The sequence below is a fragment of the Acidaminobacter sp. QWL-03 genome (assembly GCF_058683855.1).
The window spans coordinates 2417693-2475363 of the sequence record NZ_CM178752.1; the positions used below are offsets into that span (position 1 = coordinate 2417693).

Annotated in this window: 49 protein-coding genes and 1 tRNA gene (1 of these 50 cut by a window edge); 15 read left to right on the forward strand and 35 right to left on the reverse strand. The window is 51.5% G+C overall.

Features of this window, described 5'->3' with window-relative positions; translation table 11 throughout:
* Positions 1–190: 190 nt before the first annotated feature.
* Both AC4PHM_RS11460 and AC4PHM_RS11465 read left to right on the forward strand, forming a co-directional pair.
* Entirely contained in the window at positions 191–1597 is a 1407-nt protein-coding gene (locus AC4PHM_RS11460) for an MBL fold metallo-hydrolase RNA specificity domain-containing protein (RefSeq protein WP_492017892.1), read from the forward strand.
* Between the two features lie 119 nt (positions 1598–1716).
* Positions 1717–3387 carry an IS1634 family transposase gene (locus tag AC4PHM_RS11465; RefSeq protein ID WP_492017511.1) on the forward strand — a complete coding sequence of 557 codons (1671 nt, stop codon included), beginning with the start codon at positions 1717–1719 and terminating at the stop codon, positions 3385–3387.
* Positions 3388–3538: 151 nt separating this feature from the next.
* Here AC4PHM_RS11465 and nhaC read toward each other — a convergent pair whose 3' ends face one another.
* Both nhaC and AC4PHM_RS11475 read right to left on the reverse strand, forming a co-directional pair.
* Entirely contained in the window at positions 3539–4987 is a 1449-nt protein-coding gene (nhaC, locus tag AC4PHM_RS11470) for a Na+/H+ antiporter NhaC (protein WP_492017893.1), read from the reverse strand.
* A 30-nt stretch (positions 4988–5017) separates the two neighbouring features.
* Positions 5018–5830 (reverse strand): histidine racemase CntK family protein, encoded by an 813-nt coding sequence (locus AC4PHM_RS11475; RefSeq protein ID WP_492017894.1) that lies wholly within the window; start codon positions 5828–5830, stop codon positions 5018–5020.
* 416 nt (positions 5831–6246) lie between these two features.
* Here AC4PHM_RS11475 and AC4PHM_RS11480 point away from each other — a divergent pair, with 416 nt between their 5' ends.
* Both AC4PHM_RS11480 and AC4PHM_RS11485 read left to right on the forward strand, forming a co-directional pair.
* On the forward strand, positions 6247–6822 hold the full coding sequence (locus AC4PHM_RS11480; RefSeq protein ID WP_492017895.1) for a helix-turn-helix domain-containing protein: 576 nt from the start codon (positions 6247–6249) through the stop codon (positions 6820–6822).
* Positions 6823–6879: 57 nt separating this feature from the next.
* A complete protein-coding gene (locus AC4PHM_RS11485) occupies positions 6880–8274 on the forward strand; it encodes an MATE family efflux transporter (protein WP_492017896.1) in 1395 nt (464 codons plus the stop codon).
* A 248-nt stretch (positions 8275–8522) separates the two neighbouring features.
* Here the strand turns inward: AC4PHM_RS11485 and truA are convergent, their stop codons facing one another.
* The 3 genes from truA to AC4PHM_RS11500 are packed head-to-tail and all read right to left on the reverse strand — an operon-like array spanning position 8523 to position 11254.
* Positions 8523–9386 carry a tRNA pseudouridine(38-40) synthase TruA gene (truA, locus tag AC4PHM_RS11490; protein ID WP_492017897.1) on the reverse strand — a complete coding sequence of 288 codons (864 nt, stop codon included), beginning with the start codon at positions 9384–9386 and terminating at the stop codon, positions 8523–8525.
* A gap of 2 nt (positions 9387–9388) precedes the next feature.
* Complete coding sequence (locus AC4PHM_RS11495; protein ID WP_492017898.1) at positions 9389–10777, reverse strand: Na+/H+ antiporter NhaC family protein; 1389 nt, start codon at positions 10775–10777, stop codon at positions 9389–9391.
* A gap of 6 nt (positions 10778–10783) precedes the next feature.
* Positions 10784–11254 (reverse strand): HAD family hydrolase, encoded by a 471-nt coding sequence (locus tag AC4PHM_RS11500; RefSeq protein ID WP_492017899.1) that lies wholly within the window; start codon positions 11252–11254, stop codon positions 10784–10786.
* A 127-nt stretch (positions 11255–11381) separates the two neighbouring features.
* Here AC4PHM_RS11500 and AC4PHM_RS11505 point away from each other — a divergent pair, with 127 nt between their 5' ends.
* The gene (locus AC4PHM_RS11505; RefSeq protein ID WP_492017900.1) at positions 11382–12203 is read left to right on the forward strand and encodes a type 1 glutamine amidotransferase family protein; all 822 of its coding nucleotides are present in this window, start codon (positions 11382–11384) and stop codon (positions 12201–12203) included.
* An 85-nt stretch (positions 12204–12288) separates the two neighbouring features.
* Here the strand turns inward: AC4PHM_RS11505 and AC4PHM_RS11510 are convergent, their stop codons facing one another.
* Complete coding sequence (locus tag AC4PHM_RS11510; RefSeq protein WP_492017901.1) at positions 12289–12747, reverse strand: hypothetical protein; 459 nt, start codon at positions 12745–12747, stop codon at positions 12289–12291.
* Positions 12748–12889: 142 nt separating this feature from the next.
* Here AC4PHM_RS11510 and AC4PHM_RS11515 point away from each other — a divergent pair, with 142 nt between their 5' ends.
* A complete protein-coding gene (locus tag AC4PHM_RS11515; RefSeq protein WP_492017902.1) occupies positions 12890–13549 on the forward strand; it encodes an HAD-IA family hydrolase in 660 nt (219 codons plus the stop codon).
* Between the two features lie 157 nt (positions 13550–13706).
* On the opposite strand, the gene nifJ is transcribed toward AC4PHM_RS11515, so the two are convergent.
* Positions 13707–17246 (reverse strand): pyruvate:ferredoxin (flavodoxin) oxidoreductase, encoded by a 3540-nt coding sequence (gene nifJ, locus AC4PHM_RS11520; protein ID WP_492017903.1) that lies wholly within the window; start codon positions 17244–17246, stop codon positions 13707–13709.
* Positions 17247–17466: 220 nt separating this feature from the next.
* Positions 17467–18657 (reverse strand): class I SAM-dependent methyltransferase, encoded by a 1191-nt coding sequence (locus AC4PHM_RS11525; protein WP_492017904.1) that lies wholly within the window; start codon positions 18655–18657, stop codon positions 17467–17469.
* A gap of 192 nt (positions 18658–18849) precedes the next feature.
* Here AC4PHM_RS11525 and AC4PHM_RS11530 point away from each other — a divergent pair, with 192 nt between their 5' ends.
* The 6 genes from AC4PHM_RS11530 to pepV all read left to right on the forward strand — a co-directional run bounded on the left by AC4PHM_RS11530 (position 18850) and on the right by pepV (position 24312).
* Positions 18850–19830: an RnfABCDGE type electron transport complex subunit D gene (locus tag AC4PHM_RS11530; RefSeq protein ID WP_492017905.1), complete on the forward strand. Its 981-nt coding sequence runs from the start codon at positions 18850–18852 to the stop codon at positions 19828–19830.
* The gene (locus tag AC4PHM_RS11535) at positions 19823–20443 is read left to right on the forward strand and encodes an RnfABCDGE type electron transport complex subunit G (protein WP_492017906.1); all 621 of its coding nucleotides are present in this window, start codon (positions 19823–19825) and stop codon (positions 20441–20443) included. Before AC4PHM_RS11530 ends, AC4PHM_RS11535 begins: the two co-directional genes overlap by 8 nt.
* Before the next feature lies 1 nt (position 20444).
* Complete coding sequence (locus AC4PHM_RS11540) at positions 20445–21083, forward strand: NADH:ubiquinone reductase (Na(+)-transporting) subunit D (protein ID WP_492017907.1); 639 nt, start codon at positions 20445–20447, stop codon at positions 21081–21083.
* Positions 21080–21670: an NADH:ubiquinone reductase (Na(+)-transporting) subunit E gene (locus AC4PHM_RS11545; RefSeq protein WP_291399686.1), complete on the forward strand. Its 591-nt coding sequence runs from the start codon at positions 21080–21082 to the stop codon at positions 21668–21670. Before AC4PHM_RS11540 ends, AC4PHM_RS11545 begins: the two co-directional genes overlap by 4 nt.
* Positions 21671–21688: 18 nt before the next feature.
* The gene (locus AC4PHM_RS11550; RefSeq protein ID WP_492017908.1) at positions 21689–22789 is read left to right on the forward strand and encodes an NADH:ubiquinone reductase (Na(+)-transporting) subunit F; all 1101 of its coding nucleotides are present in this window, start codon (positions 21689–21691) and stop codon (positions 22787–22789) included.
* A gap of 119 nt (positions 22790–22908) precedes the next feature.
* Positions 22909–24312 carry a dipeptidase PepV gene (gene pepV / locus AC4PHM_RS11555; protein WP_492017909.1) on the forward strand — a complete coding sequence of 468 codons (1404 nt, stop codon included), beginning with the start codon at positions 22909–22911 and terminating at the stop codon, positions 24310–24312.
* A gap of 120 nt (positions 24313–24432) precedes the next feature.
* Here pepV and galU read toward each other — a convergent pair whose 3' ends face one another.
* The 3 genes from galU to AC4PHM_RS11570 all read right to left on the reverse strand — a co-directional run bounded on the left by galU (position 24433) and on the right by AC4PHM_RS11570 (position 27931).
* Entirely contained in the window at positions 24433–25308 is an 876-nt protein-coding gene (gene galU, locus AC4PHM_RS11560; protein ID WP_492020505.1) for a UTP--glucose-1-phosphate uridylyltransferase GalU, read from the reverse strand.
* Positions 25309–25421: 113 nt separating this feature from the next.
* A complete protein-coding gene (locus AC4PHM_RS11565; protein ID WP_492017910.1) occupies positions 25422–26720 on the reverse strand; it encodes a glycosyltransferase family 4 protein in 1299 nt (432 codons plus the stop codon).
* Positions 26717–27931, reverse strand: a complete 1215-nt coding sequence (locus AC4PHM_RS11570; RefSeq protein ID WP_492017911.1) for a hypothetical protein — start codon at positions 27929–27931, stop codon at positions 26717–26719. Before AC4PHM_RS11570 ends, AC4PHM_RS11565 begins: the two co-directional genes overlap by 4 nt.
* A gap of 201 nt (positions 27932–28132) precedes the next feature.
* Between AC4PHM_RS11570 and AC4PHM_RS11575 the strand changes: the two genes are divergently transcribed.
* Complete coding sequence (locus AC4PHM_RS11575; protein ID WP_492017912.1) at positions 28133–30538, forward strand: helicase C-terminal domain-containing protein; 2406 nt, start codon at positions 28133–28135, stop codon at positions 30536–30538.
* A gap of 215 nt (positions 30539–30753) precedes the next feature.
* Here the strand turns inward: AC4PHM_RS11575 and AC4PHM_RS11580 are convergent, their stop codons facing one another.
* The 18 genes from AC4PHM_RS11580 to AC4PHM_RS11665 all read right to left on the reverse strand — a co-directional run bounded on the left by AC4PHM_RS11580 (position 30754) and on the right by AC4PHM_RS11665 (position 49739).
* On the reverse strand, positions 30754–31494 hold the full coding sequence (locus AC4PHM_RS11580; protein ID WP_492017913.1) for a lytic transglycosylase domain-containing protein: 741 nt from the start codon (positions 31492–31494) through the stop codon (positions 30754–30756).
* A 601-nt stretch (positions 31495–32095) separates the two neighbouring features.
* The gene (gene proB, locus AC4PHM_RS11585; protein WP_492017914.1) at positions 32096–32911 is read right to left on the reverse strand and encodes a glutamate 5-kinase; all 816 of its coding nucleotides are present in this window, start codon (positions 32909–32911) and stop codon (positions 32096–32098) included.
* 19 nt (positions 32912–32930) lie between these two features.
* Complete coding sequence (locus AC4PHM_RS11590; RefSeq protein ID WP_492017915.1) at positions 32931–34355, reverse strand: BPG-independent phosphoglycerate mutase family protein; 1425 nt, start codon at positions 34353–34355, stop codon at positions 32931–32933.
* Positions 34352–35152, reverse strand: a complete 801-nt coding sequence (locus AC4PHM_RS11595; RefSeq protein ID WP_492017916.1) for a hypothetical protein — start codon at positions 35150–35152, stop codon at positions 34352–34354. The genes AC4PHM_RS11590 and AC4PHM_RS11595 overlap by 4 nt, the downstream gene beginning before the upstream one ends.
* A 120-nt stretch (positions 35153–35272) precedes the next feature.
* Positions 35273–36502: an ABC transporter permease gene (locus tag AC4PHM_RS11600; RefSeq protein WP_492017917.1), complete on the reverse strand. Its 1230-nt coding sequence runs from the start codon at positions 36500–36502 to the stop codon at positions 35273–35275.
* Entirely contained in the window at positions 36499–37320 is an 822-nt protein-coding gene (locus tag AC4PHM_RS11605; protein WP_492017918.1) for an ABC transporter ATP-binding protein, read from the reverse strand. Before AC4PHM_RS11605 ends, AC4PHM_RS11600 begins: the two co-directional genes overlap by 4 nt.
* Before the next feature lie 482 nt (positions 37321–37802).
* Complete coding sequence (locus AC4PHM_RS11610; protein WP_492017919.1) at positions 37803–38828, reverse strand: BMP family protein; 1026 nt, start codon at positions 38826–38828, stop codon at positions 37803–37805.
* Positions 38829–38880: 52 nt separating this feature from the next.
* Entirely contained in the window at positions 38881–39813 is a 933-nt protein-coding gene (locus AC4PHM_RS11615; RefSeq protein WP_492017920.1) for an ABC transporter permease, read from the reverse strand.
* On the reverse strand, positions 39810–40964 hold the full coding sequence (locus AC4PHM_RS11620) for an ABC transporter permease (protein WP_492017921.1): 1155 nt from the start codon (positions 40962–40964) through the stop codon (positions 39810–39812). The genes AC4PHM_RS11615 and AC4PHM_RS11620 overlap by 4 nt, the downstream gene beginning before the upstream one ends.
* Positions 40961–42640, reverse strand: coding sequence for an ABC transporter ATP-binding protein (locus tag AC4PHM_RS11625; RefSeq protein WP_492017922.1), 1680 nt, complete (start codon positions 42638–42640; stop codon positions 40961–40963). Before AC4PHM_RS11625 ends, AC4PHM_RS11620 begins: the two co-directional genes overlap by 4 nt.
* Positions 42641–42872: 232 nt before the next feature.
* Positions 42873–44105 carry a tyrosine--tRNA ligase gene (gene tyrS, locus AC4PHM_RS11630; protein ID WP_492017923.1) on the reverse strand — a complete coding sequence of 411 codons (1233 nt, stop codon included), beginning with the start codon at positions 44103–44105 and terminating at the stop codon, positions 42873–42875.
* Between the two features lie 416 nt (positions 44106–44521).
* On the reverse strand, positions 44522–44884 hold the full coding sequence (locus AC4PHM_RS11635; RefSeq protein WP_492017924.1) for a hypothetical protein: 363 nt from the start codon (positions 44882–44884) through the stop codon (positions 44522–44524).
* Positions 44885–45143: 259 nt separating this feature from the next.
* Positions 45144–45647, reverse strand: a complete 504-nt coding sequence (locus tag AC4PHM_RS11640; RefSeq protein ID WP_492017925.1) for a hypothetical protein — start codon at positions 45645–45647, stop codon at positions 45144–45146.
* A gap of 13 nt (positions 45648–45660) precedes the next feature.
* On the reverse strand, positions 45661–46077 hold the full coding sequence (locus AC4PHM_RS11645; protein WP_492017926.1) for a SoxR reducing system RseC family protein: 417 nt from the start codon (positions 46075–46077) through the stop codon (positions 45661–45663).
* A 145-nt stretch (positions 46078–46222) separates the two neighbouring features.
* Complete coding sequence (locus AC4PHM_RS11650; protein WP_492017927.1) at positions 46223–46936, reverse strand: ABC transporter ATP-binding protein; 714 nt, start codon at positions 46934–46936, stop codon at positions 46223–46225.
* On the reverse strand, positions 46933–47697 hold the full coding sequence (locus tag AC4PHM_RS11655; protein ID WP_492017928.1) for an ABC transporter permease: 765 nt from the start codon (positions 47695–47697) through the stop codon (positions 46933–46935). Before AC4PHM_RS11655 ends, AC4PHM_RS11650 begins: the two co-directional genes overlap by 4 nt.
* 2 nt (positions 47698–47699) lie before the next feature.
* On the reverse strand, positions 47700–48773 hold the full coding sequence (locus AC4PHM_RS11660; RefSeq protein WP_492017929.1) for an ABC transporter substrate-binding protein: 1074 nt from the start codon (positions 48771–48773) through the stop codon (positions 47700–47702).
* Between the two features lie 111 nt (positions 48774–48884).
* Positions 48885–49739 carry a DegV family protein gene (locus AC4PHM_RS11665; RefSeq protein WP_492017930.1) on the reverse strand — a complete coding sequence of 285 codons (855 nt, stop codon included), beginning with the start codon at positions 49737–49739 and terminating at the stop codon, positions 48885–48887.
* Positions 49740–49967: 228 nt separating this feature from the next.
* Between AC4PHM_RS11665 and AC4PHM_RS11670 the strand changes: the two genes are divergently transcribed.
* Both AC4PHM_RS11670 and AC4PHM_RS11675 read left to right on the forward strand, forming a co-directional pair.
* The gene (locus AC4PHM_RS11670) at positions 49968–50360 is read left to right on the forward strand and encodes a DUF302 domain-containing protein (protein ID WP_492017931.1); all 393 of its coding nucleotides are present in this window, start codon (positions 49968–49970) and stop codon (positions 50358–50360) included.
* Between the two features lie 78 nt (positions 50361–50438).
* Positions 50439–50525, forward strand: a tRNA-Leu gene (locus AC4PHM_RS11675).
* Between the two features lie 112 nt (positions 50526–50637).
* Here AC4PHM_RS11675 and AC4PHM_RS11680 read toward each other — a convergent pair.
* The 6 genes from AC4PHM_RS11680 to AC4PHM_RS11705 all read right to left on the reverse strand — a co-directional run.
* Positions 50638–52206 carry an IS3 family transposase gene (locus AC4PHM_RS11680; protein ID WP_492017932.1) on the reverse strand — a complete coding sequence of 523 codons (1569 nt, stop codon included), beginning with the start codon at positions 52204–52206 and terminating at the stop codon, positions 50638–50640.
* Between the two features lie 312 nt (positions 52207–52518).
* Positions 52519–54279: an ABC transporter ATP-binding protein gene (locus AC4PHM_RS11685; RefSeq protein WP_492017934.1), complete on the reverse strand. Its 1761-nt coding sequence runs from the start codon at positions 54277–54279 to the stop codon at positions 52519–52521.
* 98 nt (positions 54280–54377) lie between these two features.
* On the reverse strand, positions 54378–55010 hold the full coding sequence (locus AC4PHM_RS11690; RefSeq protein WP_492017935.1) for a LysE/ArgO family amino acid transporter: 633 nt from the start codon (positions 55008–55010) through the stop codon (positions 54378–54380).
* A complete protein-coding gene (locus AC4PHM_RS11695) occupies positions 55003–55947 on the reverse strand; it encodes a tRNA 2-thiocytidine biosynthesis TtcA family protein (RefSeq protein ID WP_492020507.1) in 945 nt (314 codons plus the stop codon). Before AC4PHM_RS11695 ends, AC4PHM_RS11690 begins: the two co-directional genes overlap by 8 nt.
* A 217-nt stretch (positions 55948–56164) precedes the next feature.
* Positions 56165–56749, reverse strand: coding sequence for a 2-oxoacid:acceptor oxidoreductase family protein (locus AC4PHM_RS11700; protein ID WP_492017936.1), 585 nt, complete (start codon positions 56747–56749; stop codon positions 56165–56167).
* On the reverse strand, positions 56749–57671 hold the 3' portion of the coding sequence (locus AC4PHM_RS11705) for a thiamine pyrophosphate-dependent enzyme (protein WP_492017937.1). It continues 1033 nt past the right edge of the window; only the last 923 of its 1956 coding nucleotides appear in the window; its start codon lies off the right edge, out of view; its stop codon occupies positions 56749–56751. Before AC4PHM_RS11705 ends, AC4PHM_RS11700 begins: the two co-directional genes overlap by 1 nt.

Genomic DNA, 57671 nt, shown 5'->3' on the forward strand with positions numbered 1-57671 from the left:
TACAAAATTATACCATAGTCCTAAAGTCTGGTGTGAAAATGTTCCTCTGAAGACTCAAAAACGGGAATTTCTCTGTGTACTGGGTATAACAGTTAGAGTAATCCTGAGTTTCGAGATTTTTGTGTTGTAATTTATAATCTACCCAAATAAAACTAAATTATTGATTCGAATTTTGAAAGGGGCGTTTACGTTGAACATCAGATTTTTAGGCGCAGCCGGGCAGGTCACTGGCTCAGGTTGTTTGCTTGAAGGTGCGGGCCATAAGTTTCTTGTCGATTTCGGACAGTTCCAAGGGGATGAGGTTATTGTTCGACAGAATTACCAGCCACTGGATTTCAAAGCTTCAGAAATCGATTTTGTCATTCTGACCCATGCCCACATCGACCACTCCGGACGCCTGCCTCTCCTTTATAAGCAGGGGTTTCGCGGCAAGATCTTCTGTACCTATCCCACGGCAGCGCTTGCAGAAATTCTCATGAAGGACAGCGGAAAAATTCACGAGGAAGAAAACGAATGGGAAAACAGAAAGCGGATGCGCGCCGGTCTTGACGCGGTCGAACCGCTGTATTCCTTTGAAGACGCGGAGGAAACTGTTCCCTATTTGTACCCTATGCCTTACAGAAAAAAACACCAGGTCTCTGAATCCCTGTCCTTTGAATATTTCGATGCCGGTCATCTCCTGGGCTCATCCTCTGTCAGGATCGAATGGTTCGAAGACGGTTTGTTGAAATCCATTCTCTTTTCGGGTGATCTTGGCTCAGGCAATAATCCTATGCTCCCTGCCGCGGACCATCCCGAGCCGGCTCAGGCCGTCGTCATTGAGTCCACTTATGGTCTGGAATACCACCACAATATGCGGCGCAGAGCTTCTCAGCTGGCGGAAATCATTGAAGAAACCATGGAGAAGGGCGGCACAGTCCTGATCCCATCTTTCGCAGTAGGAAGAACTCAGGAAATCATTTTCGAGTTGAAAGCCCACTATGTCAGTCTAGATCGGCTGGATGACTTTTACGACATCCCCATCTACGTGGACAGTCCGTTGGCCATTCATGCGACCGGGATCTACGAGAAGTTCGCCGACTATTACAGACCGGAAATTGCAGCCAAAGTCAAGAGTCCTGAAAATCCTTTTGATGCACCTAATGTCACCTATGTCTCCGAGCATGAAGCCTCCATGGCGCTGGACCGCTCACCCAAACCCAAAGTGATCATCTCCGCCAGCGGCATGTGTGAGGCCGGCAGAATCCGTCACCATTTGAAGCATTATCTTTGGAAGAGAGAGACCACACTGGTGTTCATTGGCTTCCAAGCCGAAGGGACTCTGGGCCGTGCGCTGAAGGATGGCCTGAAGGATATCCACCTCTTCAATGATCCTATAAAGGTCAATGCCCGCATCGAATTCGTCGAGGGTTACTCAGGACACGCGGATCAAGCCGCTCTGGACAGTTGGCTGGAACCCCTCGAGCCGCATTTGAGCCATTTGATCATCAACCATGGCGAAGCGCCTAGAAGCCATGCTTTTGCGGAGGTGATGGAAACAAGACTACCTGATGTCAAAGTGATCGTTGCAGATATGAATGAACAATATTTATTATAACGCATAGTCCGCCTAACTAATATTACCAAATAAAAAGTTTATAATTTCCAAATTATTCAAAAAGGAATTTTGTGATTTGTGTCGAAATATAGCTATATCAAATATTTCGAGGTGAATCCATGAGTCTTTCATTTGAACAAATTATTCCTTACTACAGCGGCAAAGCCGGTTTAATTATTGGGATTTGTGAGCAGATCGGATTAGGCAAGATTTTCGATGAACACTTGACCTCGCATAACGGAAGGCCTACTGACATTCAATACGGACACCTCGCTCAGATGATGCTGGTGACGATGGCTGATGAGCATCACCCACTGTATCGGATTCGCGACTACTTTGAAAGAATTGATCTGGATTCCCTTTTTAATTGCTCTATAGATCGCAACAAACTCAACGATGACCGATTCGGCGGATTCTTGGACCTGATGCAGCAAGCAGGCGGTGCAAATCTCCTCTCAGCCATTGCAGTTCAAGCATTTAAACATTATGGCATACGGCTGGGCAGCGTCAACTTTGATACCACGTCTAAGGTGATGTGGGGCCAGTATGAAACTGAAGAAGGAACAGTTGGAGCGGTTGACATTACCTTCGGTTATTCAAAACAACATCGTCCTGACAAAAAACAAATCATGTATGGAATGGGCGTCACTCAAGGGATTTGCATTGATGGCCAGGTTTTTTCAGGCAATCTCAGCGACAAAACCTACAACGTAGACAACCTTGAACGTGCTGCACATTTGAGAGATCAGTTCGAAAGTGACGGGACACCATTTTTCTACATCGCGGACAGCGCAGCTTTTACGCGTGAATTCCTTGAAAAGGCCAAACGTCTTCAGATTGAGATCATCACACGTATGCCTGACAATGTCCTTGAGTGCAGGCGTGCGGTTGAAAAAGCGCTGGATCAGTTGGACACTTTGCCAGTTTACAAGTATGAAACCGCCACAGAGCCTTCCATCTACCGCATAATGTCGGAGTCATGCGTCTATCATGATGTTCCGATGAAGATGGCTGTGTGCTATTCCGAAAAGCTTGAGGCTTCAAAGCGTAAAACTGTCGAAAAGCGTATTACTAAAGAGCGCGAATCCTTGGAAACATTGGTGAAACGTTTAGGTAAACGAACTTTTGCCTGCCGGGAAGATGCACAGATTGAGATTGAGACGTTGATGAAGTCTGAGATCAGTAAAATCAAGTATCATGACATTGGTCTTGAAATCACGGAGGAAATCATCAAGCGTCCTGGGCGGCCCAGCAAGAATCCTGATGCAAATCCAACGCGAAGCATCTTCTCCGTCATTGTTTCGATTCGAGAGGATAAACAGAAGATCCAGCGGTGCATCAACAAGGAATGTATCTTTGTGGTGGTTTCTACAGACCAAAGCCTGTCAGGAGAAGCGATTCTTCGAGAATACAAGACGCAGGGCGGCGTCGAACGAAAGTTTCAATTCTTGAAGTCGCCACAGTTTGTCAATGCACTTTACGTGGACTCCCCAAGACGCGTTGAAGCCCTTGGGTACTTGATGCTGATCCTGATGCTTGTACTGAGTATTGCTGAACATGTTGTTCGAAGAGAAATGAAGAAAGAATCAGCAACCATTATGGGACCTGGAGATAAGAAGCTTACAAGGCCTTCCTTGATGGCTATTTTCCGTATCTTTTTTTCTGTTAAAACATCAGCGATACGAGTCAATGGAACCCTTCATCGTGGTTTCAACGAGCCGCTGCGCCCAAATGTCAAAGCCGTCATGAGGTATCTTGGAATACCAGAGGATATTTTTATCCGCGGTTAAAAATGGATAATATTAACTATAGAAAAACGTTAAACTATTCAGCGGACTATGCGTTATAACTTTTAATCTGGGGGTTATAATATTGATAAGCGAAAGCGCGAGCTCGCCAGTAGGTATTCCTTCTGGCGAGCTCGCGCATTAATTTTATAATCTATGCCGCTTGACTTGTGATTCTCGAAGGATCATCAGCAAGCTTCATCATGGTTATGCCTGTCCAACCATAAAAAATCGAAATTAGCGGATTTATAATGTTAAGGAAGCAAAAAGGCACATATGCCCAAGGTGTCAGTCCAAGAGTTGCAATCATCATTGCCCCACAAGTACTCCATGGAATCAATGGCGAAGTCAGAGTTCCAGAATCCTCCAAACATCTCGACAGATTTCTCGGGGCAAGACCTTGCTCTTCAAATGCTTTTTTATACATGCGACCCGGTATAACAATGGCGAGGTACTGTTCTCCTGCCAAGGCATTCAGAGCAAAGCAGCTGAGTATAGTCGCCGTCACAAGACCACCGACGCCTTTAGCAATTGTAAGGATCCCCTTAGCAATGGCTTCCAGCATACCCGACTTCTCCATGACCCCTCCAAAGACCATAGCGCACAGGATCAGACTGACAGTCCACAGCATTGAGTCCATGCCGCCTCGGCTCAACAGACCATCTATCATAGCGTTGCCGGTTTCTGAAGTATATCCATAATGGAAAGATGTGAGGACGTCGACCAGCGATGCGCCCTGAAGCACGATAGCAAATATGGCACCAATCATAACACCACCGAACAAGCCAGGCAATGCTGGTACTTTAAGAACCACTAATGCTATAACCAAAATTGGACCCAATAAAAGTACTGGACTTAAACTGGAGAATTGTGAAGCTAAGCCGCTTTGAAGCATCTCTATTTGAGATGCATCCATTTGATTTGACCCAAATTTAAAGCCTAGGATAGCGAAGAGCACTAGAGAAATCAGGAAAGACGGACCCGTCGTATAGATCATGTGTCGGATATGATCGAACAATTTCGCACCTGCCATAGCAGGCGCCAGGTTCGTCGTATCTGAAAGCGGACTCATCTTATCACCAAAATAAGCTCCTGAAATAACCGCACCACCTGTCATTTCCGCAGGTATTCCTAATCCTGCTCCAATGCCCATTAGCGCTATTCCTACAGTACCCGCGGTACCCCAGGAGGATCCTGTGGCAATTGAGACTATTGAGCTTATAATGAGTGATGCAACCAAAAAGAATTTAGGATTCATAATTTTAAGTCCATAATAAATCATAGATGGCACAATGCCAGAGATCATCCAAGTTCCAATCAGCATGCCAATAACCAGCATGATCAGAATGGCAGGCATCGCCATTTTGATTGTGTCAACGACACCCTCTTCCAGAGTATTCCAAGAGTATCCAAGTTTCCAGATCGCAATAGCCGCTGCAAACATTGCTGCCAAGAATAGTGGGATATGTGGTTCCAAACTTATATCATCGAGTCCAATTATTTCCTCTATAGGCAAAACAGAGAACATTAAAAGAATGATAACAAAAATTACAGGAATAATCGCCAATTTGATACTCGTTTCTTTGATGGCTTTTGTTTTCAATTCATATCCCTCCAAATTCTTAATAATGATTCAATCAAGCCTACCTGTATCGTCAATATATACTACGCCCTCACTGGTTATGACCACTTCTGCAGAAATAAAGTTTCGGGATCCTACTCCGACATTAATCACTCCGCCCGGCTGATAAACTTCAATTTTCCGATCCCGGTGGTTCATCGACAAATGAGCTCCAAGCGAGTAACTCCCTGAACCACACGCCCGCTCAAACACTTTGCTTCCACTGTCCCTGACATAGACGAATGGTTTTATTTCAAATTTATCCGTTGCATATTGTCTGTAGGGTATGATACCAATGGCTTCAGATGAGGTTACGTCAATCAACTCTGACAATAATTCATCATAAAGATGCAATTCCAACTCACAATCAGCAACATAATGACTTATGCCGTTCAAATCAACCAAACTTCCTTCGAGCGAGCCAAACGATCCTGAGATGCTAAATTTCTCAATACCTACCGGATCCGGCATTTCACCAGTTACAACATAGCGGTTTGGGGAAACAGATTTCGTCTCGCACCACAGCGACGATTCAACACCAGATGAGTCCATATAAAACGAGCCAATTGGGCATATTCCCTTGTAGGTTCCATATGCTGCAGCAGATAAAAGCGCATTGCCGCAGAACTCGCCACCCGCCATTTCTATACGGATATTAGACAATTGGTGTGTAGGTTTAACGATAAAACCAACTTGTTCGGCATTTAAGGAATCATAGCTCATCACTGATTTAGAAACCTTCTTATAGTCTTTTGGATCGACATAATCTGTAATCAGAATCGTCATATTCTGCGCTGGACTGATTTTGACATAGTTCAGCTTCATTAAGTTCCTCCCCAGTATTCAATTATTCTTAAATAATTAGTGAATGATACGTTTATTTCAGGCGCCCTGTGTCAATTATTATATTCACAGTATTCTAAATTGTCAATTATATTGTACAAAAATCCAGTCAAATTTATTCTTATTTATTCTTTTTAGACTTTTAGAAAATTTTATAAAAACGCTTATATATTCTAATGTATAACTTTGATCCACTTCGAAGCTCTTCAACAGACACTTTTCTAGATTGCCCATTTTCAATCGCCATTTAATTGATCTGTACACTTTAGTTGACTCTATTTACAACACAACTCACTTACAACTCACTTACTTCTAACTTATTTGTAAATTTTTTTTAACTGTTGTATACTGTAATTTAGCAAATTGGTATGCTAGTAATTTGGGAACGGTGGTGCTATATGCAGATCGGAAAATATTTAAAAAAAATTCGAACAGAAAAAGGCGCCTCCATCAGAGAGATCGCCAATAAAATTGATTTATCACCAGCAGCATTGAGTAATATTGAAAGAGATGTCAACAGTCCAACTTTATCCACACTTTCAAAAATTTGCGAGGCACTGGGCATACACATTGTCGATCTGCTTCAACAATGCGACAATCACGAGTCCGAAAAAATAATCTTCAGGAAAACGGAAAGAAAACCCATCGACATTGCAGGTGAGAACGGCGCACATTATGAACTTGTTTCGGTTCCAAATCATAAATTTCAAATTTTGAGTGTCACTCTGGATGTGAAATGCGATTATGGCTATGTGTCAAAAAAGTTTCCTCATGATGAGATTGCAATGGTATTGCGAGGTACGCTTCAATTGCAAATCGGTGAAGACACCTTTCTGCTCGAAGAAGGAGATACCATCTATCTGAAAGCCGGACTTGAATATAAATATCGAAATCCTACGGATTCTCCATGTGAAACCATATGGGCAATTCAAGGGATCAACCAGCTTGAAGGCAGTGAAGATGAAATTTATTAGAACCTCTGTTGCAGGATTCATCTTGGCAATATTTGATTTGAATCTTAAAGGAGGTGTATGATCATCAACCAGAATGAAAGACAACAAATGCTTGCGAACGCATCCATCGGAAAACTGCTTTTAAAGCTTTCCGTTCCTGCGACTTTGGCTATGATCGTCAATGCGCTATATAACATTGTGGACGCCATCTACATTGGTCAAGGCGTCGGCTTTCTGGGAATGGCCGGTCTGACTGTGGCTTTTCCCATTCAGATGTTTATCCTTGCCGTCGGTCAGATGGTCGGTATTGGCGGCGGCGCGCTGGCGTCCATCAGCCTTGGGGAGGGAGACAGCGAGAAGGCGGACAACGTCGCCGGCAACGCCTACGTGCTCATCGTGATCCTTGGCGTACTCATCATGATCACGGGTTCACTCCTCCTTGACCCTATTTTAAAGCTTTTCGGCGCTTCCGCTGACGTCCTGCCCTACGCGAGAGACTATATGTCCGTCATCTTCTACGGTGCTGTATTCTTCAGCTTTTCAGTGGTCGGCAACAACATCGTCCGCTCCGAAGGCAACGCCATGGTCGCCATGATTTCCATGATGATCGGCGCCGGTCTGAATATTATCCTGGACCCCATCTTTATCTTCGCATTGGACATGGGGATCCGCGGCGCCGCAATCGCCACAATACTCTCTCAGTTTGTCTCCTTCATCTACCTCCTGATCTACATGTACAGCGGAAAGAGCATTTTCGCGATTAAACCCCACCACCTCAGACCTCACGCCGCTTATATGTCCGAGATCCTTCAGCTGGGTTTCCCGGCGTTTTCCCGTCAGGTTGGGGGGAGCATTCTTGCAATCTTTCTGAACACTTCCATTGTCCAGTATGGCGGCGACATTGCGCTTTCTGCCTTCGGTGCCATAAACCGCATCATCGCCTTTCTGTTCATGCCCATGTTCGGCGTTCTTCAGGGCTTCCAGCCTATTGCCGGCTTCAACTACGGCGCCAGACGCTTTGACCGCGTCCGGGAGTCCATCCGAATCGCTCAAATTGTACTCATTGCAATGGCCAGCTTTGGCTGGCTCATAGCCCAGCTCTTCCCGGCGCTCATCATGAGGCTCTTTACCCCAGAGCTGGAGGTCATTGACATTGGGGCAAAAGCGCTCCGCATCATAATCTCCGCAATCCCATTCGTCTCTATTCAGATCATGAGCGCCTCAGTCTATCAGGCCCTCGGAAAAGCGAAGCCTGCGCTGTTCCTGTCGCTGCTCAGGCAGTTCATCCTCTTTATCCCTTTGATGTACATTATCCCTGCTGTAACGGGACTTGGCCTGACGGGCGTCTGGCTGACCTATCCTGCAGCGGATGTCATCTCTACCATTGTCAGTATCTTTATGCTGTCCAAGCTCTACAAGCAGATGAATGCAGCTCAAGCTTCCCAGGAAGAGGCATTGCCGCCGCAGACGTAAATTCGGTGGATCGAACCTGCCTCTGTCATCAGCCGCTGAACTTAAAAAAACTACCCATTATTTGGGTAGTTTTTATGTTTTTTGAGATTAGTGTCCAATGAGTTCTTAAACTATAGCATAGTACAGCGGTAAAATTTCACAGATCAAGGCGGAGAAATGAGCGATACAAAGCAGTATCGCGATTGACGACAACGCAGTAATGTGAAATTTCAACCTTTAGTATGCCTAGTTTGAGTGTTTACTGGACACTAGTCCTGATCTTGATTGTCGCTGCTTTTCCTGGCTGGTTCTTTGTTAGTGCGACCTTTCCCAGGCTGACCGTAGACCACCCTTTCCAGGTAGAGGCCGTGAGCCGGCGCGAGCTCGCTCGAAAGGCTGCGGTCTCCTGTCTCCAGCATAACTTTTGCCTGTTCGTACGGAATCCGGCCAAGGCCAATTTCAATCAGCGTACCGGTTATCTTGCGGGCCATGTTGTGAAGAAAGCCATTCGCCGTGATTCTGATCTCGACGCTTTTGTCCAGGGTATGGGCCGTTGCAGAATTCAGAGCTTGATCTGCCACCAAAGGCTTGGCTATGATCTCAAGGCGCTCAATCCGGCGAATCATGGATTTCTTCTTCGACTTAGCCGTAGTGAAGGCCGTAAAGTCATGCTCCCCCACGAACAGCTCCGCGGCGCGGATCATGGCCGCCACATCCAGTGACTCTTCCAGATACAGGCTGTACCGGTGGCTGAAGGGATCCGGAATCTCTGTGTTGAGAATCTTGTACAGATAAGTCTTTGAGACCGCAGAGTAGCGTGCGTGGAAGCTCGGATGAACCGCCTCCAGCTTCAGCACGGCCATATCCTCCGGCAGATAAAAATTCAGATCCTTCAGGACCTCCTTCACATCAAACGCTTTCTCAGCTGAAAAAGTCGCGACCTGGCCCAGCGCGTGAACCCCAGCGTCCGTCCTGCCGGCACCTTCAATTTCAATTGTTTCAACCAGAATTCTGGACAGCGCCGTTTCAAGCTTCCCTTGAATAGTCTCTGCTTTCAAATCCTCTCCAAGCCGCTGCCAGCCTTTGTAGCGTTTGCCGTCATAAGCCAGGTCCATTCTGTATCTTTGTGTCATAGTCATACTCCTTTTTCAGTTGTGGAGGGTTGATTGCGCCGCCCGTGACGGCTTCCAAGGATCAAGGCGTAAATTGCCGTGACCAGTGGGAACAAATACAAGAGAAAACTGTATTTGGCATATAAAACCGGCGTGATGCCTGTCAAGCCGACTATGATGATAGTGTTGACGTTCCAAAACTGAAGCGGCGCCATGATCACGCCTGTGTCTGAAACTGTCCTCGCGAGATCCGCAATGGTCAGACCGCGGGATTCAAAGGTGCTGCGGAGCGATTTGATGGGCAAGAGGATAGGCAGCGTCTGATCACAGGACACACTCAGGAAAAGTATGCTCAGCAGCCCAGTCTTGAAAGTAAGCCTGCCAGGACCGTCCTGTTCCGAAATGACCTTGTTCATCATGGGTGCCAGCGCGTCCGTCCGCTCCAGGATTCCGCTGAAAGCAACCGCACAGAGCACGATCAAAAGCACCTCCATCATAGGCGCAATCCCGCCGCCCTTCAGTATATCCGCAAGAAGCGGCGCGCTATCAGGTGACAACCTATAACCTTTTGCCAGCCAGGTGATGAGCTCAGTCACCCCAGCCCCCTGTACCAGGATCGCGGTGAGACTGCCAATCAAAATACACACAAGCATGCCCACGTGAATTTTAAATCCTTTAAAGGTCAAGCCAATAAGGATGGCCGGAATGAGGAACAACAGCGGACTCATGACGTATTGCCCAGCCAAGGCAGTCCGGAGCGTCTGTGTCTCCACCGCAGCGGAAACGGTTTCAGCCGCGCTTCCAATCCAGGAATACAAGAAGATACAGAGCAGAATTACCGGCAAGGTGGTTTTCAGAGACGCCCTGGCATAGACCTTATAAGGCAGCTTAGCCACACCCAGCATCAGATTGACCAGCCCATTCACCGGGGACAGCTTGTCTGCGATATAGGACCCTGACAAAATCGCGCCCAGGACCAAAGGCGGCTCGAAACCAAAGCCTCTGCCAATACCCATAAGCGCTATGCCGATGGTACTGAGCGTACCCAGTCCTGTCCCCATAATCATGGCGACGATTAAAGTGATCAGAAAGGCTGCTGTTAGAAATGTCTCCTTCGCGAACCAGTCAAGCCCGTAATAAATTATGGCAGGTATGACGCCGGACGCAATCCAGACCGCTATGGAAACACCCATTAGGAGAATAACGACATACACTACCGTACATCCCCGCACCGCAACAAGGGCTGCCTCCGCCATGGACTTTACAGAAAAGCCCTTTTTGCTGAAAAAGATTAAAAGTAATAAGATTGCCGTCGCAAACCCAAAAAAGAGTGAAATCTTCAGGAGGATTGCGCTGACAATGCATAAGACCACCATAGACAAGGTGATCAGACTGTCGTGAAATGTCAGCATGGCGGCCTACTCTCTCAGGGTTGCAACTAATCGCTTTGGATTTTCAAGGGTTTCCAGAACATCAAAGATGTCCGTAAAGAGCAGGTCCGCATCCATCAGTGCTCGTCGCGCAAGGCCTTCTGCACCAATGACCGCAATCCCCAGGATGGATTCCTTCAGCATCAGGCTGTCATTGTTGCCGTTTCCGACTGCAATGGTTCGGTCAGTGCCCAGTTTTCTAAGGAATTCGAGTTTCTCCTGTGTTCCGTGCTCACTTGCCAGAATATGAACGTCAATGCGCATACCTTCAAATGCTTTTTTGACTGTACCATAAGTATCCGCAGTGAGAATGTGAATCTTTACCGTATGAGACAGCTTCTGAAGGCGCTCCATGACGCCCTCGATGAGCGCGCCATCCTTTGCTACCGTGCCGTTGTAGTCGAACACTACATTTTTAAAGACGAGTTTTCCATAAGATGGAATATCTACTTCCAGCATATAGGACCTCCGTTTCTTTGAATTATTGAAATTTACAGGCCATTTAATGCCCTGCTCGCGCCACATTGACTCAAATACTGCTTAATTCTTTAAAAAAAAGGTATAAATAAGGGAGGAGGTGATCAGAATGTCAGACCTTTCACTGGGCCCCAAAAAAGAATCCACGCCGTCACTTGAAGTCAGTAAGGATCGAAGCCGCAGCGCTGTCAAAGGAAAAGTTCTGGCTGTGATCAGCACCGCCCGGAATCTGACTTTGTCAGACGGGACCTCCGTCTCTTGCGGTTATCATCTGTGTGAACTTGCAGACCTGCATAAAGCATTGATCGACGCCGGATATCAAGTTATGTTTGCCACGCCTGACGGCGACACGCCACTGGCTGATGCTGCGGGTGTCGCCTCCTTGAAGCCCGAAGAGCGCAAGGATTATGAACGCTATGTAGACGGACTGACGGAACTGCTGATCCCTTATAAACTTTCAGATATCACTGAAGAAATGCTCCTTCACCTTCATGGACTGTTTCTTCCAGGCGGAAAAGGCGCTCTGGCTGATCTTCCTAACCAAAAGGACTTGAAACGCATTTTGAAACACATGAAAGCGCATATGAAGCCTATTGTTGCCATTGGTCACGGCACTGCGGGACTGATTCAGGCGCCGGATCCGGATGAAGCATGGCTCTTCTACGACTACGAAATGACTTGCTTTCCAAAAGCTTTGGAAGAACGGCTCGCCAAGCGTCAGGCCTTGGCGGCACCTGCTTTCAACCTTGAGGAAGCACTGGATGAAATGGGTGCAGAGCTTCGATTTCACCGTCATTATTCCCGCGAATTCATCGTAGAATTCAAAGAGCTTTTAACTGCTCAAAACAGCGCCTCCGTCATGAGTTTAGCCAAGCTGGCCATTTGTCATCTTAACAGAAATCTTAAGACGCGAATAGAGCTGAATCACTAATCCCTGAAGTTCTATTAATTTCGATTTATCAGCACCGCCAGACGATCACGCCTGGCGGCTTTTTTCTGCACAAACCACGAACGACCTAGACGCGGCTTTTCAACAGTACACCGCGGTTCAAGTCACGGTCTTCAATAACCCAGTCACCATTGACACATTGTCTGAGGGACTCAAGTCGCTGCTTCCAAAAGTCAAGGGCCGACTTCCTCCATGACTCGACTGCCTCATGATCAAGTTCGGCCGCAGCACCCATTGTCAGTCCAAACCTCGCAGTATTCGGATGCACCATCAGATGAATCTCTGTACAGTACTGAGTTCTCGCGGCACAAGGCATCAAATGGAAAACAACAGCATCTTTGAAGGTATTGCCCTGATCATCAGCGAAACTCCAAAAGCACTCGACTTTTTCGCGGGGCTCAACGCCAGCGATCTCAAGCTGAGTCATGTCGTCCTTCAGCCATTTGACCAAGAAGTCCTCATGAGTCAGCCAGCGCTGAGCCCTATGGAGCTCGCAGAACAAGCGAATACGGGTATGTACGAACATGGTCAGCCATCCTTCCGGTTTCTTTTTGCCTCTCATTAGTGTAACATAGTTGCGTAAGAACATTCAAAAAATCTACGCTCTAACGCTGTAAATTCGAGACCCACAGTATATTTTAAAGGAACCTTTGAAAGGAGACGCCGCCATGACCTTCAAAAATCTGATCTTTGATCTCGACGGCACACTCATTGAGCCCAAGACCGGCATCACACGTGCGATTGTCTACGCGCTCAAACACTACGGCATCGAGATCCCCGAATCTGACTACGACTCTTTGACACCATTCATTGGTCCGCCGCTGACTGAATCCTTCTCGCGCTACTTTGGCTTTGATGACGCCAAATCCAGGGAGGCGGTCGAAAAGTACCGGGAATACTACGCTGTTACCGGATTGTTTGAATGCAGTGTTTATCCGGGAATCCCACAACTCTTATTGCAGCTTCAACAGGCCGGCGTCCCCGTTTACCTGGCTACTTCAAAGCCCCAGGTTTTTGCAGAAACCCTGCTCAAGCACCTCGAACTGGATCACTATTTTACTTTAATTGCCGGAAGTACCCTGGATCACACTCGAGACCAAAAGTCTCAGGTCCTGAATTGGCTGCTGTGCCAGGAGCAGCTGAAACCAGAGGACTGCCTGATGATTGGAGACAGACATTATGATGTGGAGGGTGCTAGAGCCTGTGGCATCGATACCGTCGCCGTAGGCTATGGGTATGGCAGCCGGGAGGAATTCGACCTTTGTGCGCCTGCTTACCGGGCAGAGACTGTTGAAGCCCTTGCCGAACTGCTCCAGCGACTGACCTAGGAAACACAAGATAGAAGGTGGCGTCAGCGGCTAGCGCCTATCAACACCGCCTTCCATCTTGTGTTTAAGCCGCTTACTTCATGATTGTTAAAAAACCCATCCCGGAACGCTCCGGGATGGGTTTATTCGTTGAATCATCTTTCAAACGGAAGCTGGATTAAAACTCCATCTTCGCCATACGGACGTAGCCGTCATAGCGATCTTTAGCTTCTTTTGCAGCTGTCTCGAAGAGCTTGTCAGCAACTTCTGGGAACTGGCTCTTGAGGGAAGTGTATCTGACTTCGCCATTGAGGAACTCCTGGAATGCAACAGTTGGTGCCTTAGAGTCGAGGATGAACGGATTCTTTCCTGCTTCTTTGAGGCGTGGGTCAAATCTCCAGAGGTGCCAGTAGCCTGCGTCTACCGCTTCCTTCATTCTGTTTTGCGTCTTGCCCATGCCAGCCTTGATACCGTGGTTGATACATGGTGCGTAAGCAATGATGAGGGATGGTCCGTCGTAGCTTTCAGCTTCGATGAGGGCTTTCATGAACTGGTTCTTGTCAGCGCCCATTGCGACCTGCGCGACATAAACATAGCCATAAGTCGCTGCGATCATGCCAAGGTCTTTCTTCTTCACGCGCTTGCCGGCTGCGGCAAACTTTGCGATAGAAGCTGTCGGGGAAGCTTTGGAAGCCTGACCGCCTGTATTGGAGTAAACTTCTGTATCAAAGACGAGAACGTTGACGTTTTCGCCGGAAGCCAGAACGTGGTCGAGGCCGCCGAAGCCGATGTCATATGCCCAGCCGTCGCCGCCGAGAATCCACTGGCTGCGCTTGATCAGGAAGTCTTTATGTGTCTCGAAGAACTCGAGGATTTCTTTTGCTTTTGCGTCTGTTACGCTGTTGTCATTGAGGATTTGGAGAATGCCGACAGCAGCTTCTTTTGAAGCTTTAGCGTCTTCCATACCCTCAACCCAAGCTGCGAAAGGTGCCTTGACAGCGTCGTCGACATTCACGCCGGCGAACTCAAGCGCTTTGTCTTTCATGAGCGTGCGGACTGCAGTATTGCCAAGAACCATACCCATACCGAACTCAGCGTTGTCTTCGAAGAGGGAGTTTGCCCAGGATGGGCCTTTGCCTTCTTCGTTTTTGCAGTATGGCGTGGAAGGCGCGGAGCCGCCCCAGATGGATGAACAACCTGTAGCGTTCGCGATAGACATTCTGTCGCCGTAAAGCTGAGTGACAACCTTGATGTAAGGTGTCTCGCCGCAGCCTGCGCAAGCGCCTGAGAACTCGAAGAGCGGTTGTGCAAACTGGCTGCCCTTAACTGTGTTGGTTGCCATGAGATCATCCTTGACAGGAAGCTTGACAGCATAATTCCAGTTCGGAATTTCCTTGTTGACTTGTGTATCGAGAGGCTTCATGACAAGGGCCTTGTTCTTGGAAGGACAGACGTCGGCACAGTTGCCGCAGCCCGTACAGTCCATAGTGGAGACCTGAATCTTGTACTGAAGCTCTTCAAAGCCCTTACCCATTGCTTTGATGGTCTCAAAGCCTTCAGGCGCGTTGGCTTTCTCTTCTGCAGTCAGAAGGAACGGTCTGATTACCGCGTGAGGACAGACGAAAGAACACTGGTTACATTGGATACAGTTAGCTGCCTGCCACTCAGGAACCGTGACTGCGATGCCGCGCTTCTCATAAGCAGCGCTGCCCGCTTCAAAGGTACCGTCTTCAGCGCCGACAAAGGTGCTGACAGGGAGGTTGTCGCCTTCCTGGCGGTTCATAGGAATCAGGATGTCTTTAATGAAGCGCGGAAGCTCTTCGCCTGCGCCTTCTGCTGCATCCTTGGCATCTTTGAAGGACTCTGGAATCTCAAATTTGACGAGCTTCTCAATACCAGCATCAACAGCTTTGTCGTTCATAGCGACGATCTTCTCGCCCTTGCTGCCGTAGCTCTTGACATTGGCTTCTTTAAGGTAACTCACAGCATCCTCGACAGGAATGACGTTTGCGAGCTTGAAGAACGCGGATTGCATGACCATGTTGATGCGGTTGCCAAGGCCGATTTCTTCCGCAATTGAAGTTGCGTCGATAGTATAGAAATTGATCTTCTTCTCATAGAGGTAGCGCTTCATAGCCGCAGGGAGATTGGCTTCAACTTCGTCGCCGGTCCACATGCAGTTGAGGACAAAGTTGCCGCCCTCTTTAAGGCCTTTGAGGAGATCATACTGATAGACATACGCTTGGTTGTGGCACGCAATGTAGTCTGCTTCGTCGATCAGGTAAGTGGAGCGGATTGGCTCCTTGCCGAAACGAAGGTGGGAAATCGTGACACCGCCGGATTTCTTGGAGTCATAAGAGAAATAACCCTGTGCATAAAGATCAGTCTTGTCGCCGATGATCTTGATAGCGTTCTTGTTCGCGCCAACCGTACCGTCAGAACCAAGACCCCAGAACTTGCAGCGCACTGTGCTTGGAGACTCTGTGACGATGCTCTCTTTGCACTCTAGGGACAGGAACGTCACATCGTCATTGATGCCAATTGTGAAGTTGTTCTTAGGCGCGTCGCTCTTGAGGTTTTCGTAAACAGACTTGATTTGGGAAGGCGTCGTGTCCTTGGAACCCAGACCATAACGGCCGCCGACGATTTCCGGCGCATTCTCAGTGTTGTAGAACGCGTTGCGGATATCGAGGTATAGAGGCTCGCCAAGGGAACCCGGCTCTTTTGTTCTGTCGAGAACCGCAATTTTCTTGACGGTCTTTGGCAGGACTTTCATCATGTATTCAGGTGCGAACGGTCTGTAAAGTCTGACTTTAATGAGGCCGACTTTCTCGCCGCGGGCATTTAAGTAATCAATGGTTTCTTCGATGGTCTGCGTGACAGAACCCATTGCGACGATGACGCGGTCTGCATCTGGTGCGCCATAGTAATCGAAGAGATTGTATGTTCTTCCTGTGACCTTGCTGATTTCTTTCATGTAATCTTCAACAATGCCCGGGATCGCTGTATAGAACTTGTTGGACGCTTCTTTTGCCTGGAAGAAGATATCAGGGTTTTGAGCTGTTCCGCGTGTGACTGGGTTTTCAGGATTGAGCGCTTTCTTTCTGAACTCTGCAACCGCTTCTTTGTCGAGCAGTCTGTCAAAGTCAGCGTAGTCGATCATTTCAACTTTCTGAACTTCGTGTGAAGTTCTGAAACCGTCAAAGAAGTGGAGGAATGGCACTCTTGACTTGATGGCGCTAAGGTGCGCAATGCCGCCAAGATCAACGACTTCTTGAACCGAACCTGACGCGAGAAGCGCGAAGCCCGTCTGGCGTGCTGCCATAACGTCTGAATGGTCGCCGAAGATGGAGAGCGCATGGCCTGCAAGTGCACGTGCACTGACGTGGAATACGCAAGGAAGAAGCTCGCCGGCAATTTTGTACATATTCGGGATCATCAGGAGTAAACCTTGTGATGCTGTGAAGGTCGTCGTCAGCGCACCGGCCTGGAGTGAACCGTGTACGGCGCCAGCGGCACCAGCCTCAGACTGCATTTCAGTAACTTGAACGCGCTGTCCGAAGATGTTTCTCATATCATGGGCTGCCCATTCATCTACGAGCTCTGCCATGGTTGAAGATGGCGTGATTGGATAAATGGCCGCAACTTCAGTAAACGCATATGCGACATATGAAGCCGCGGTGTTGCCGTCCATGGTTTTCATGACTTTCTTACTCATCGACAACTTGCCTCCTAACTATTTGTGTGAAAAGTTTTGGTTTTCATAATCCAGTATAGTATACAATATACACTCTGTCAACGCCGTTTGTTAAATTGTATACAATTATTCACATCGTTGAAACCCTGTAATTACAACGCTTCCAAAATTTCAAGCCCTTAAACGAAATAAAATTTTAGATTTTTGTATACAGTATACACATAGTTCTTTTGCCCGTTATTTACTGGACACTTTCGCACCGGGTTCTAAGATAGGTTTTACCCAGTCCAAAGGTTCTCTCAAAAGCGTCTACCTCACTCCAGTCCGCCGTCGACAGCGGGCTCTTGTCCTCATCTCCTTTTTGGCCGCGGCGGGTCGCTCTCAGAAGAAGGTTTTTCGGCGTATGTGTCATATCGATAAATTCCAGGATCTGAACCTCGTATCCGAGGGTTTCCATGACCATGGCACGATAAGCGTCTGTCACAATCCCCGTCATCCGCTCACGCAAAATACCGTGTTTGAGTATTGGCTCGAGGGCGTCATTCTGAAGTCTGTCGTGAAGCTCATGCTGGCAGCAGGGTACGCTGAGCAGCGCCGCGACTTTCCATCCTATACTTTTGACAATGGCTTCATCCGTAGCCGTATCACAGGCGTGCAGCGTCACAACCAAATCCACCTCGCCCTGCTCAGCATGGTCCCGGATGTCTCCGACTTCAAAACGCAGGCCCTTGTAGCCCAGCGACTCCGCAGTCTTATTGCAGAAAGCGACGACATCCGCTTTGAGATCCAGGCCAATTATGGACACTTCAAGCCCAAGTCTGCGTGTAAAAAAATCGTACATGGCAAACGTCAGATAAGCCTTTCCACATCCAAAATCGACAATTCTCAGCGGTCTGTCCCTTTTAGGCAGAACCTTGAGGAGATCCTCCACATATTCGAGAAATCGATTGATCTGTCTGAATTTGTCATACCTGCTCTTGACGACTTTTCCTTCAGCCGTTTGAACACCCAGATGGACGAGATAATCCACCGGAATGCCTTCCTCCAAAATGTAGTTTTTTTGCCGATTGTGACTCAAATCCACAACGCGCTCGCCCTCCCGGTCGTCCAGCTTTTTCACCAGGACGCGGCAATCAGCAGCCGAATTGGAAAACAACTTGACATCTGCTCTTGCAGTTTTCAGATCCAGCTGTTTAAACCTTGTCTGCATCAGCACCTCAATCTCTTCAAGCGCTTCCGAACGATTGAGATTCTTATGGACCACCTTGTTTTTTTCATGATACTCAAATTGAAATTTTATTCCGGCTTTGATTTTGACCGGCTTGACTATGACCTTGACAACTTCCGAGCTGGTTTTTTTCCCACTCAGCGTTCCTTTGACCAGCGCCTCCTCCCGGACCCACTCTTCCAGTGCCGCTCTTAACTTATTCACCTTGTGCCACCCCGTTTTCCCGTATCTATGCCGTTGTTTCATGCCAACCTCTGTCTGGGGTCAGCTTTTTCTTCAATAAATGCATCTCGAAACCTCAGGTACAATTATATCATAATCCAACAGTAAGAATGTTTTAATCGTTTTTGTAATGGATATATATGGCCTATACAGCATCATGAGGGGGGTTCGTCTTTGTCGGAGATTCTTGGAATAAAATTTATGAAACAGCCAATGATGCGTAAAGTCCTGTACGCGTTGGCACCGATCATTCTGGCATCGGTCTATTTTTTTGGGTGGCGCTCACTTCTGCTGATTTTGGTCAGCATCCTTTTCGGAACACTGGCAGAATGGACTTTTAAACGCAACTCCAAAAAACCGGTTACCGAAGCCGTATTCGTCACCGCAGTCCTCTATTCACTCACACTGCCGCCCGCGACGCCATTTTGGGTTGCAGCGGTCGGCATCATCTTCGGCGTTGTTTTTGGCAAGGAAGCTTTTGGCGGTTTTGGCCGCAACGTCTTTAACCCGGCGTTGGTGGGACGGGCCTTCGTCTATGTCTCCTTTCCAAAATTCCTGACAACCGAGTGGAACATGCCGGCCACCGGGCTTCTTGGAGGTTTTGGCACTTACTTGACACCGCCTGTGGATGCACTCAGTACCGCTACACCTCTGATCACCTTCAGATCTACCGGTCAGCTTGCCGAATATTTTGATATCGCTTTTGGGAGCGTCAGCGGATCTCTCGGCGAAACCAGTGCCATTCTCATCATTCTGGCGGGCATCTACCTGATCTATACCAAAACTGCCTCCAAAGAAACCATGGGCGGCGTACTTCTCGGCTATCTGGCTATGAGTACAGCCTTCTTTACCATGGGCGTCTCACAAGTCCCCCATCCGCTATTTGGTCTTTTTTCAGGAGGTCTGCTCTTCGGTACGGTCTTCATGGCCACTGATCCCATCTCAAGTCCAAAAACCAATGAGGCCAAATGGATCTATGGTATTTTAATCGGCGCAGTCACAGTTATTATCAGAGGCTTCGCCCTCTTCGCCGGCGGCATCATGTTTGCCATTCTGATAGGCAATACCTTCGCGCCAATCCTGGATGAGCTCGTCAAATATCTGAAGAGCAGAAAATCCGCCAAGGCCGGAAACGGGGGCGAGAAAGTTGGCTAAAAAGAAAAAGAACAACAAGCAGATTCTTTATCCTACACTGGCTATGATTGCACTGACAGCCGTCCTGACTCTGGCGCTCGCTCTGATGAACGACGCCACCAAAGAACGCATCGCAGATCTCGAAGCACTCAAGGTACAGCGCACCATTCTATACGTTTTGGATGTGGAAGTGGATCCGGAGGACGACAACGCCGTCGTCAGCACTTATGATGCCATGATATCCCCAGTGTCTCTCGGCGATCTTGAGTATTATGAGGCGCGGCAAGGCGACACCCTGATAGGGTATGTCTTTCCAATGAATGGCGCAGCACTTTGGGGCAGCGTCAAAGGCTATATTGCAGTTTCACCCGAGTATGACAAAATCCTGGGTGTGGATTTTGTGTCCCATTCGGAAACGCCGGGACTCGGCGGTCGGATCGACGAAAGCTGGTATAAGGAACAGTTCAGAGAGCTGCCCATTCCTGAGGCCGGCGGCCGCGTCGTGATCTACAAACCTGCAGACGGCGGCAACGCAGATGCCATCTCCGGTGCCACACTGACTTCCGACGCGATCCGAAAACTTATAGACAGCACCATCGAACGCATTCTCCAGGCAGAAAGGAGCGGTGCATAATATGGCTTCAAATGTCAAGAAACTAGCAATTTTGGGCATGTGGAAAGACAATCCGGTCTTTCGCCAGATCCTCGGCATCTGTTCCTCCCTGGCTGTCACCAACCTGATGATGAACTCCCTGATCATGGGTCTGGGCCTGATGTTCGTCACCGCCTTCTCCTCTTTGACTGTATCCTTGATTCGTCAGTTTACGCCAAAGCATATCCGCATGATGGTGCAGACCTTCATCATTGCGGTTTACGTTATTATAGTCGACATTTTCCTGAAAGCTTACCAGCCTGACATCAGCGCCGCCCTCGGCCCTTATGTCGGACTGATCATCACCAACTGCATCATCATGGGCCGCTGTGAGGCCTATGCGCAAAATAACCCGCCTCACCTCTCCTTCCTGGATGGGCTGTTTATGGGCGCAGGTTACGCGGTTGTGCTTCTGGTCATCGCTTTCTTCCGCGAACTTCTGGGCTTCGGTTCTCTGTTTGGCATCGAAATCCTGGGCAGCTGGTGGGTGGACTGGACGCTCATGATCATGCCTCCGGGCGCATTCTTCATGCTGGGCATTCTGATCTGGATTACAAAGAATATGTTCCCTGATACAAATAAGGATGCAAAAGCCACAGAAAAAGGAGGCGCAAAAGCATGAGTGAAATCAATCCTATCGTCATCTTTTTCGCCGCTATTTTTACCAACAACATGATTCTCTCCAATTTCCTCGGCATGTGCTCCTTCATTGCGGTCTCCAGCGAGATCAAGACCTCCCTGAGTCTGGGGCAGGCCGTGACCTTCGTTCTGACCTTCACGACCCTGCTCAACTGGATGGTCTACCACTGGCTCCTCGTGCCACTTGGCCTGGAGTACCTGAGGTTTATCATTTTCATCATCGTGATCGCCGCCTTTACGCAGCTGGTTGAAATGATCATAGACCGGTATTTCCAGTCTTTGTATTATGCTCTGGGCATCTTCCTGCCGCTGATTACAGTCAACTGCGCGATTCTGGGCGTGTCGCTCTTTATGGTCATCCGCGACTATACGCTTCTGCAGTCCATGGCTTTCGGCGTAGGTTCAGGACTTGGCTGGACGCTGGCTATTGTCACCCTCGCGGGCATTAAGCAAAAAATTAAAAACAACCCACTGCCGAAAGGCCTGGAAGGTGCTGGGATCACCTTGATCATAACCGGGATCATGGCGCTGGCCTTTATCGGTTTTTCGGGTATCGTTCAAATTCAATAGAAGGGAGGCGCTTCCAACATGAATGAAATTATTATCAGCGTCCTCTCGGTCAGTGGCATCTCAGGGGCGCTCGCACTGCTGCTCTCAATAGCAAATAAGACCATCGGCAACTATGGTGAAATGACTTTGATTATTAACGACGAAAAAGAATACAAAGTGGATGGCGGCAGTTCGTTATTGTCGACCCTGGTGGATGAGGAGATCTTTATTCCTTCTGCCTGCGGCGGCAAAGGGAGCTGTGGTTACTGCAAAGTTGAGGTTTTGGAAGGCGGCGGACAATTTCTTCCCACCGAAGCCGGCTATGTCACGCCCGCAGAGCAAAAGAAAGGGATCCGGCTGGCGTGCCAGTGCAAGGTCAAGGAAAACATCAAAATTAAGATTCCCGAGGAACTCTTCAATGTCCGCCAGTATGACTATAAGGTCGACATGCTGAAGCTTCTGACACCAACCATCATGCATGTGGGTCTTACGCTGCCCGAGGAGAATGAAATCAATTTTAAACCGGGTCAGTATATCCAGATCCTGACGCCTATCTACAAAGAAAGTGACGAAGAAGTTTACAGGGCTTACTCTATCGCTTCGAGTCCTGTGGACAAGCACAAGGTGGAACTGTTCCTGGGTTATATTCAGGATGGCAAGTGCAGTACTTTTATCCACAAATATCTGAAGGAAGGCGACAAACTGACCGTTGTTGGACCTTTCGGAGATTTCCACTATCATGAAAGTGACCGGGAGATCGTCCTGGCAGCGATCGGGACCGGTATGGCGCCCATCATGTCCATTCTGAAGCACATGGTGGAAATCAAGAGCGAGCGCAAAGCGACCTTCTACTTTGGGGCGAGAACGGGCGAAGACCTTTTCATGATGGACGAGCTCAGGGAAATTGAGACTCAGCTGCCTAATTTCACATTTATGCCGTGCTTGTCCAGGCCTCGGCCTGAGGATAATTGGACCGGCGAAAAGGGCCGCGTCACCGACCTCATCGAGAAGTACATTTCGGACGCCAGCAACATGGAAGCCTATCTGTGCGGCAGTCCGGTCATGATCGACGGCGTGGTGGATCTGCTCAGACAGAAGAAAATGGCGAAAGAGCATATCTATTACGACAAGTTTGAATAGGAGATCATCGCAGACATTACAGCAGCCCCGAAACAAAAAGTGGTATAATAAACTCGGCAGCGGCCAGTCCGCCTGCCGAGTTCTTTCATCTAAAAACCTGAATTGGGAGGGCTTTGTCCATGCAGCAATTCGATCCACTCATAGACGACATGAAAGAAGAACTGATCAAGACGACCCAGGAATTAATCCGTTTCAAGAGCGTCAAGATGCCCGAAGAACCCCACATGCCCTTTGGCCCCGGAATTGATGCCTGCCTGACCCACGCCCTTGAAAAGGCGAATAGCATGGGCTTTGCAACCCGCAATGTAGACCATTACGCGGGCTATGCAGAAATGGGACAGGGCAGCGACATGGTCGGCATCCTCGTCCATCTGGACGTCGTGCCTGAAGGCGACGGCTGGACCCACGACCCCTATAGCGGCGACATTGCAGACGGCCGAATTTACGGCCGCGGCATCAATGACAACAAAGGTCCCGCCGCGGCAGCTTTATATGCCATGAAAGCCGTCAGGGACTCAGGCCTGCCCCTTTCAAAACGCGTCCGCCTCATTTTTGGAACGGATGAAGAGAGCGGCTGGGGCTGTATGGACTACTATAAACAACATGAAGAAGCCCCTACCATTGCGTTTTCTCCGGATGCGGATTTTCCTGCGATTCATGGTGAAATGGGCATTCTCATCTTCGATCTGGTCAAGACTTTCAAAGAGCACCTCAGCGATGGCGGAATGCGCCTCGTCAGCCTGAGCGGCGGCAACCGTCCCAATATGGTGCCCGACTACGCTGAGGCAGTCCTTGAAAATTACAAGCCTTCTGAAGACCTCCTGAATGCCTGGAATACAGACTCCGGCGCTCACGTCACCCTGGAAACCAGTGCAGACGGAACTACTGCCACCGTCAAAGCCTACGGCACCTCGGCCCACGGCAGCACCCCTTGGAAAGGGCGTAATGCCATCTCTGACTTGCTTGGATTCCTGGATTGTCTGGATCTGGAAATTGGGGATCTGACCAATTTTGTCAGATTTTACGCGGCACAGATTGGCAGCGATCTCCACGGTGAGCGCATGGGCTGCGCCTTCGAGGATGAGGCTTCCGGAAAACTCGTCTTCAATGTGGGCATAGCGGCATTGGACGAAAGGTTCGGTTCAGGCTCACTGACGATCAATATCAGATACCCAATTACGGCAGAGGGCGACGCTGTCCTTCAAGGCGTGCGTGAAGCTGCCGGCCTATGGGGCTTTGACCTTGTGAATCTAGAGCATCAGAAGCCGCTCTATGTACCAAAGGATCATCCCCTCGTGACCACATTGATGAAGGTCTATCAGGCTTATACAGGCGATGAGGCGGATGCCATAACCATCGGCGGGGGTACTTATGCCCGTGCCTTTGAAAATGCGGTCGCCTTCGGACCCATGTTCCCGGGCATGGAAGAAACCGCCCACCAAAAGGATGAGTTCTACGGTGTAGACGATTTGGTTTTGATAACGAAAATTTACGCGGCTGCCATTTACGAGCTGGCGCGGTGAGATAAACTGGAGGGAAAAAGACATCGCCGGCACAGTACCAAACGCCAACGGCAGCAAACTGTGCTACCACACAAAGCAGAGGAAGACGGCACTGATGCCGTCTTCCTCTGCTTTGTGTTATTATAAGCTCTCACCGAGACTCTTGAGATAATCCCGGAACCGATCCTTCACTTCGCTGTGGCGCAGCCCCATTTCCACGGTGGCTTTCAGGTAACCCAGCTTATCTCCGGTGTCGTAGCGCGTCCCCTCAAAATTATGGGCTACAATGCCCTGGTCCTCGAGCAGACCTCTCAGCGCGTCCGTCAACTGAATTTCGCCATTTTTGCCCGGCTTGGTGTTCTGAAGCTTGTCGAATATTTCCGGCGTCAATAAATAACGGCCCAATATGGCGTAGTTGGATGGCGCTTCATCCAGCGCCGGTTTCTCTACGAGGCCTCTGACACGGAGGTCCCGGTCCTTGATCTCTTCAACTTCCACGATCCCGTACTTATCCACCTGGGACCAGTCCACAGGCTGGACGCCCACGACGGAACACTGATACGTCTCAAAGGCATCTATCAGCTGCTTGGTGCAGGGAATGTCGCTGTCGACTATGTCGTCTCCCAGCATAACTACGAAGGGCTCATTGCCCACAAAAGTTTTCGCGCAAAGTACGGCGTGGCCAAGACCAAGGGCTTCTTTCTGGCGGACATAGTGAACATTCGCCAGATTGGAGACATCCTGAACAATCTTGAGGAGTTCTGCCTTGCCCTGCTTTTCAAGCACTGCCTCAAGCTCAGGGGTATTGTCGAAATGGTCCTGGATCATGTCTTTGCCACGACCTGTGATAATCAGAATGTCTTCTATTCCGGCAGCAACGGCCTCTTCAACAATAATCTGAATGGCCGGCTTGTCCACTATGGTCAGCATCTCTTTTGGCATGGACTTGGTCGCTGGAAGAAACCGCGTGCCGTAGCCCGCAGCGGGAATTATTGCCTTTTTAACTTTCAATGGAATAACCTCCGATATGAAGTGTGATGGTGTGCCGCGTCTATAAGTATAACGCTTTCACTAGGGTTTTCAACCCCAAATTGGTTAATCCTTCCTGTGCGGTCGTCAACCTGCTTTGACTACATTTCAGAAGGTTTGCCCGCGTTGTCTTTAAGCTGCCCCTCCGATAAGCACTCCAGATAAACCTGTTCCGTGCGTTCTGCTGTCGCCGCCCAGCTGAAAGATGTCTCGACATAGCGAATGCAGGCTTGCTGCATCTTTTCTTTAACCGACCCGTCCAAACTCAGGATTTCCACAATTCTTTCCGCTAAGGCAAGGGGATCGTCCACCGGTACCAGGCGTCCAACTTCCTTGGTAATGATGTCGTCAAGTCCTCCCGCAGACGTCCCCACCACTGGCAGCCCGCAGGCCATGGCTTCTAGTGCCGCGAGGCCAAAGGGCTCTGATCTGGACGGCATGGCAAAGACGTCGCTGATACTATAGAGCTCGGCCAACTTTTCCTGAGTCTGGTGTCCCACAAATCGGATCCCCTTCAAACCCAGTATTTCTGCCTGAGCCAGCAAAGCCGGCTTCAATACCCCATCACCGGCAATAATGGTAGCTACTTGTCCCTCAAAGCTCTGTTCATACCTGGCAGCCGCCGCCAGCAGGACATCCACGCCCTTGAAGGCCACCAGCTTCCCGGCGAAGCAGACGACGTGCCGAGGAGGCATATGAAAACCGAACCCAGACAGCAAGCCCACTCCCGAGCGGGCCTTCTTATGAAAGACGCCCGTATCGCAGCCGCTGTAGATCAATGTCCGGCGCTTCGCATCCAGACCAAAGACCGACTGAAAATCCGCATCTGCCTGCCGTGAAATGGTGATGATCCGGCAGGCGCCTTTTTCAGCAGCTGCGGCGTTTTTCCGAAACCGCTCATCCCGGCTGTAGCCCATCAGATCCGTTCCGTGGGAGGTTATCACATAAGGCCTGCCCGTTTCCCGGACCAGATCCGCCAACACCCAGACGTGCCCTGCATGGATCACCTCAGGTTCAAAAGTCTCCAGAATCTCAGAAAGCCGCCCTCTGAAGGCACCTCTGTAGGCTTCGATCTGCCCCTGGTCCATGTCGTAAAAGGTGAAGTGGCTTCTGGGATGCGTCGTAAAGCATGGAAAAGGAAAGTTAAGTACCGGTACCAGTGTTGCCGATGGTTCCCTCTCCGCCCCAGTCTCCTCAAACAGCACCGTATGGGTGATGAATCCCTCGCGGGTGGTATCCACTGACTTATATTCCGGCACCAGCACCTGGACCTCGTGCCCCCTCTCAACCAAAGCTTTGGCGAGATTCCGGGTATAGACGCCGCTGCCGGAACCTTCCAGTGGAAAATGGTTAATCAGGAGCAGTTTCATGGGCTTCCATGTCCTTAAAACAGACGTCATAACTTTGCGCCTCCTGCCCCTGCTTTCTCCTCATGCCGCAGCCGCCAGGCGCCCTCTACCGCTTTGTGCCAAAGCTGCTGAAGAGACTTGTAGGCTTCCAGGGCAGCTGGCAGCTGTTCAATTGCTGCCTTCGCCGCCTCCGGCAGCTTCAAAAACCTGTCATCCCCAAAATAGGCTGCCGCTGCGTCAACACTGCGCGCCAGACATTCAATCTGGCGGCTTGAAATAGCTGCGGCATCCTTACCGTCTAGGGCATTAAGAATGGGATTCCGGCCGATCCATCCCAGACAAGTCGTATAAAAACGGTCCCGAATCCCTTCGTCACTTATGAGATCAGGGATCTCCGGGAAATTGTCAAACGTGTCGTGAAACAGCCTCAGATCAATGTCAACGACTTTCCATTTTCCATCAGCCGCCAAAGATTTCCCCAGCAGCGTATCCTCGCCGCGGGTGAGCCACCATGTCCCCTCAAAGTTATAGGCCGTCGAAAAAAACGGCAGACACTCTCTGAAAATCTCAAGCCGCATGGCGACGTTGCCTCCGAGGATCTTGTCCGTAGAAAAAGGGCGCCTGGCCGCTCCGGCATCAAAGGTCAGCGCGTGGTGATGACCTGAGTGCCTTACAAAATCCAGAGCGCCCTCCTTTTGGAGGCCTTCCAGGAAAATGTCGAGGCCCTCGAAGGTCATGGGCGGAATTATGTAGTAGCCCGAGTAATCGCTGGTGGTGACTCCGACCATCGGCAAAACCGGATCTGTTAAAGCCGCCAAGTGGCTGCCAAACACATCCGCCTCTTCGAAAAAATGCTGGTGTGGCGTACCGCTGAGAAGCACTGGCGACACATCCGAATCCGCGAAGAACAGAACGTCCCCGCCTGCTTTAACGGCTGCGAGAATCACGCCGTTGCGGTTTGGGCCGTAAGGCATGCGGCCGCTGAGTTCGTAGACGGCATGAGCGAACAGGGCCGACGCTTCAGCCTCTGTCAGGCCAAACTCGACCAGCTCCGCCATTCTGGCTGCAGGTCGGTTCAGGTCGATCACCTCCAGGGGCGCGTGGGATTCAATGGCGCGGACCGCAGCGGGGTCGATCTCGCCCGACACGGAGACAATGACGCGTTCAATCTTTCGCTGATGGCGAGCGGCGTTGCTGAGAAAAGCGACTACGGGACCGGGATCTGTGAGCTGGCGGGCGATCATGCCAAAGATGATTTTCAATGTGAACGAGCCTCCTTGTTGTGGGGGATGGGCGGCATAAGAGGACAGCCGGGGTGTTTAAACAGGCAGCGTCAAGGACTCAGCCGCTGCAGAAGAAGATGGGGTCAATAGGCATAGCCGCAGACGCCCGCTTCCATGATATAATGAAATTGGTTTAACGTTAAGCCCGAGATGCAAACTCACCGTCAAGGAGGTGCTTTCATGTCAAACGCTGCCATCATCAAGATTTCCGTCCGGGAACTCGTCGAGTTCACCCTGCGCAGCGGCGACCTGGACGCCTCTTTTAAGTCCAGCATACGCGCCCAGGAAGGCACCCGCCTTCACCAGAAGGTGCAAAGGAGCAGGGACGCGGATTATCAGGCGGAGGTTCCCCTCGCTGTCAACCTGACCCGGGATGGCATTGAGCTAAGGCTGGAAGGCCGTGCCGATGGGATCTTCGAAGAAAACGGCATCACCTTTGTCGAGGAGATCAAAAGTACTCTGACGCCGCTGGACAGACTGAAAGAAGATGACAAGCCCCTGCACTGGGCGCAGGCTCAGTGCTATGCCTACATCATTTCTGCGGAAGGCCCGTCCTATGGCAGCCTCGGCCTGGGCATCCGGCTGACCTATATCCACGCCGAAACCGAGGAAATCCTTCAATTTGACAAGCGTCTGACCAGTCAGGAGCTTTCAGACTTCATGGAGGACCTGATACAGCGCTACCTGAAGTGGATCAAATGGCAGCGCGCCTGGCGCGTAGAGAGGAATGCCTCCATAGCCGCTTCAGCTTTCCCGTATCCGGCTTACAGAACCGGCCAGAGAGAACTTGCGGTTCGAATTTATAAGACTATTCTATCAGGTGGAAGAATGTTTGTCCAAGCGCCGACCGGCACTGGGAAAACCATGTCCACCCTGTTTCCGACCATCAAAGCCCTGGGGCTGAACCACGCAGACAAGCTCTTCTATCTCACCGCCCGCACCACGACTCAGGCCGTAGCAGCCGACGCCCTTTCGCTGCTCAGCTCCGGCGGCCTCAGACTCAAATCTGTGGTCCTGACAGCCAAGGAGAAAATCTGCTTTCTGGACAAGCCCTCCTGCAAACCCGAGGACTGCCTTTACGCCAAAGGCCACTTCGACCGAATCAACAACGCCCTTATGGAAGCCCTGGAAAGCCATGACATCCTGTCCCGGGAGTCCGTAAGCCATATAGCCGAGAAGCACCGGGTCTGCCCCTTTGAAATGGCCCTGGATCTGACGCTTTGGGCAGATCTCGTGCTCTGCGACTATAACTACGTCTTTGATCCCCGCGTCAGCCTCAAACGGTTCTTCGACGTGGACCTGGGCGCCAGCTATGTCTTTCTGGTGGACGAAGCGCATCACCTGGTGGACCGGGCCAGAGAGATGTTTTCCGCGAGCCTTCAAAAGACTGCCGTCATGGATCTTAAAAAGCGACTGAAGAAGCCGGCGCCCACTGTCAGCCGGGCAATGGATAAAATCAACACCCAGCTGGTCGCCCTCAAAAAAGAGGCGAAAGACCGGCGCTATACCACCTATGAGCACATGCCCGAACCGCTTCTGGCCAGCCTGAGACGTTTCGAAGAGGCCACCCAGAAGTTCCTGGCAAAATCTGAAAAAAGCGGCATAGATCCCGAGCTCAAAGACGAACTGCTCGATTTTTACTTTGAAGTCCTAGGCTTTCTCAGAATTTCCGAGCTTTACGGCCCGGATTTCATCACCTATACCGAGTCCTTTAAGAACGAGCTCCAAATCAAGCTCTTCTGTCTGCACCCTAAGCGCCTTCTGAATGACGCCCTCTCAAAGGGGAAAGCCGCCGTGCTGTTCTCAGCGACACTTCATCCGCTGCCCTATTTTCGGGATGTTTCCGGGGGAAGCAGGGAGGATCTTTGCCTGCGGCTGCCCTCCCCTTTTGAGCAGTCGCATCTGGGGCTCTACGTGTACAGCGCCCTGTCGACCCGCTATAAAGACCGACATCAGACGACTGCAGGCCTGGCAGAACTCATTCAAACCGTCGCTGCCGCCGGACGACCGGGGCACTATCTCGTCTTCTTCCCTTCCTATGAGTACCTGCGGCTGGTCCTTTCCGACTTCCGGACTTTGCTCCAAGAGCTTAGCGCGGGCACAAATCCGGATACAGGCCTCACGGTGGACGTTCAGCAGCAGTCAATGAACGACGCCGAGCGCGAGGCCTTTATCAAGAGTTTTGACGTGCTGCCCCGGCAGAGCCGCGTCGTCTTCGCAGTCCTCGGGGGCCTGTTCTCCGAAGGCATTGACCTCACCGGCGACAGGCTCAGCGGCGTTATTGTGGTGGGCGTCGGTCTTCCGCAGCTGCATTATGAAAACGATTTGCTGAGAGACTTTTACGAAGTGAACACCGGTGACGGCTACGGGTTCGCCTATCAGTTCCCCGGTATGAACAAGGTTCTCCAGGCCGCCGGCAGAGTTATTCGCACGGAGTCGGACCGCGGTGTCGTTCTTCTCGTCGACGACCGCTTCACCCATTCCAGGTATCGCAAACTGTTCCCGCCGGAATGGTCCCACGCGGTGACCCTGCATTCTCCTGATGCATTGGCCGCGGCGCTGGAGACTTTTTGGAGCAATGAATGACTCCAAAAAAGAATTGTTTGCCAATGGTCATCCTGCCCACAATGGGATGGGATTTTCGGAATGTGACCATCGGCAGCCCTCTTTCATAGAGAGCTTTTTCTGAAGCTGTCTCCAGAACGCAAAAATCCCCTGTCCACGCCGACGTTAAAAGTCGCTGCCACAGGGGATTTTTTTGTATGCGCTTGATGTACACGAAAGTACACAGAGGACCGTTGCTAATCGTTGAACGCAACGTATTTGGCTTCAAGTTTCAGGACTTTTTTGGAATAGCCCGTCGCGTAAGTCCCATTGCGCTGAAAGTAACGCGCCAGGTTATACGGTCCGCGGTTGTATTCCGAAAGGATGCGGTGGAAGTTCTCACCGTAGGAATCCTTCAGAAACGCCAAATAAGTCGCTGCCAGTCCTATGTTGTATTCTGGTTCAAAAATTCTCTTTGGGTTGTATTCAAGTCCGATCGCGTGGCCCATATCTTTGGCCAGCCACTTTTCCGTGGATGGGATGATTTGCATCAGCCCCCGGTCTTGATGGGTTCCTACCTCAGTGGGGTTAAAATTGCTTTCTGTCTCGATGATTGCCAGAATCAGGGATGGCTTCAGACCGAACTGCTTCGCGTAGTCGACAACGACTTGCGAAGTTTCAAGGTCCAGCGGTGTCTGTTCTGCAATCGCCTCTGCCTTTTGCTGTAATTTTTTTAAGGTAAGCGTCTCAGGATCCTCGAATTGAATAGCCTCATCAACCTGATTCGCCATGACCGCATAGAGGCGGTTGGCGGCTTCAAAATCGACTGCATCAAGATTGGATGCGGCTTCAATTTGGGTTTCCTGTGCCGAAGTTGTCAACAAAGATCCCAGAATACGTCCCTCGTTATTCAGATGGGCAGGCCCACCTGTCAGCGCCGCAGACCACGTGATCATAAGACCAAGCGCGGAGGCGAACACCTCTCTATAACCAGACATGTATTGGTTCAACACCTTTCAAACATATGAAATATCTATGATCAACATCAAACCCGGGTCATCTTCCAAGATGCACACTCGGATTTAACAGTGACCCGATTATATCACACTGTTACTTTTTATCAACCGTGTGACATTAGGTGTCAACTGGGAAAAACTAGGTTTTTTGTGGTAAATACATTAAACAGCATACAAATATTAGTAATATTTGTTATTTTATTACTTTTTTCTTCTTGTTTAGATCAGTAATTTTGTATTTATATTTTGTCCTCCATTCCACGTTTTTAGCGGTTTATGGGGCCATATTACCCACTCGCCTGCCAAAAACCTCGAATTTTGTCGTATCACACGCCCACTTCACTAAATTGGTCATTTTGGATCATACGTCCGCCCTTTTAACCCATTATTTTACATTTCTAAATGGCAAAACCGCGCGCCTTATGTCCGTTTTTCCATTATATGTCATTCTTTTTATAGAATACTTACAACACTGTTTGATGGAAGACGGTGTCTGACACCCGCTTCCATCACCCCTGTCACCTTGCGGTATACTCAAAAGGCAATTGGCACCTTCGCGCCAATTGCCTTTCCAGCTTTATGACTATTTATTTTCCGCCCGATGCGCCTCAGGCAGGAACAAGGTGCCCAGATGCTCGCCGGCCATAATTCTGTTGAGCACTTTATCCGTTGATCCGTTGGCAATAATCATATACGCGCCACCCTCCAGGGCAATTTCTGCTGCCCTCAGCTTGGTCGCCATGCCGCCGGTAGCCAGGTCAGAGCCTGCGCCTTTGGCGAGAGCCTTCAGGTCATCATCAATGCGCGTCACTGTCTGGATGAGCGCCGCGTCTTCATTGGCACGCGGGTCGTCGTTGTAAAGTCCGTCTATGTCTGAGAGGAGGATCAGAAGATCCGCGTCAATATTGCGACAAACGTAGGCCGACAAGGTGTCGTTATCCCCCACTCTGATCTCGTCGACAACGACGGCGTCATTCTCGTTGACAATTGGAATCACCTGCATGCCGAGAAGCGTATTGAAGGAGTTCCGGGCATGCTGTCTGTGATTTTCATTCTGAAAGTCCACGTTGGTCACCAGGATCTGACCAATGATCTTTCCATACTCGCTGAAGAACTTCTCATAGAGGTGCATCAGCACCCCTTGGCCGACTGCCGCAGCAGCCTGCTTTTCAGGAATCGTCTTTGGCTTTTCCTTGAGGTTAAGTTTGCCTACGCCGGCACCAATCGCACCAGAAGTCACGAGAATGACCTCATAACCCTGATTCTGCATATCCGCCAGCTGGCGCGCAAGCAAATCGATCTGATTAAAGTTCATATGACCTGTAGGGTGTGTCAGCGTCGAAGTCCCCACCTTGACGACTACGCGCTTGACCCTTTTTAACATTTCCATTCTTTCCATAATTTCCACCTCTGCCTTTTCACTTGGATGTCTGTGTCTTCGAAAACTCAATTCGCAGCGGTTCGACGTGCATTGCCCTGTAGAGCCGCCTTTTCTCACCCGCCCGGAGATGGTAGAGTTTGGCCCGGTCTGTGAGATTCAGGATCATGGGCATCACATCCCCCGCGGTAATCCTTAAACCGCCAAGACCGCAGGCGACTTCATCAAAGGCGTTTCCCAGATCGCGACGCGTCATGGTTCCCAGGAACACCACCGGCACGGATTCGCCGGAGTGAATCAGGCTGCCGCTGCTGGCGGTGCTGTGATCCCCCGTGACAATATACAGATAGTCTTCACTGGCGTGCAGCGCCGCAAAAGCATGATCCAGCGCTTCGAGGACACGGACTTTTTCTTCCGGTCTTTTGGTATGGGCCGCCGTATCCGGGGCCTTAGTATGAACGTGAATGTAATCGTAATCGAGCTGATGGCTCAACTTGACCGCCTCATGATAGTCCCCGCACTCGTAGTAATCCATTTGCAGGGACGCCGCGACGCCTTTCAGCAGCTTGCTCGACGCAATGACGGCACCGCGCATGCCGTTTCTTAGCTGGAATGCTTCCGGCAGATCAAGTCGTCCGGCCCATTTAGTGAGCATGAAGTTGGCGGGGAGCTGGCTGTCAGACATGCGCTTAAGGTTGAGCGCGTGCGTACTCAGTCGCCTGTGAACCTCTATGAGATACCGGTTGATCCAGTCTGCCAGTGCCGCCGCTTTTTCAGAGGCAGTTTCGAAAGGCTTGCATGCCATCACCTGCTGCCCCTCATAAAAGGGATCCGTATCCGAAATCTGTGGGTCGAAGCGGGCAGCGCAGTCCCTGAGAATCAGAAATCCATGACTGTCGTGGGAGAAATACCACTCCGCTCGAATGTCCTCAAACATCTCCGGCAGCGTCGACGCAAAGCTTTCCGCCGACTGCCGGTCGATCCCGGGCGTAAATCGTTCCTGAATGACAAAACAATTATACCCCTCACGGGGTGGTTCATCTGCCATGCCTGGGCGTTTCAAAGCCGCACCTTGGCGCTCCTCAGCCGTACCATAGCGTTTTTCAGCTGCAGCTTGGCGCTCCTCAGCCGCATCTTGGCGCTCCCGGGCTGCACCCGGGTCCACAGTGGCCCAGGAGGTCCTGAGGACAATATCCCCTGGAGAAAGCTCAAGACCTTCGCCGATGGTATCTATAACCGCCCGCCCCGGATAGTCTTCCGACTGGTAGCCAAAGAGCAAATAGTGGGCGTGATCCGTCCCCAGTGGGATTCCCGGCCGAAGAGGCACCATTAAACCCGTTTCGCCCGCCTTGGCAATTCGGTCCAGATTAGGCAGCCGCGCCGCCTGCAGGGGGGTCAGTCCGCCCAAGGTTGGCTGGCCCCGGTCGCCGACGCCGTCCAGCAAAAACATTATGGTTTTAATCATGGATTGAAAATCCCCTTTACGGCATCTTCCAGCGCTCGCCGGTCATAGTCGAAGCCCGTGCCGAGGGCCTTGGCCACCAAACGGTGCACAGGACCGAGATAGTCCGCCAAAAATGTCTCAAGCGCAGTCGGGTCATAGTCCACGCGGCCGTCTGCCAGCTTGTAGTTGCTGCTGAAGGTGCACTCCGGATGGTTGACGCCTTCCTTCCACGCCCAACCTATCATGGTCTCTACAGCATCCCCGTCAGACAGTTCCCGAATGGGCTGAAGGAGCTGTACGCCTTCAGCCCTGATCGCACTGCTTAAAAAATCCAGAACCTGGGGCAGCTGATTCAGTTTGACCCGTCCGTCGTGGCTCTCGCGTTCGCCGGAGATGATGACTTTGCCGAGGCGCTTCGCGAAGGGCAGCTTCAGCAGATGAAAATAGGCGTGGCAGCCTATGCAGGGCGTATAAAAGCCAAAATCGCGGGTGAGCTGCGCCACATGTCGCCCGTTGATCAGGCCCCAAAGAAAGGGATCACTGTAAAAGATCAATTCGCCGATGGTTTTGGCACCCCCATAGCGAGTTTTGATCTCCGTTCGAAGGTGAGCGTGATTTTCCAGCAGGTCCCGGGTATCGCCATATTCAGTGCCCGCAAAACTGGCCACGGGCAGCACAAAGTCACAGGCGTCGCGTTCAAACGCCGCTATAATGGCTGCAACGCTGTCGCGCCCGGAAAATTCGCCAATCCAGGCGTTGGCTGGCGCGGACTGGATCGCCGCTTCAATGATTTCAGGTTTGCTGTTGAAATAAATCACCCGGACCACCTCTTTCTATTCAACTATCATACCGCATTGAAGGCGCCTCGAAAATACTTTAATGCCTGAAAATTCAATTTTCTGACGCATTTGGGCATTGAAGCCTTCCTTAATGGACATTTAAGCATTGAACATGACGCGCTCAGAGTTGAACATTTTTCTTATGACAGCGACCAATATTGCCAGAAAAACCAGGGAAACCGCCGTGTTCAGAGCCAGCATCTGCCAGGTCATCTCGTAGGACAGCGACATTTTCATGAGCATGATGTTGCCATAGATAGGGATTCCAAATACCCAAGGGGCTGGCTGACCGGTACTGAAGGTCGTCAGGACCCCCAGCAGCATGACCAGCATGTAGATTGGTGTGATATACGTTCCGGCTTCCTTGACATTTCGAGCGTAAACGCTGACCAGGCTGATCAGCGCCACGTAGATCATGGTCAGCACAATGGAGATGAAGAGCAAAGCAGCGATGTAACCGGGAGAGATCATGAAGCCAGCTGCAGCTGCTGCTCCTTCGCTTTCTGCTTCAGGACTGCTGAACAAAAAAGTCGCGAAAGGCGCTGACGCGATCATACCTATCATGGTGGATATGCTGCTGAGAAACGCCACCACCCCCAGGCTGAGAAGCTTGCCAAAGGCAATGGCCTCACGCCGCACCGGCGTCACCAGCATGGTCGCCATGGTGCCCCGCTCTTTTTCTCCGGCAATGGCATCGAGTCCCACGCCCATGCCGCCTGCGAAGAGGAAAATAGAGAGCAGCAGCGGCAGGAAGCTGCCTATGCCTTTTCCGGCAACTTTCTTGGGATCTGCCACGACCTCGTCCGAAGTCTCAAAGGCAGTCAGGTAGTTCGCGTCTCCAAACCTGGCGGTCAGAACACCGGCTTCGTAGTCCTTCAGGAGTCCGGTCATCAGCCTGCTTCTTGCATCCACCGAATAATCCTCCGCAGCGTTGTAGTAAATTTTGATACCGGGCTGCTTTGTCTCAGTTTTATAGTGGATGAGCTGCGTGTCAAAGCCTTTGTCGAAGGCTAAAATAGCGTCGAGCTCTCCTGTGAAGAGAAGGCCCTTGAGTTCCGGCAAGCGTTCCGCCTCCACCAGCTGAAGAGTCATGTCCTCCTGGGGATGACGTTCAGAGTAAGCGGCAAACGAGGCTGGCGCGTCGATCACGGCGATTTCCGTCTGGTGTTCCTGACGGTCTTCGACCATGCGCGTGATCATGACCCCCATGACACCATACAGCAGCGCGATGGTCAGCGCCGGCATAATAAATGCGGAGATGACGAGTCTGCGGTCTGTAAAGACACGGGCCAGTTCCTTTCGCAGAATGGTTAGAATTTCGCGGTTCATGACATCACCTCATCGGCATGGCCTTTCTCTTCCTGGCGCTGATAAAACCTGAAAAAGGCGTCCTCGAGATCCAGGATTGTTTCAGAGACTTGATTCCGGGTGTTTACGGCGGCTTTCAGAACCTCCTCCAGCGTGCCCTGGGCGACGATCTTGCCACCGAGGATCACGGCGAATCTGTCACAAAGTTTTTCAGCGACGGACATAATGTGCGTCGACACAATAATTGTTTTTCCTTCCGACTTTAAACTGAGCAAATAGTCTGTGACGGTTCGGGCAGTGATAATATCGAGCCCATTGGTGGGTTCGTCGAAGATGACAACTTCAGGATCGTGAATCAGACTTACGGCAATGGAGAGCTTTTGCTTCATTCCAGTGGATAGGTCGTCGATTTTGGTATCCTGGAAGCCTTCGATGCCAAAGGTTTTGAAGAGCGAGGCAGCCCTGGCTTCAATTTCTTCCGACGCCATATTGTAGAGGCTCCCAAAATAACGGATAGTGTAGCGCGGCGTGAAATGGCCGTCCAGCTTGAGCTCATTGGTGAGAAATGCAATGCGCTTTCTAACCTCGACGCCCTGAGTGGCTGTATCAAAACCGCAAACACGAATGTCTCCCTCCGATGGAGACAGAAGCGTCGAAACACACCGCAGTGTTGTAGTCTTCCCAGCGCCGTTTGGCCCCAGCAGTCCAAAGATTTCACCAGGCCTGGCCTCAAAAGTGATGCCGTCGACCGCGATTTTGACATTGTCTCTCTCTTTGCGCTGTCGCATTTGCCGCTTCGTCAGCTTATATATTTTCACGAGTCCATTGACCTCAATCATGTTGGATCCTCCCAAATGAGATAAGGATAGATTGCATTTTTGATCGTTCTAAGTCCATCATAGACCCCTTTGAGAAGGATTTCAAGTTTGGGGACGCGGACGGTTTCTGAATTGGTGACGCGGACAACTTTGACTTTGGGGACGGGGGTAATATAATTGTAACATTGCGAGAGCGGGCTCTCTGCTGAATCGGGATCAAGCTACAACTCACACATCAGACGTGCACCTCGCTTCGCCTATCGCCTCGCTGCACTCGGTGACAGGCTGCGCTTCGGTCACGGGCTGCGCCCTATATAAACCTTCAACTCACGCCACCAGACATGCACCTCGCTTCGCTTTCAGCCTCGCTTCGCTCGGTTGAAAGCTGCGCTTCGGTCACGGGCTGCGCCCTATATAAATAAAGACAAAACCGCCTGGTCGAGAGCAAGCTCTCGACCAGGCGGCTTTGTCTTTATTTATGCATGTCTTTGCTTTCGCGAATTTTAATCACCCGGTACGTACGGGTTCTCAATCTTCGCATCTTTCAGATCTTGAATCGTCTTTTCTATAGTCGCTTTCATCTCATCGGTGACGCCGTCTGCCCATTGGACGTCCAGGACACCATCGGCCCAGCCAAGGGATTTTCCAGTGGCTGTCAGTTTACCGTCAAGGAAATCTTGAACCGCAACTTTGAAGAGGCCCGGAGTGTTGTAAGTGATACTCGAAATAACGGTGCCAGGCGCGACTTCATTTTGAGGGGAGATATAGCCAATCGCTTTGACGCCCTTTGTCTTAGCCGCGTCAATTGAGCCGAGGCCAACCTGGTTAGCCGAGCAGAACACGAGATCCGAGCCTGCTTCAATCATAGCAAGGGCAGTTTCCTTACCCTTTTGGATATCATCCCAAGAGTTGACATAAGTCTTGGTGACTTTGATCGCCGGATCCACTGCCATGGCAGCAGCTTCAAACGCGTCAAGGGTTCCCTCGATAACAGGGAATGGGAACGAGCCAATCGCGCCCATTTGCTTGCTGGTGGTGTTCATAGCTGCGAGAGTTCCGGCAACATAGCCGCCTTCCCACTCACGGATGCCAATGCCGCCAACGTTCGGCTCAACGCCCTCTTCAGAGTTGATGACCATGAAGAATGTGTCCGGATACTGAGGACCAATGGCTTTAGCTGCATCAAAGAATTGAGTGCCGTGCGCGAAAACGAGATCATAGCCTTTTTCGCCGTAATCTCTGAAGGTTGACTCAAAGTCTGCCTGCTGAACGCTCTCAACGTATTCCATGGTCACGCCGAGATCTTTTTCAACGAGTTTCAGGCCTTCATAAGCTGTCGCGTTCCAACCTTGGTCGTTGATCGGTCCAGGAAGGATCAGGACGATTTTTGGAGCTTCTTCTGCTGGTGTTTCTGCGCCCGGTGCTGGTTCTGCCGGCGCTGCTGGTTCTGCTTTTGGAGCGCAGCCTGCGAGACTGGCCATGACGAGCACTGCGACCATGAGCCAAACCAACCACTTCTTGTTCACCATTGCTTCATTCCCCCTTGAATTTTTTTGCGCGCTACGCGCACCCGTAAGCGCACTATTTTGCATAGGCTTTTCCCAAAGCCTTTGGTGCCACTGTCTTGCCCACAATCCCCGTCAACGCCACTACCGTCAGGAGATAAGGGAACATCAGAAGAAACTGGTATGGAATCCCGATGCCGGCCGTTTGGAGCCGGATCTGCAGAGCGTCCGCCACGCCGAAAATCAGCGAGGCAATCAGGATGCCTTTGGGGTTCCATCGGCCAAATATAACTGCTGCGACGGCGATAAAGCCGCGCCCGGAAATCATGTTGTCGACGAACATATTAAACTGCCCCAGGGACAGGAACGCGCCGCCAAGGCCGGCTAGGGCACCGCTGGCCAGCACGCACAGGGTGCGGACTCGGTTCACCGGAATGCCCACGGTGTCCGCGGCGGTCGGATGTTCCCCGACAGTACGGATGCTCAAACCCCAGGAGGTCTTATAAAGGATGAACCAGGACACCGGTACCAGCAAGAAAGCTATGTAGACCAGCGCGGTCTGGGAGAACAGGACCTCCCCCACAAATGGCAGCGTAGACAGCCCAGGAAGTGACACCGGCGAAAAGGCGTTAACCGTAATAGGCGTCGTGGTGATGCCAAACAGCGCCCGGAAGAAGAAGCTGGTCAGGCCCACCGCCAACAGGTTAATGGCAATGCCGCTGACGATCTGGTTGATCTGAACCTTCACCGTGATCAGCGCGAACAGCGCCGCGAGGGCGATCCCGCTCAGCATAGCCACTAAAGCGCCCAGCCACTGGCTGCCGGTAAAGTAGGAGCCTACGACGCCGGCAAAAGCGCCGGTGAGCATAATCCCTTCAAGTCCAATATTGACAACCCCGGAACGCTCAGAAAACATGCCCCCGAGTGCCGCAAACAGAATGGGGACTGAAAGTCTCAGCGCTGCAGACAGCAAAGCGACGAAAAAAGCTGCGTTCATGATGTCATTCATGCGTCGATCCCTCCCTCTTGATGCCCCTGGCTCTCTTGGCGCGCTTCGCGCTCTTCGCGCTCCTGGCGCTTGACCTTCAATCTCAATTCAAGCTTCGGCCGCATCATGTTTCCGGCGAGCACCAGAATAATAATCAGCGCCTGGATAATGCTCACAATGTTGGCCGGCACCCCGACCCCGCGCTGCATGGCGCTGGCGCCGGTCTGCAGCATCCCCAGCAGAATTGAGGACACGAAGACTCCGCCCGGAGTCGCGCCGCCGAGCAGTGACGCCGCAATGCCGTCAAAGCCGACATTTCTGGAGAAGTTGTCCATCATCCGGTGATGGATGCCGTTGATCTCCGTAAAGCCGGCCACACCCGCCAAAGCCCCGGAAATGACCATGGCCAGGATCATGTTGCGCCGGATGTTGATGCCGGCGTATTCCGCGCCGTCCGGGTTGTAGCCCACCGCCCGCAGCCTGAAGCCCAGCGGTGTCTTCCAGAGAACGACATAGACCAAAATGCTGAGAATAATGGCAACGACGAGGCCAATATGAAGACGTGTGTTCTGAATCAGAAATGGCAGGAACGCGTTTTCGCCAATCATGTCCGTCTGCGGGTAAAAGCCTGCTGCTTCCCGGAGGGGCTTATCCACCAAAAAGCTCAGCAGATACACCGCCACGTAGTTGAACATGATGGTGACAATAATCTCACTGGACCCAAACACGCCCTTGAGGACGCCCGGGATGAAGCCCCAGATGCCCCCCGCCACAATAGCCGCCGCCAGGCAAAGTCCAATGGTCACAAAAGGAGGCAGATGCCCCGTCTTCAGTCCCACGAAGACCGCCGCCATGGCGCCCGCGAACATCTGTCCCTCGCCGCCAATATTGAATAGCCCAGTCCGGAACGCGAAGGTAAACGCCAGGCCCGTGAGCGCAATTGGCGTCGCCTTGACCAGCACCTCCGCAATGTTATAAGTGTTGCTGAAATTGGAAAAGATCAGATACCAGTACGCCTCCAGGGGGTTGATGCCAATAAACAGCAGCAGCACGCTGCCCAGCACCAGCGCCAAAAGGACGGAGACAATGGGCACCAGCAGCGAGTAGACGCTCCACCGCCGCGCGCCCGGTTTCAAAAAGGCGTCTCTAATGCGTTTGTCCAGCGCGCTCATGCGTTCACCTGCTCTTTCGTGGATTCTGCGATTTGGGCGGACCCATGACCATCGGCTAAAACCGTACTTGCTTTAATCCCTTGGCCCGTCTCTTGGCCCGTCTCTTGGCCCGTCTCTTGCCTCGAAACCTGGCCAGTCCCACGGGTCGCCGCCATGGCCTTTTCATAGGTCATCCCGGCCATCATCAGGCCAATCAGGCTCTCCTCGAAGGCCTCATGCGGAATCTCGCCCATGATCTGCCCCTTGTAAATCACCGCGATCCGATCCGACAGCTGATTGATCTCCGACAGCTCCGTCGAAATCAGAAGAACCGCCGTGCCATTTTCCTTCGCCTTCAAAATCTGCTTATGAATGAATTCCGTAGCGCCTATGTCCACGCCCCGGGTCGGCTGCACCGCGATCAGCAGCTTCGGCCCCTTGTCCACTTCCCGGGCCACGACGATCTTCTGCTGGTTGCCTCCGGACAGCTTGCGCGCCTCGGATTCCCGCCCCGCCGCCGACGTCTTGATGGAGTACTTCTTGATCATGTCGTCCGCGTGGCCGTGAATCTTCCCGAAGTCGAACAGCCCGCCCTTCGTAAATGGCTTCTTATTAAAATCCTTAAGGATCAGGTTTTCGCCGATGGTAAAGTCAAGCACCAACCCGCGCTTGTGTCGATCCTCCGGTATGTACCCAATGCCTTTGCCGATGATCTCCAGAATCGACTTCCCCGCAATTTCCTCTCCGCTCAGGAAGATGCGCCCGCTCTTCAAGGCACGCAGCCCCACGACAATCTCAGCGAGCTCCTTCTGTCCGTTGCCGTCGACGCCAGCAATCCCCAGAATCTCACCTGCACACACCGAAAGCGATACATTGTCCAAGGTGTGGTTGCCCATTTCCCCTTCGCAGATCACGTGATCCAGCTCCAGGACCTGCTGTTCCCCGCAGCAGCGGCCTTCCCGGCACGCCGGCGACAGCTCCCGTCCAATCATGAAGCGGGTCAGCTCGTACTCGCTGGAGTCCCTGGTCATGACTGTGTTGGTGACCTTGCCGTCCCTCAGCACCGTGACCCGGTTGGAAACCGACATGACCTCGTTCAATTTGTGGGTGATGAGGATGATGGACATGCCCTCATCCGACATGCGCCGGAGGGTTTTGAACAACTCTTCTGTTTCCTGAGGGGTCAGAACGGCGGTTGGCTCGTCCATGATCAGGAGTTTGGTACCGCGGAACAGCGCCTTGACTATTTCGACGCGCTGCTGCTCTCCCACCGACAGCTCAGCGACGAGAGCCCGGGGATTGATTTCCATGCCGTAGCGCGCCGCGATCTCGAGCACTTCTTTTTCGAGCTGGGCTTCCTTGACAAGAAATCCTTTTTCTTTTCCCATGCCCATGATGATGTTTTCTAGCACTGTATGTACCGGGACCAGCATAAAGTGCTGATGGATCATGCCAATCCCCGACAGGATCGCATCCCTGGATGACGCAAAGTGCCTCGTCTGCCCGTCAAACCAGATTTCGCCCTTATCCGGCCTGTATAGACCGTAGAGCACATTCATTAAAGTCGACTTGCCCGCCCCGTTTTCACCCAAGAGCGCATGGATTTCACCGGGCAAAACATCAAAATCGACACCCTCATTAGCCGCGAAGGTGCCAAAGTACTTGCTGATGCCTGTCATTCTCAATATTGGATCCATGAAAGTCCTCCTGACACGATTAGGTACCACCGCTGGACGAATTGTCGAAATAGGTTGAAAATTCGTAGAGTTAAGATTCTACAAAACACGAACGTTCGCCTTTGTTAGTTTAACATAAATTACTTTGGTTTTGAGCAACAAAAAATAATGTATTTTTATGTTTTTTTCTAAAAAAAAGTGCCTGACACCGATTTCCGAAAAGGAAATTGGTGTCAGGCACCTTCTTCTCACCTTACTTCAACACAATCCTGTGATAAATCTTCTTGCCCTTGCGGATCATCAGCGCACCATCCTCAAAGCGCTCAGCCCCGACGACCAGCTCGTGACTCTCCACAACCTCGCCGCCAAGCGTGACACCCTTCTGGGCGATCAGTCTTCTGCCCTCGCCCTTGGACGGGATGAGTCCGGCAGCCATGAGCAAATCAATAATGTTCATGCCCTTGCCATCAGCGAAATCAGCGGCTGCCATCTCCGTCGTCGGCATCTCAGCCAAATCCCCGGAATTGCCAAAGAGTGCGCGGGCCGCAGCCAAAGCCTTGTCCGCCTCATCCCTGCCGTGGATGATATTCGTAATCTCATAAGCCAGAATTTCCTTCGCCTTGTTGATCTCGGAGCCTTCAACTTTCACGAGAGCCTCGATCTCTTCAAGCGGCAGGAAAGTCAGGAGCTTGAGACAGTTCTCGACGTCCGCGTCCTCGACATTTCTGAAGTACTGGAACAGCTCGTACGGCGATGTCTTCTCCGGATCGATCCAGATGGCGCCCGCTTCGGTTTTGCCCATTTTGCGGCCATCGGAGGTCGTCAGCAGTTTAAACGTCAGGCCGAACACCTCGCCCTGATCCGCCTTGCGCACGAGCTCGACGCCCGCCAGGATATTGGACCACTGGTCGTTGCCGCCCAGCTGCATTTTGCAGTTGTAGCGTCTGTAGAGCTCAAGGAAGTCGTAAGCCTGCATGATCATGTAGTTGAACTCCAGGAACGACAGGCCCCGTTCCAGCCGCGACTTGAAGCACTCCGCCGACAGCATGCGGTTGACCGAGAACTTCGAGCCCACATCCCGCAGGAACTCAATGTAGTTCAGGTGATCCAGCCACTTGGCGTTGTTGTCCATGAAGCCCGTGACGCCATCAATGGTCAGGTGATTCTGCAGCTGGCGCTTGATCTTGGCCGCGTTCGCGTTGATCGTGTCATAGACCAGCATTTGCCGCATCTCCGTTTTGCCGGACGGATCCCCAACCTTGACCGTGCCGTCTCCAACCAAAGCAATAGGCTTGTGGCCGTGGCGCTGCATGTGCATCATGACCATGATCTGGATGAAGTGACCAATGTGCAGGCTGTCCGCCGTTGGATCAAATCCAATGTAGAACGTGACTGATTCCTTGCCCAGAAGCGCTCTGAGCTCCTCTTCATGCGTGGCCTGCTCAATGAAGCCCCGCGCCTTTAGTACATCAAAAACGTTTTGCATGTTAATGTGAACCTCCCTCACAAAATTGACTGATTTTAACTGTCTCTGCTTCAAAAACAACAAAAAACCCTCCCGTCCTGGTTAAGGACGAGAGGGCTCGTGGTACCACCTTAATTCATACCATCCTTCTGCCGCAAAGACCTTAAAACACAAAGCCCCTGCCGATGGTATCTTGAAGACGTCTTAACGCGCGTCCGCGCAGCCCGGCTTTAACTCCGCCCCCGCTGTACAGCGGCGAAAAAAAACCGTTCTGAAGCTCGGAAAACCGTAATTCATCCTATACCTTCGTCAGGTCTCGCACCACCGACCTGCTCTCTGAACCCCGCGTACCGGACTACTTTGTTTCGTCATAGCTCTATGCACTCTAGAATAACTATGTCCCTATCCTAGCCGTTTTGCAGCCGGCTGTCAAGATGTTACTCATAGTCATCTTCAAGAACAAGGGCCTGACGTGAGAGATGCTCCTCAATTTCGCGGATCAGCTCCTCAGGGATAAACTCGATCAGCACCCGGGTCTCATAGCCCATGGCAGTCTGCCGCACGCTTACAACCTTGGCGACGACGCTGTGCACGTCCTCCTCCAAAATCATTTCAAATCCTATCACAGATCTGGGTTCTGCGCGCCTGGAGAGCACCACAGTCACAAAATTATCAAACAATGACGTCATATCGATATAAACGGGTCGTTCCACATCTGCCATCTGGCCGTTGTAGAAAATCTTCCGCGCGCCGTCACTATAAATTTCAGGAGCCTGGGACTTTTTGCCTTGTAATGTCATAGTAATCCCACCTTTTCTGTCGTTTCTGATATTTATTTACCCAGACGGAGGCGAATCATGCAGAGAAATTTGATGTGAGAAATGTGGGTGTTAATGAGGGGGGGGCGGGGTCAGCAGGCAAAATCGCAGACGACCTCTTCCGTCGGTGTTGGAACCGGATATTTGTGGCAAGTGCCCACTGCCCCCGTCTTCACCTTTCTTTTGAAAAACCCCCGCAAGCTGCCGCCTGCGAGGGTTCAAAATATTGTCATACCTACACCTAAGATTTTCGCCCCGCACCGCTGACTGCCCTCAGCAGAATGACTACACCCACAAGAATCAGCACCACAGGCAATCCATAGAGCGCCAGTGCCTCGCGGGAGATCCAGTGATTCTCTGCCACAAAAGTCAGCGCCGCAATGGCCAGCAGAATGGCTCCAACCAAAAGAGCCCAGTGGGCGGTTTTGGGACCGAGGACTGAACTGATCACATAGATCACCACAAAGGACAGACCAATAAAGACAAGAGGCGCCATACTCTCGAGTGACCTGGGCAGCAGATTCAGCGACTGCACCAAATCATTGAAGCCCAGGAATAAAAGGATGGAACCCGGAATCAAAAATCCAATGTTGCGGCTTCCATTCTTCTGAACCCCAAAATAGGCGGCCAGAAACAGTCCGCCCAGCACAAACAGCGTCACATCGAAATCAAATCTGAACACGTTCTTTAAGAGCAGCAGCGCGCCTATGACAATGAACGCCATGCCCATCCATTTGCCTTTCATGGATCCATGCACCTCACAGTTTTTTCAGGATCGTGCGCATTTTTAAGATCTGTTTATCTTTTCTAAACAGGGCAATTCCGACATAGGAAAACACAAGAAAAATGAAGCCTGTCAGGATTCCAACCAGCTCGGGATTCGCCGGCACAAAACCCGCGAACACCTGCATGCCCAGGACCACGCCCAGAATAAAGACCACCAGTGGAAGTGTGTACATTATCATAGTCGATTGGATGATCGCGTGCTCCGGCGCCTCGAGGACAACAAAGTCCCCTTGTTTTGCCTGAAGCGCGTTGTCCACCTCTACCACCAGAGGCGGTGTACTGCATCCTCCTGCGCAGGTCGCGCATTTGTCTCCGCAGCTCGACATGCGTGCTATTTCTATGATAGCCTTACTCCCCCGGAGTCCGACAACAAGTCCGTTTTTTTCCATTTTCAAAGCCTCCTGATTCAGGTTGATTGTTCAAGAACCCCCTATATACGGGGCCCTATTTAAATTATACCCCTTTTCAGGAAAAAGTGTGACTTTTTTTGAGATTGGTTCTCAAACCACCCCATGCTTTTCACTCTTTTTTCACTCACTTTTCACTCACCAACAAATGATAAAGCCTTTGTCTCAGTGCATGAAGCGCTGGGTCAAACATGGTTCTGCCAACCTTGGCCAGAGGCACTTCCAAGACCTCCACAACCCGCAGCGGCGGCCCGCTGACCACGACAATAGTGTCCGCGGTCAGGAGCGCCTCGTCGAGGTCGTGGGTCACCAGGACCGCCGTCACCTCCGACTGTGACATAATCAGCCCGAAGTCCTCCATCAGCTCAAGCTTAAGCTCCAGGTCGAGACCTTTAAAAGGTTCATCAAGCAGCATCAGACGCCGGCCGGTCGCCAGCGCCCGCGCCAGATCAATCCGGCTCGCCTGGCCGCCGCTGAGTGCGTTTGGAAGACGCCGCCTGAGGGCGGATAACCGTGTCAGATTCAGACTTTCGTCAATCGCCTTCACCCTCCGCTCTACCGTCCAGTCCTCCGGTAACGCAAAGGCCACGTTCTCCTCCACATTCAACCAGGGAATGACGCGGTGATCCTGGAAGACAAAAGCTGGCCCCGTTTCAGGAAGACCCTCCAACCGGCCTTGATCCGGCAGATCCATTCCCGCCAGCAGCCTCAGCAGCGTCGTCTTTCCGCTGCCGGAAGGCCCGAGAAGTGCTGTGACCTGCCCAGACCGGACCCCGAGGGAAAAGCCATCCAGTATAACGGTTCCTCCCTTTTGCTTCCTCAATTGCTCCATTCGGATCATACCGGTTCCCTCCTCTTCCAGCGCCGCTTCAAGAGATATTTCAACCATACCTCAAAAAGCAGGCTCAGCAGCAGGATCACCACAGTCCAGGCATAAGCCGCTTCTGATTCCAAGACCAGCTTGCTGACATACATCTGGTACCCTATGGCGTACTTGGGACTCGTCAGAACCTCCGCGGCCACCGTCACCTTGAAGCCAAGGCCCAGGCATGTAAAGAGCGCAGCGTTCAGGTAAGGCCAGACCGACCGCAGGTAAAGCTGCTTCCATACCCTCTTGCGGCCAACGCCATAAAGCGATGCCATCTCCACCAGCCGCTCATCCACCGCGCCCAGTCCTTGAAGGACGTTGCCCCAGACCACGGGCAGGCACATCAGCAGCGAAATCAGCACCGGCAAATAGTCCGAGGTGGTCCAAAGCATTGCCAGAACTATGAACGACACCACCGGCGCGCTGCGAATGGCCAGCATCGCCGGCGAAATCAGTCTGCGAAGGAGCGGAGACACGAAAGACAGCGCCCCCAGAATCACCCCTAACCCCACGGCAATAAACAGGCTCAGGATGACCCTGTAGACCGACCACGCCACCGATAGTGCGAAGTCCCGCTCAAAGATCAACTTTGAAAGCCTTGAAAACACCGCGAGAGGCGATGGCAAAGCAAACGACGAATCCACCAAAATAGCGCTTAGCTGCCAGAATCCAAGCCAAAACACTGCCACTCCAAGTCCGCCCGCGATCCGGCTCACCCGCTTGCCGGCCGACATGTTTACTTCACCGTTGAAAGATCAGCAGGCGCGAACAACGCATCATCCGGCATAGCCCCGCCGATGGTCTTAGGATCATACGCCATCATAATCTCAAAAAATGACATCAGGAACGACTTTGAATCCTCTGCATTGATAAAGACGATGTTGGACATTGGAATAGCCTTCTCGGCAATGGCCGCCTTTGGCAAAATCCCGAACTGCTCCACCAGCACCGACGCCGCCTTCGGATCCGCGTTGACCTGCTCAACCGAAACCGCGTAGTCCGTCAAAAAGCGCTGTACTGCCTCTGGGTTCGCTTCCAAATAGTCCGTTCTCACAATCATGCCTCCGGTAGGCAGCACTGCGTCCTTGCCTTCCACTTCCGCCCAAGCCGCTGTCAAGTCAATGGCTATCTTAATATTTTCGTTTGCCATCATAGCTGTTGTCACAAAAGGCTGCGGCAGTACCGCTATGTCAATTTTTCCCGCCGTCAGCATGGTTGCCAAATCCGCGTGCTGAAGAGAAAAGTCCAGGGTGACATCTTGTTCAGGATCAATGCCATTTTCGGTAAGCAGGTGTCTGAAAATGAACTCTGCCGTAGTGCCAAGCCCGCTGATGCCAATGGTCTTGCCCCTCAGCGCCTCAAAGCTGTCAATTTCCGGATCGGTGGTCAGCACGTAGTTGACGCCCAGGGTGTTCGTGGCAATATAGCGCACGCCGCCCTCCGTCTTTTTGTACAAAGTCGCCGCGAGATTGGTCGGCACTGCCGCCATATCGACTTCACCGCTGACAATTTTGCCGACGAGCTCGTCAGGCGCGCCGAACAGGCTGAATTCATATGGTCTTGACTCATCCGGTCCGCCCATGAGGTAAACGAGTCCCATGCCCGTCGGACCTCTCAGCGCCGCTACCTTGATTGGCGTTTCAATGGCTGCCGGTTCTGCAGGCGCAGGTGCCGGAGCCGGAGCCGCTTCCGGAGTTTCAGCCTTAGGGGCGCAGCCCGTAAGTAAGCCAAGTGTCAGGATAAAGACTATTGATAAAGCAAAAAATCTGCGTGTTCCGTTAAATTGTTTGTGAATAGATTTGAAAGTCATAATGCACCGCCTTATTATATTTGCCCATCAGGGCTTTTCTTACAGAAAAAACGCCGCGCAGGCACGTGCAGGGCGTTTGTCTGGCAGAAGCAGCTTGAGTTTGTTTCACTTCTAGTCGACCGGCTTCAGGTAAAACGCCGCCAGAACCCCCGGTCCGGTGTGAGCGCCTATGACCGCGCCGACCTCACCAATGATGAACGATTCTACCCCATAGGCCTCCCGGATCAGTTCCTGCAGTTTATGAGCCGCTTCAAGATCGTCCCCGTGATAGATGAACACCGTCTGCCCTTTAAGGTTGCCTCCCGTACGCTCCCCCATCAACTCGCTGATCCGCTTGACGGATTTCAGCCGCCCGCGGGTCTTCTCAAGGGGCGTCAGCTTGCCCTCAGCTACTGTCAGGATTGGCTTTATGTTCAATAGCCCGCCTATGAGGGCGGAGGAACGTGACAATCGGCCACCCCTAAAGAGATATTCCAGGTCGTCCACCGTAAACAGGTGCTCGCTCCGCGCAATCAGGGTCTCTGCATAGGCCAGGAGCTCTTCAAAATCAGCGCCTGACTTGGCGTGCTTCGCGACTTCATAGACGATCAGACCAAACGCTCCGGACGCCGCCTGGGTGTCCAGAATCTCAATTCTCGCTTTGCCGCCCTCCTCCCTGTAGAGGTCCCGGGCGATCAGGCCGGAGTTGTAAGTGCCGGACAGACCCGAAGAGAACGCCAGATACAGGACTTCGTCCTCGTCTGAAAATGATTTAAAGATTTCCAGGAAGGATTCCGGCGTCGCTTGGGAGGTTTTGAAGCTCTGGCCCCCTCGCATGCGGTCGTAAACCGTTTTCGGCTGAATGTCCACCGCGTCCCGGTACTGGCGCTCGTCATCATGGACCAGAAGCGGCGCGACGCTGAGATTATATTCCGCGATCAGGTCATGGGACAGGTCGGAAGCACTGTCCGTTACAAGTCGAATCATATGATCGTCTCCTCTCAAAAATAAATTTTAGCCGATGGTCACCCCACCCACACCTTTCAGGCGGAGACTCAATTTCTCAATTTCAAGGTATTATAAATCCACCATCACCTACCATGTTAACCATTTGTCAGGTTTTTTTCAATATCTGACAGGCAGGTTTCAAGGATTAAGTTTTTGAACCGCTCCGCTTTGGGTAAGAATTAACAAAAGACAAAAGGAGGCATGATTATGCTTAGCTCTGTAAAATATAGCGTACAAACGGACAAGACACCTGCCGAAGCTATTGAGGCCCTTAAGGCGGAACTCGCCAAGCAAAGCTTCGGGGTACTTTGGGAGCTGGACTTCAAAGAGAAACTGAAAGAAAAAGGCGTCGACGCGGACATTGAGTTCCACCTTCTCGAGGTTTGCAATCCTAAAAAGGCAAAAGTGGCTCTTGAGGAAGATATTGAAACCGGCTATTTCCTGCCTTGCCGCGCGGTGGTCTATGTCAAGGAAGGCAAGACCCGGATGGGGCTTCTCAAACCGACAATCCTTCTGATGGAAGCTGCCAGCCCGGCTTTGATGGCTGTGGCCCATGAAGTTGAAGCGGTGCTTGAGGACGCCTTGGTGAAGGCAAGATAAAAAAATTAAAATATTTTATAATAAACCGTTGACACATCGCCCGTTTTGCTTTAACATTAGTTTTGTTCTGATTTGCGGGCGAGAGTGGCGAAACTGGCAGACGCACTATCTTGAGGGGGTAGCGGGCTAATGCTCGTGCGGGTTCAAATCCCGCCTCTCGCACCAAACTGAAAAATGGAAAAGCGATCCTGAGGGATCGCTTTTTTATTTGTAAGAATGCGAATGTTACAAAATTATTACCGTCCGTCACGGGGGTGCGGACGTTTTCTTGGACGGTTTAGGCTACTAGTCCTTTGCTTCGCCTGAACACCAACGGACTCATTCCACCCAGCGACATTTTGATTCTTTTTTCGTTATACCAGATTAAGTATTCATCTAATATATTCATAAACTCGTTCAGGCTAACACCGACCCATGAGCGATAATAAAACATTTCAACCTTGAGTCTGCCGAAGAAGCCCTCGCAGGCAGAGTTATCAGGTGAACAGCCTTTCTTTGACATTGATCTCACCAGGCCTGCATTGTCCATTCTGGATAGCCACCCTGGCCAACGGTAGTGGCATCCTCTATCCGAATGGACAATTGGACGCTGATCCTCTTGTAGCTTGTCTATGGCGCGATCAAGCATACTGTTAACCAGAGCTGCGTCGGGTCTTGTTCCAATTGACCAGCTCGTTATATAACCGTCATAGCAGTCTACTATTGGGGATAGGTATATCTTACCGGCGGGGATTGAAAACTCGGTTATATCCGTAAGCCATTTTGTATTTGGTGCGTCCGCATGGAAATCCCGATTAATCAGGTTGTCTGCTGCAGGTGCTATCTCACCTAAATAGGAACTGTACTTTCGCTTCTTTTTCCCGAAAACAACAAGTTTTAATGTTGACATGATACGTCTCACAATCTTCTCCGAAACACGAATGCCTTCCTGCTGAAGGAGTTCGTTAATCCGTCGATATCCAAATCTTCCGTGGTTTTCTTTAAAAAGATCAATAATTCGAAGCTTGATATTCTCGTATTTCTCAGGCATCAATGCAATCTGATGATGATAATGATAACTGCTTTTTGGTATATCAACATATTTCAATAATTCCTTAAGGGTATATTTATTTCTTAGGGCGTCGATCAATGTTGCTCTCACTTTGTTTGTCAATTTCTTCGGATCGACGCCCGGGTTCTTTTTTAGAATTATTGAGAGTTCTCCCATGAGTTCTTTTTCAATTTCCAATTTCCTGATTTGTTTTTTTAGCAATTCGATTTCAACCAAGAGAGCCTCTGTTCCTTCAGGGGGCTTGCCTTCATGGAGTTTATCATCAACTTTCAACATGATTATTGGATACTCCTTAGCGAGCAGAACACCGTTGTGTTTATAATTAGTTCTTCGGCCGACACTGTGCTTATCTCCGAGATCCGTCGCCCTGACACACGGCGTGTCGGGTTCTACGACGGCTTCCTTTTTCTGCGCTTGAGTGCATTGTATACTACTGACGTGCATTTTGCGATCATTTGGATTCAATTCATCACACCAGAGTCTTAATTTGCCCGTGGATGGATAGCCTAAAGCTCTTACTGTTCTTGAAAGATTTCTCCCGTGCGCCAGGTAATGATTAACGGCTACTTCCATTTGCTCTACTGAATACTTGACCTTTCTAGGTTTCCTCCCCCATTCGTCTCCGATTGATTGACCCCTTAGATAGTCTTTGTACCATCTCCGGATGACTCTACACGATGGAAAACCGAGCTCATTTGATACAGCGGCCGCAGACTTGTCGTACTTGATGTATAACTCGATTACTTTTTTCCTAACTTCCAACGAATACATACGGACAACTCCTGACTTTTTCATAGTCCAGGTTTTTGTCCGCACCCCCCACCAAGTTGAAAGTTGTCCGCGTCACCAACCTTAAACTTTGTCCTAATAGCTTAAAAACGTGAAATACTCGGTCAAAAAACAACGAAAAATGTGTTTTGAACGCGGTGATTTAGATAGAAAAATGTGTTTTTTTTGATTAAAAAAGCTAGAAAATGCGGAAAGCTTGTTATATCAATGGATTCACCAGCCCTCCGAACTTCACTTCCGAACAAGTATGATTACCCCTCACAAAACACGAAAGAGGCGCCCGCGGGCGCCTCTTTTCCTTTTGGTTATTCAGTTTTCCTAAAGCGCCGCACTCTCCGCCGCCAGAATCATGTCCGCATCGCTTTCTCCGAGACCCAGTCTTCGGAGCTGCCAGTAGATGCCCTGTTGCGCCAGAAGCTGGTCTTCGGTGCCCTCTTCCGCGATTTTGCCCTGATCCAGGACTATGATCCGGTCAGAGCTGCGGAGGGTCGATAGACGATGGGCTATGATGATGGCAGTGCGACCATCGGCTAAAGCTTCTAAAGAGCGCTGGACAATGGCTTCATTCTCATTATCCAGGGCGCTGGTGGCCTCGTCGAGGATCAGAATCTCGGGATTCTTCAGGAAGAGGCGGGCAATGGAGAGGCGCTGCTTCTGGCCGCCGGAGAGCATGATGCCGCGCTCGCCCACAATGGTCTCGTAGCCCTTGTCCAGGGAGAGGATGAAGTTGTGGATGTTGGCGCGCCTTGCGGCCTCGTAAACCTCATCGTCGGTGGCGTTCGGGCGGCCATAGAGAATGTTCTCCTTGATGGTGCCGTAGAAAATCAGGACGTCCTGGCTGACTATGCCAATCTTGTCCCGCAGGGCGCTGAGCTTGATGTTTCTGATGTCCTTGCCGTCCAGACGGATCGCGCCCTCCTGTATCTCGTAAAATCTAGGAACGAGTTGGGCGATGGTCGTCTTGCCCACCCCCGAAGCCCCCACCAGGGCTACTTTCTCGCCGGGCCTGATCTTCAGGGTAAAGTCCTTCAGGACGTCGTTGTCCTCCTGGTTATAACGGAAGGAGACGCTGTCGAATTCGATCTCGCCATTGATGTCTCCCAGGTCGACGGCATCGGGCGCGTCGACGATCTCAGGGTCGGTGTCCATGATTTCCGCGAAGCGCTCAAGACCCGAAAGGCCAAGCTGCAGCTGCTGGGTGAATTCCATCAGGCGGCGGACCGGCTTCAGCATGAAGCTGACGTATAGGATGTAGGCCAACAGGTCTCCCAGGTTGATCCAGCCCCTGAAGACGAAGTAACCGCCTACGGCGATCACGGCCAGATTGAGAAGGTCGGTGAGGAAGCCGTTGACCATCATGAAGATGCTCATTTGGAAGAAGGATTGACCCTTGGACTCGTAGTACTGGCGGTTGTAATATTCGAACCGGTCCTGCTCGTAGCCCTCGTTGGAGAAGGCTTTGGCCAGGCGGATGCCGGTGACGCTGTTCTCAAGCTTGGAGTTGAGGTCGGCGTGACGGGCTTTCTGGGCCCGGAAAGCCTTCAGCATGGCGACCCGGCGCCAGAGGGTGAAGATGATGAGGATCGCAATGAAAGAAAAGACGATCAGGGTCAGCGGCACGTTGATGGTCAGCAGGATGAAGAAGCTGCCCAGCAGCATGACGGCGGAGATGAAGAGATCCTCCGGACCGTGGTGGGCCAGCTCCGCGACTTCGAACAGGTCGCCGGTGAAGCGGTTCATGATCTGGCCGGTCCGGTTCTTGTCGAAGAACTTGTGGTGGAGCTTCTGCATATGGGTGAAGAGGTCCCGCTTCATGTCGACCTCGATCCTGGCGCCCATGATGTGGCCCCAGTAGCCTACGACGTAGGAGCTGAACATCCGGATCACAAAGAGGCCGAGAGCGATCAGCGAGTAGTTGATCAGCATGGTCAGGTTTTGGTTGGGGATGAAGTCGTTGACGATCTGACGGGACAGGACTGGGAACACCAGGTCAATGGCCGCGATCAGAAACGCGAAGACCATGTCGAGAATGAATAAATGAAGGTGCGGCCGGAAATATCCGGCAAACCGTTTTATCATATTTGAGTCTCCTTATATTACAAAATTATAACCCGTCCCCAAATTGGTTTTTGTCCGCGTCACCAAGTTGAAAGCCGTCCGCGTCACCAAAGCAATATTTATCGCCCCAGCGCCGCCATGACCGTTGGGATCAGCCCATAAAAGCTGACGAACAGTTTGAAACCAAAGTAAATCACGATAGCGCCGCAGACCAGGTTCACTATTTTGAGTACCTTCAGGTCAATCAGCTTGTGAAAATGGTTAGTCAGCAGTGACAGCACCGTGAACCAGGCGAAAGACGCCGCGCAGACGCCAAAGAGAAACAGGTTCCCTTGAGCTGCAGTCAAAGTGGCCTTCATGCCGCCGAGGAGGAGTGACCCGTCAATCAATGCCTGCGGGTTCATCCATGTGACGACAAAGCAGGTCAGCGCAATGGCTTTGATCGTCTTTGGAGCCCGGTCCGTTTCCAGCTTTGGCGTCGACCGCATGATGCTCACGCCAATGCTGACGACCATGACCCCGCCCACGAGAAGAAACGCCGCGCGGATCAGGTCATTGGCCCCTACAAGGGTGCCCACACCCAGAAAACACACCACCGCCAGGGAAATGTCAAAGAGGACTGTGATCCAGGCGACCATGAGCGCCCGCCACCGGTCCATAGTCAGAGCGGAATTGATGACATTGAGATTCTGCATGCCAATGGGCGCCACATAGGCCAGCCCCAGCAGGAAGCCCTGAACTGCGCTACTCATCTTGATCGCCTCCCAAGAAAATTTCTGTCTCGTCAGAAGTGCCGGCTTCCAACCAACTCTTCGGCACCCTTTCCTCATAAGCGTCCAGGAAGGAATGCTTGGCGCCGTCCTTGCGCCAGCCCAGGACCATCCCCATATCCACGTTTTCCGCCGCGTGGAAGAGGCACTTCTCCACGTCTGGATTCATGGCTTTCAGAGTCTCCAGCAACGCCTTCAGCTCGTAGCGCCTGTTCGAGGTCCGCTTGGCGGCTACCATGCAGGCACAGTTCAGCGGCCAGATACCTGAGGACTGGGTGAACCGCAGGATGTCCTTTTCGCGGATGTAGTACATGGGTCTAATCAGCTCAATACCGGGATAATTGGTGGATTTCAGCTTAGGCATCATGGTCCCGAAGGTCCCCTGGAAGAACAGGTTCAGCAGGGTCGTCTCAATGACGTCGTCGTGGTGATGCCCCAGCGCCACCTTGTTGCATCCCAGCTCACGGGCTTTCTTATAGAGAATCCCCCGGCGCATCTTGGCACAGAGGTAACAGGGATAGTCTGACGCGAGTTTTTCAATGGATTCAAAGACCTTCTTATCAAAGATCTCCAGCTGAATCCCAAGGTGTCGGCAGTTCTCCTCCATCAATTTTCGGATCTCCGGATGATACCCCGGATCCATGGAGATGAATTCCACCTCAAAGGGGAACTTCTGATGCCGCTTCAGCTCCTGGAACAGCTTCGCCATCAGCATGCTGTCCTTGCCGCCGGAAATGGCCACCGCCACCTTGTCTCCGGGTCTAAGCATGTCATAGTCGTTGATGGCCTGTACAAACTTCGACCACAGGTCCTTCTTGTAGGTCTTCGTCAGGCTGCGTTCAATCTCGCGCAGCGACTTCAGCGGCCCCTCCGGCTCTATGATCTCACAGCCTGTCCCGGACAGCCCAGGCCCCGCGATAACGGATCCGGAAGATCCGGCATCCGCCTCGTTTGTTAGGTCGGTGTCTGACACCAAGTTTATTTCAGGGACTGACCCCGCTTGTCCATGTTGTTCGATTTCCTTCAACCTCTTCACCTCATAAAATGCCATATCTCACGACGCCAAGACGCGGCACCGGACTCAAAGATTGGCCCGGCACCGCGCGGCAGTAAAAACACTTCTCATCTTTTCAATGTTACCTGATCTCGCGCCCAAGATCAAATGCTTTCAGGTTCAGCGCCAGCGTCTTTTCCGGCACATGAGCCTCTATGGCTTTGCGCCAGCAGTCCAGTGATATGTCCTCCAGTACAGCAGATAGCATGCCCATAGTCACCATATTCACAACTTTTAAATTTCCCAGCTTCCGGGCCTCTTCCAGCGCGTTGATAGCCCGGACGTCGACCTCTCTCTGGCCATCCCCCGCAATCAACCCTTCGATGTCCTCCGGATATGCCGCTTTCTCCGTAATCACCGGCACCGGCGGAATCTTCGCTGTGTTCAGGATCACGACGCCGCCTGCCCTCACATAACCGCTCCACCGCAGTCCTTCCAGCGCCTCCAGCGCCAGCAGCACATCCGCGCGGCCAGGGGCGATGTTGGGCGAAAAGACCTCTTCCCCATAGCGCACGCTGCCCCAGACCTTGCCGCCCCGTTGAGAGAGCCCAATTACGTCGTTCGTCTTGACATCAAAGCCCGCCAGGAAAGCAGCTTCGCTGATAATGGCCGTCGTCATGACGAGCCCCTGGCCGCCGACGCCGCCCAGCATAATGTTTCGTACCATCACTGCTTCCCCCCTTCTGACGGAGTCTTGTTCTCGGTCAGGGTCGTGTCCGGCTTCGAGACCGCTTTTGCCACCCTGCCTTTGTCCCCGACCCGCGAAATCGCACTGACCGGACACACCTGCGAGCACACCGAGCAGCCCACGCAAAGGTCCGGGTCAATGGAAGACTTGAGTTTTTCAATGCCTTCATACTGTTTCATGATAATGGGCGGACAATTGGTTTTGACGCAGCTGCGGCAGCCTATACAAATTTGTGGATCCACGACAAAATACGGCTCGCGGATCTTGAAATTCAGCGCACACGGCCGGGTCGTCATCACGATAGACAGCCCCTCGAACTTCAGCTCCTCCTCAATGGCCGCCTTGGCCCCCTTGTAGTCAAATTGGTCCACGACCCTGACCCTCGGGAAGCCCATGGCCTTCAGCAGCTCCGGGATGGAGGTATTCATGTCCCAGTCCTTCGTGTAGCTGCCGGAGGTGGCGGTCATCTGGCCGCCCGTCATAGCCGTGGTGCCGTTGTTTAAGATTATCAGCGTCAGGTTGGCATTCGAATCCAATTGGTGCAGCAGATTCAGCGCCCCCGTCATACCCGAGTGAAAAAACGTGCCGTCCCCAATCACGCTGACCAGAGGCTCCGCCTTGCCGCTGAGGGAAAGCGCCTTGCTCATGCCTTTCATAATGCCGATGGTCGCCCCCATACTAATAATCGTATTCAGCATATGCAGCGGCTCCAGCACCGCCAGGGAGTAGCAGCCAATATCGCCAATCACACTGATTTTGTTCTTCTTCAGTATGTCAAACACTGGCCGGTGTGGACATCCCGCGCAGAACATGGAAATTCGCGCGACTGTATCCACCTCTCCGGCGGTCTCATACTTCGCCGACCCCAGAACACCGGCTTTCACCAGTCCCGCCTCGATCA

Coding starts and splice junctions, on each gene's coding strand:
- AC4PHM_RS11670 (WP_492017931.1), top strand. CDS start 49,968: ATGCTTAGCTCTGTAAAATATAGCGTACAAACGGACAAGACACCTGCC.
- AC4PHM_RS11690 (WP_492017935.1), bottom strand. CDS start 55,010: ATGAGTAGCGCAGTTCAGGGCTTCCTGCTGGGGCTGGCCTATGTGGCG.
- AC4PHM_RS11505 (WP_492017900.1), top strand. CDS start 11,382: ATGTCAGACCTTTCACTGGGCCCCAAAAAAGAATCCACGCCGTCACTT.
- AC4PHM_RS11545 (WP_291399686.1), top strand. CDS start 21,080: ATGAGTGAAATCAATCCTATCGTCATCTTTTTCGCCGCTATTTTTACC.
- AC4PHM_RS11680 (WP_492017932.1), bottom strand. CDS start 52,206: ATGAAAAAGTCAGGAGTTGTCCGTATGTATTCGTTGGAAGTTAGGAAA.
- AC4PHM_RS11565 (WP_492017910.1), bottom strand. CDS start 26,720: ATGACGTCTGTTTTAAGGACATGGAAGCCCATGAAACTGCTCCTGATT.
- AC4PHM_RS11495 (WP_492017898.1), bottom strand. CDS start 10,777: ATGCTGACATTTCACGACAGTCTGATCACCTTGTCTATGGTGGTCTTA.
- AC4PHM_RS11615 (WP_492017920.1), bottom strand. CDS start 39,813: ATGAATGACATCATGAACGCAGCTTTTTTCGTCGCTTTGCTGTCTGCA.
- AC4PHM_RS11515 (WP_492017902.1), top strand. CDS start 12,890: ATGACCTTCAAAAATCTGATCTTTGATCTCGACGGCACACTCATTGAG.
- AC4PHM_RS11635 (WP_492017924.1), bottom strand. CDS start 44,884: ATGACATTACAAGGCAAAAAGTCCCAGGCTCCTGAAATTTATAGTGAC.
- AC4PHM_RS11550 (WP_492017908.1), top strand. CDS start 21,689: ATGAATGAAATTATTATCAGCGTCCTCTCGGTCAGTGGCATCTCAGGG.
- tyrS (WP_492017923.1), bottom strand. CDS start 44,105: ATGCAAAACGTTTTTGATGTACTAAAGGCGCGGGGCTTCATTGAGCAG.
- AC4PHM_RS11485 (WP_492017896.1), top strand. CDS start 6,880: ATGATCATCAACCAGAATGAAAGACAACAAATGCTTGCGAACGCATCC.
- AC4PHM_RS11605 (WP_492017918.1), bottom strand. CDS start 37,320: ATGATTGAGGTCAATGGACTCGTGAAAATATATAAGCTGACGAAGCGG.
- AC4PHM_RS11590 (WP_492017915.1), bottom strand. CDS start 34,355: ATGATTAAAACCATAATGTTTTTGCTGGACGGCGTCGGCGACCGGGGC.
- AC4PHM_RS11660 (WP_492017929.1), bottom strand. CDS start 48,773: ATGACTTTCAAATCTATTCACAAACAATTTAACGGAACACGCAGATTT.
- AC4PHM_RS11540 (WP_492017907.1), top strand. CDS start 20,445: ATGGCTTCAAATGTCAAGAAACTAGCAATTTTGGGCATGTGGAAAGAC.
- AC4PHM_RS11625 (WP_492017922.1), bottom strand. CDS start 42,640: ATGGATCCAATATTGAGAATGACAGGCATCAGCAAGTACTTTGGCACC.
- AC4PHM_RS11610 (WP_492017919.1), bottom strand. CDS start 38,828: ATGGTGAACAAGAAGTGGTTGGTTTGGCTCATGGTCGCAGTGCTCGTC.
- AC4PHM_RS11600 (WP_492017917.1), bottom strand. CDS start 36,502: ATGAACCGCGAAATTCTAACCATTCTGCGAAAGGAACTGGCCCGTGTC.
- proB (WP_492017914.1), bottom strand. CDS start 32,911: ATGGAAAGAATGGAAATGTTAAAAAGGGTCAAGCGCGTAGTCGTCAAG.
- AC4PHM_RS11665 (WP_492017930.1), bottom strand. CDS start 49,739: ATGATTCGACTTGTAACGGACAGTGCTTCCGACCTGTCCCATGACCTG.
- AC4PHM_RS11645 (WP_492017926.1), bottom strand. CDS start 46,077: ATGGAAAAAAACGGACTTGTTGTCGGACTCCGGGGGAGTAAGGCTATC.
- AC4PHM_RS11575 (WP_492017912.1), top strand. CDS start 28,133: ATGTCAAACGCTGCCATCATCAAGATTTCCGTCCGGGAACTCGTCGAG.
- AC4PHM_RS11475 (WP_492017894.1), bottom strand. CDS start 5,830: ATGAAGCTGAACTATGTCAAAATCAGTCCAGCGCAGAATATGACGATT.
- AC4PHM_RS11700 (WP_492017936.1), bottom strand. CDS start 56,749: ATGGTACGAAACATTATGCTGGGCGGCGTCGGCGGCCAGGGGCTCGTC.
- AC4PHM_RS11620 (WP_492017921.1), bottom strand. CDS start 40,964: ATGAGCGCGCTGGACAAACGCATTAGAGACGCCTTTTTGAAACCGGGC.
- nifJ (WP_492017903.1), bottom strand. CDS start 17,246: ATGAGTAAGAAAGTCATGAAAACCATGGACGGCAACACCGCGGCTTCA.
- AC4PHM_RS11685 (WP_492017934.1), bottom strand. CDS start 54,279: ATGATAAAACGGTTTGCCGGATATTTCCGGCCGCACCTTCATTTATTC.
- AC4PHM_RS11465 (WP_492017511.1), top strand. CDS start 1,717: ATGAGTCTTTCATTTGAACAAATTATTCCTTACTACAGCGGCAAAGCC.
- AC4PHM_RS11500 (WP_492017899.1), bottom strand. CDS start 11,254: ATGCTGGAAGTAGATATTCCATCTTATGGAAAACTCGTCTTTAAAAAT.
- pepV (WP_492017909.1), top strand. CDS start 22,909: ATGCAGCAATTCGATCCACTCATAGACGACATGAAAGAAGAACTGATC.
- AC4PHM_RS11655 (WP_492017928.1), bottom strand. CDS start 47,697: ATGTCGGCCGGCAAGCGGGTGAGCCGGATCGCGGGCGGACTTGGAGTG.
- truA (WP_492017897.1), bottom strand. CDS start 9,386: ATGACACAAAGATACAGAATGGACCTGGCTTATGACGGCAAACGCTAC.
- AC4PHM_RS11650 (WP_492017927.1), bottom strand. CDS start 46,936: ATGATCCGAATGGAGCAATTGAGGAAGCAAAAGGGAGGAACCGTTATA.
- AC4PHM_RS11510 (WP_492017901.1), bottom strand. CDS start 12,747: ATGTTCGTACATACCCGTATTCGCTTGTTCTGCGAGCTCCATAGGGCT.
- AC4PHM_RS11580 (WP_492017913.1), bottom strand. CDS start 31,494: ATGTCTGGTTATAGAGAGGTGTTCGCCTCCGCGCTTGGTCTTATGATC.
- AC4PHM_RS11640 (WP_492017925.1), bottom strand. CDS start 45,647: ATGAAAGGCAAATGGATGGGCATGGCGTTCATTGTCATAGGCGCGCTG.
- AC4PHM_RS11480 (WP_492017895.1), top strand. CDS start 6,247: ATGCAGATCGGAAAATATTTAAAAAAAATTCGAACAGAAAAAGGCGCC.